Source organism: uncultured Mailhella sp. (assembly GCF_944324995.1).
Lineage (GTDB): Bacteria > Desulfobacterota > Desulfovibrionia > Desulfovibrionales > Desulfovibrionaceae > Mailhella.
In genome coordinates this window covers 1-57,671 of record NZ_CALUYL010000018.1, presented here as the reverse complement: position 1 = coordinate 57,671, position 57,671 = coordinate 1, and the positions used below count along the sequence as shown (strand labels likewise).

The following is a 57,671-nucleotide window of genomic DNA, read 5'->3' as shown; positions in this document are numbered from 1 at the left end:
CCGGTACATGACGGCAAAGGTGTCGGCCAGGGTCATGGCTTCGCGCAGATCGCTTGTCACGAGCAGCACGCCCGCGTGGTCGCGCGCGTCCAGAATGCGCCGCCACACTTCCTCCATGGCTCCGATGTCCAGCCCCTGCGTGGGATTCTCCGCCACAATCAGACTTGGCTCACGGAAAAATTCCCGTCCGAGCACCATTTTTTGCAGATTGCCGCCGGAAAGCGATCCGGCCGTGGCGTGCAGGCCGTCGGCCACCACCTGGTATTCCTCCATGATGTCCGCGGCCGCCGTGGCCGAATGACGCCTGTCCAGAAATCCGAAATTCTGAAAGCCGTTGCGGTTGGTGAGAAGGAAGTTGTCCAGGAGATCCAGCGACGGGCAGGTGGCAAGCCCCTTTCTGTCTTCGGGAATGTACACCATGCTCCGACGCCCCATGCGCGTGCGCATGAACTCGCTCCAGTTCTTGCCGAGAATGCGTACGGAACCGCCTTCGGGCTTTGCTCCGCCCGTGACCATTTCCACGAGCTCGCGCTGACCGTTGCCGGCCACGCCCACCACGGCGAGCACTTCGCCGCGCCGCAGCGTGCAGCTGAGAGACTGCGCCATGCCGCAGCACGCGTTGTCGAGTTCCAGCAGCACTTCGCCCTTTTCCACGGGGGTCTGTTCCACTTCGGTTTCCATCTGACGGCCCACCATGCGTTCGGCGAGCTCCCGTTCGCCCGGCACTTCGGAGCGCAGAAAATGCTCCACAATCTCGCCCCGGCGCAGAATGCTTATTTCGGTGGCGAGGTCCAGCACTTCCTTCATCTTGTGACTGATGAACACGATGGCTTTGCCGTCGGCCGCCATGCGCCGCAGCGCGGAGAAAAGCTGACTGATTTCCGGCGGCGTGAGCACGGCGGTGGGTTCGTCGAGAATGAGCACGCGGCAGTCGCGGTAGAGCAGCTTGAGAATTTCCACCCGCTGGCGCTCGCCCATGGAAAGATCGGAAATCATGGCGTCGGGATTGATTTCAAAACCGTAGCGTTCGGCAAGATCGAGCACTTTGGCGCGCATGGCCGCAGGATTCAGAATGCCGTGCGCCTGACCGAGCATGAGATTCTGCGTCACGGTCATGGCCTCGACGAGCATGAAGTGCTGATACACCATGCCGATGCCCGCGGCCAGGGCGTCGCGGGGGGAGCGGAACGGCGAAGGCAGGCCGTCCACGAAGATGGTGCCGGAATCCTGCCGCGACTTGCCCGAAAGTATGGACATGAGCGTGGACTTGCCCGCGCCGTTTTCGCCGAGCAGGGCGAGGATTTCGCCGGAACGGATTTCCAGGGAGATGTTGCGGTTGGCCCGGACGGGGCCGTAGCTCTTGCAGATGTTTTCCAGACGAATCAGGGGCGGGGTGCCGTCCGCGCTCTTTTTCGCTGCAAAAGAAGGCGTTTGTGCCATGGCTAGTTTCCTTTCGGCTGCGCGCGGCCGCCGGTATTGTTTTTTTCCAGAAGATTTTCGCCGTCGTCCTTGCGCAGAAGGACGAACACGAAGGCCGAGGCCGCGGTGATGAGGCCCACGGCCACGAAGGTGCAGTGCAGGGCGTGCAGTTCTCCGGAAGGGCCGGAGAAGAAGCGCAGCAGCGCGGTGCTGATGGCCACGCCGAAGCTGACGGTGAGATTCTGCGTGACGGAAAGCAGACTGTTGCCGTCGCTGGCCGTTTCTGCGGGCAGCTCGCCCAGGGTGATGGTGTTCATGGAGGTGAACTGTCCGGACATGAACATGCCCTGAATGAGAAGCTGAATCACGAGCAGCGTGAGGGGCCAGCCGGGGCGCTGGAGACTCATGAAGAGGTACATGCCTGCGATGGCGAGGGTGAGAAAGAGCAGCACGTGGCGGTAGCCGAAGCGGTGGAGCAGGCGCAGCACCACGGTTTTTGTCATGATGGAGCCGATGGCCGGGGCCAGCATGATGAGACCGGCCACGTCGGCGGAATAGCCGAGGCCCACCTGAAGCATGAGCGGCACGAGGAAGGGAATGCTTCCCGTGCCCAGACGGGCGACCATGTTGCCGGCGATGCCCACCCGGAAGGTGCGGGTGCGGAAGACCTTGAGCGAAATGAGCGGCGAGGGCGAGCGGCGGGCGTGGAAGACGTACAGCGCCACGGCCGCGAAGCCCAGAACGATGAGGGTTGCGGCAAGCGTGGGGGAAGAAGTTTTGCCGCCGGTGAGTTCCAGCCCGGCGGTCATGGAAATCACGCTTGCGCCGATGATGCAGAAGCCCAGGGCGTCGAAGCGTCCGCGGGGCTGGCGGAAGTCGGGAAAGCATTTCAGGGAGTAGAGAAAGCCGATGAGGCCGAGCGGCACGTTGATGAGGAATATCCAGTGCCACGAGGCGTAGGTGACGAGCCAGCCGCCGATGATGGGCCCCACCACGGGCCCCACCAGCCCGGGAATGGTGATGAAGTTGAACACCCGCACGAAGTCTGCGCGGGAGTAGGCGCGCATGAGGGTGAGGCGGGAGACGGGCACCATCATGGCCCCGCCCACGCCCTGCACCACGCGGGCGGCCACGAGCTGCGGCAGGGAATGGGACATGGCGCAGAACACCGATCCGGCCACGAAGAGGGCCACGGCCGAGAGAAACACGCGTCGCGTGCCGAAGGTGTCGGCCAGCCAGCCGCTGAGGGGAATGAGCATGGCCACGGTCAGCGCATAACTGATGACCGCAAGCTGCATGGTGAAGGGAGCCCGATGCATGGACGCGGCTATGGAGGGAAGCGCCGTGTTGAGAATGGTGGAGTCGAGCATCTGCATGAAGAAGGCCGCAGCCGTAATCATGGGAAGCCCGGTAAGCATGTCGCGGGAAGTCAGCATGGGAGTATCCTTGGCTTTCGGGCCTGTTGTGATAACAGGTCGATTCTCCGGGAATTTTCACCAAAAAAGAAAAGAGTTGCAACCCCCTTACAATATCATTCCCCCGGTTCTTTCCTGCCGGATGAAAGGCTCCGATGCGGGGCGCGTCCGCCGCGCGATCCTGCGCGGCGTCGAGACTTTCGGCAGGCGGGCGACGCTTTTTGCGGGCCGACTCGGCGCGCCGGTCGGAGGCGGCGTCTTTCCGTCTTTCCCGCCGGGCCCTGCGGAAGGCGCATTCGCTGCGGAGCCGGAACGAAGGCGATGGTCGGTTCGCGCGGCGCGTCCCTTGCCGGAGTCCTCGTCGTTTGGTGCGTCTCGTCCCCGCGGGAGGGCTGGTCGGTGCGCGTGGGGCCTGTGCCCGGGCGTTTGCCGTCTCGCTCCGCCCGGAACCGCGTCCGCTTTGCGCCGCGCCGTCCGTTGCCGTCCGGGCTGCGCCGGGGCGTCCTGTTCTTCCGGGGGCCTGAGTCCTTCCCGGCGTCGGCTTGTTCCCTGCGGGCGAGTCGTCCTTCCTCGCGTCGCCTCGGCGCGCTTTGCTGCCGCAGCGCGCCCTTCTGGCCCCGCGCTTTTCGCCCCGCGACCCGACGAAAAAGACGCCGGGAGCGCGGACGTTCGGCGCTTCAGGCGCTTGCTACGCGCCGGGAGCGATGTTCTCGCCGAGCGCGGCCGGAGCGTTTCTGCCCTTGCCTCTGGCCGAGGAGAACAGCAGCGCAAGAATGGTGAGCGCGTAGGGCAGCATCATCATGAGCGACGAGGGAATGGTGGTGCCGAGCGCCTGGAGCCTGAGCTGAAAGGCCATGATGCCGCCGAACAGATACGCGCCGAACATGGCGCGGCCCGGCCGCCAGAACGCGAAAATGACCAGCGCCACGGCAATCCAGCCCTTGCCCGCGGTGAGGTTGTGGGTCCACATGTGCGTGGCGCAGAGGGAAAGATAGGCTCCGCCTATGCCCACGAAGAAGGCTCCGGCAAAAATGCCGAGCCAGCGCATCTTGACGGGATCGAGACCTGCGGCCTGCACGGCGTCGGGCGATTCGCCGGAAGCGCAGAGCGCAAGGCCGAGCGAGGTTCGGCGGAAGAACCACATGACCGCCCACGGCAGAATATAGGAGAGGTACACGAGCGGATCGTGCTGAAAGAGCACCTGACCGATCACGGGAATGTCGGAAAGCAGCGGAATGTCGAAGGGCTGGAAGCCCACGGTCTTTTCGCCGATGAAGGGCGCGCCGAGGTAGTCGGAAAGGCCCACGCCGAAGATGGTGAGCGCAAGACCGGACACGGTCTGATTGCCCTGAAAGATCAGGCAGACCACGCCGTGAATCAGACCGAGGCAGCCTGCGCCGAGGCCTGCGGCCAGCGCTGCCAGCCACGGATTGCCCGTTTTGAACTGCACGATGAAGGCGAAGAACGCGCCCATGATCATCATGCCTTCCACGCCGAGGTTGAGCACGCCCGAGCGTTCGGTGATGAGTTCGCCCATGGTGGCGTACAGAAGCGGCGTGCCGGCGAGCACCGTGGCGGCCAGCAGCGCGACGAAGATATCCCAGGTCATGCCGCACCTCCCTGGCTGCGACCCGTTCTCACAAAGGTGTAGGTGTAGAAGAATTGTCCGGCGAGCACGCAGAGCAGAATGCAGCCTTCGAGAATGCCGCCGAAGGCCGCGGGCACCTGCATGTCCACCTGCAGGTTGTCCGTGCCCACGAGAAGCCCGGCCAGGAATATGGAAAAGAGCGCGATGGAAGGGGTGCGCAGGCGCGAGAGCCACGCCACCACGATGGCGGTGTAGCCGTAGCCCGTGCAGAGGCTGGGCTGGAGCCGGTTGAACGTGGCCGAAACCTCCACGCATCCGGCCATGCCCGCGAGCGCGCCGGAAAGCGTGAGCACGAAGACCAGCAGAAAGCCGTAGGGAATGCGCGCGTACCTTGCCGCCCGCGGATTTTCGCCCGCGGCGCACAGTTCAAAGCCGAGCCTCGTGCGCTGCAAAAATATGGAAACCGCCACGGCCGCCGCGAGGCACACCAGAATGCCCGCATGCACGTAGCCGATGACCTCGGGGAAGATGGCTTCGTCGGGGAACATGGCCGTCATGGGGAAGCCCATGCTTCCGGGATCCTTCCACGGGCCGTACACGAGATAGCGCATGAACTCGATGCCTATGTAGTTGAGCATGAGCGTGGAAATGATTTCATTGAGGCCGAACTTGAGCTTGAGCAGACCGGGCAGCATGCCCCACAGGCCGCCGGCGACGGCCGCGCACGCCAGCATGGTGAGGAGCATGGCCGGCATGGGCAGATCGGGAAAGGTGAGCACGGCCCAGGTGGCTCCCACGCCGCCGAGGGCGAACTGTCCTTCCGCGCCGATGTTCCACACCTTCATGCGGAAGGCGATGGACACGCCGAGCGAGCACAGAAAAATGGGAATGGCCTTGAGCATGGTGTCCTGAAGCGCGTGCAGGCTTCCGAACCCGCCCTGAAACAGCACCACGGCGGCTTCGACGGGCGACTTGTCCTGAATCATCAGCAGCAGGGAACAGAACGCCAGGGCGATGAGAAGCGCCGCCGGCAGCACGACAAGCCCGGCCCAGCGATGAGGGGTCTGCCGTCTGACGACTCTGAAACCGTCCATGATTCCTCCGAAAATACCTTGATGCCCCGGATGGCTATGCTTCCGGCGCGGTTGCATGTCATAATGCCGCAGAGCGGAACGTCGGCCTTTCGCTTCTGCGAGGGATGTTTGCGCGAGTCCGGCGTCCGCCGGGGCGCAGGCAGTCCGCGTTTTTTGCCGTGCGGCCCGCAAGGCGGTCGGCAGCGCTTTTTGATACGCCGCCGGACGCTCGGCGCGGCGTCGGATGCCGAACCGTTGCCTTGCGCGTCCGGCAAGAGCGGAAGTCCGCGGGAGCGCCCGCCCCGCAGGGCCGGACGCATCGCCACGGACCGGAAAATAAAAAGCCCCGTCCTCACCGGACGGAGCTTTCCTGCAATGTTACTTGGTCGTTCCCACCACGCCTTCCACGAACCAGTCCATGGAGAGCAGCATGTCGTCGGGCGCAACCTGACCTTCGGCCACGCGCACCTTGCCTTCCTGATCCTTCACCGGGCCGGTGAACACCTGATACTTGCCGGACACGATGTCGGCCTTCACGGCGTCCACCTTGGCGCGCACGTCGGCGGGCACCATGTCGCCGTAGCGGGAGATGTCCACAATGCCGTCGCCGATGCCGTACCAGTAGTTGCCGTTCTTCCAGGTTCCGGCGCGGTATTCGTCGATGAACTTCTTGTAGAACTTGTTCCAGTCCCACACGGCCGCCACAAGATGCGCCTTGGGCGCGGCGGCGGACATGTCGGTGTTGTAGCCCACGGAATACGCGCCGCGCGCTTCGGCGGCGGTCTGCGGGCCTGCGGAATCCTGATGCTGGGCAATGACGTCCACGCCCACGTCGAGCAGACCTTCGGCGGCCTTCTTTTCATCGTCGGGGCTGTACCAGGTGCGGGTCCAGACCACGCGCACCTTGGCGTCGGGGTTCACGGCGCGAACGCCGAGCGTGAAGGCGTTGATGCCGCGCACCACTTCGGGAATGGGGAACGACGCCACATAGCCGATTTCGTTTTTCTTGGTCATGGAGCCGGCCACCATGCCGGTAAGGTAGCGGGCCTGATACATTCTGCCGAAATAGCAGGTCATGTTCTTGCTGTGCTTGTAGCCCGAGCAGTGCAGGAACGTGATGTCGGGGTTGCGCTTGGCCATCTTGGCCATGGCGTCCATGTAGCCGAAGCTCGTGGCCACAATGACGTTGTAGCCCTTGGAGCACATGTTCTTGATGGCGCGCTCGGCGTCGGGGCCTTCAGGCACGCTTTCCATCATGGTGGTTTCCACGTCATGCATGGCGTCCATCATCTTGCGGCCCTGATCGTGCGTCCACGACCAGCCCTCGTCGCCCACAGGGGAAACATAGATGAAGCCCACCTTGATCTTCTTCGCGGCCTCTTCCGCATGCGCGGAGGAAACCAGCGGAGAAAGGGCCATACCGCAAACGGCAAGGCATGCCGCGGCATAGTTGAGAAAACGCATCCCGAACTCTCCCGTGTTAAAAAATGATGACCGACGCCCCCGCCCATGCAGGCGCGCCACAAGCTCGCGGGCCCGCAGCGCCGAAAAAAACGACAGCTCCCCGCCGGTAAAAAAAGAACTCTAACCCATTATCATGCGCTCTTCAAGCCTCGAAAACCCTTCCGCCCCGCGGAAAATCGGAGGAAGGGAGAGAGCCGGGGAGGCGACGGGGGAAGCGACGGGGGAAGGAGGGAAAACTTTTGAAAAAGTTTTCCCTCCTTCCCCCGGGCCCCCATCCTCTCTTTCAAAACTTTTTAATTTTTGGGGCGGTGCGGCGTTTTTTTGGGGGGGAGGGGGCTTTTCGGCGGGTTGCTTTTTATGGGAGATTTCAGGGTGCGGCATGCGGCAGGAGGTCGGGCCTTGGGGAAACTCCGGCCGCAGGGCGGAACGCGGCGGGCATTTCGTCCGGGTTTTGGCCAGGCTGCGTCGAGAGAGCGCAGAGCATCTTCGGGCGCGGTCGGCGCGATCATGCGCAAAGACGCGGCGTCCTCTTCGTCCTGGAACGCAGGCGATCAGAATTCCAGTGGCTTGCAGATTCCGCCGCGTTCGCGCTCGCGGAACAGCCTGTTGCGGATGACGAAGTACACGACAAGCATGATGACGCCCGTGATGATCCACGAGACGGGATAGACGTAGAGCAGGGTTTCGTAGGTGGGGAACATGCGGAACACGGTATAGACCCACACGATGCGCAGCAGACACGAGCCCACGAGCGTGACCATGGCGGGCAGCATGGAGATGCCCATGCCGCGCAGCGCAGCGCCGCTGATTTCGTAGGTGGCGCAGAGCCATTCCATGCTTTCGACGATGGTCACGCGGGTGACGGCGTGGCGAATGACTTCGGGATCGCTGGTGTACATGCCGGAGAAGAAGGCGGCGCCTATGGTGAAGGTGAGGCAGGTGAGACCGGCGAGCACGACGGCGCAGGCCATGTTTTCGCGGAAGATCTTCTTGCAGCGGTCGAGCTGGCACATGGCGTAGTTCTGGCTGGTGAAGGTCACGGTGGCCTGACAGAAGGCGTTGACGAAGAAATAGGAGATGAACTCGAAGTTGATGGCCGCGGCCGAACCGGCGGCGGTGCCGGAGCCGAAGCCGTTGATGCCCGAGAGAATGCACACGTTGGAGAGCGAAAAGATCATGCCCTGCAGTCCGGCGGGAGCGCCGATTCTGATGACGCGCAGCAGGTGAATGCGGGCGATGGCGAGCTTGCGGAGGTTCAGGCGGATCATGTCGTCTTCGGTGAGCAGAAAGTACAGGACGAGCGCGGCGCTGACGAGGTTGCCCATGAAGGTGGCGAGGCCCACGCCCGCGACGCCCATGTCGCAGAAGAGCACGAACACCACGCTCAGCGAAACGTTGACCACGCCTGCGGCCATGAGGCTGTACATGGGGCGCTTGGTGTCGCCCACGCTGCGCAGCACGGCCGCGCCGAAGTTGTAGATCATGATGCACGGCATGCCGACGAAGTAGATGCGCAGGTACAGCACGGCCAGATCCATGACGTCGTGCGGCACGTCCACGAAGCGCAGCAGCATGGGCGCAAGGAACTGTCCCGCCACGAGCAGGAAGAAGCCGCTCAGTATGGACACGGCCATGACCGTGTGAACGGCGGACTGGCAGGCCTGCTGATCCTCTCTGCCGACGTAGCGGGCGATGACGACGTTTGCGCCGACGGAAAGCCCGAGAAAGAGGTTGATGATGAGATTGACGATAGGTCCGTTTCCGCCGACGGCGGCCACGGCCTGAGCTCCGACGAAGTGTCCGACCACGGCGACGTTCGCGGAAATGAACAGCTGCTGCAGAATGCTGCTCATGGCAATGGGCAGGGCAAAGAGAATGATCTTGCCCAAGAGCGGACCGTGCAGCATGTCAACGTGCTGGGCATGTCCCATCGTTTTCTCCTTCATGCAGGGGGGTGAGTACAAAGGATGTTTCGCCGGAAAGCCAGCGGGGAACTAGGTTGAACCTATCACTTTCCGGCGTCTTGTCCAGCCGGTAACAAGAAGTCGGCGGAAGCGGCGTGGAAAGGCTTGGGGAAGCCTGCCTTTGATGGGCGCAAAAAAAAGGGCGGGAGCCGAAGCTTCCGCCCTTTGTGTGGAATGTCGGGAGGTTTACAGGCAGCGCAGCTGCGTTTCCGTGTCGAACACGTGGCCGTGACCCTTGCGGGCCGTGAGGCGGATGACGTCGCCGGAAGAGGGACGCTGCGAGCCCTGGAGCCGCACGATGACCGAGGAGCTTTCCTGCTTTTCGGGATTCGCGCTCAGGGGGCGGCAGTAGGCGAGGGTGTCGGAGCCGAGGGCTTCCACGATGTCCACGGTGACGCGGATGTCGCCTTCGGGGTCGAAGATGAGGTCTTCGCTGCGCAGGCCGAGCAGAATGTCGCCGCTGCGGCCGGAGATGTCGATGTCTTCGGCCTGCACGCCGGAAAGACGGGTGCCGTCGGGCAGGATGATGTCGTTCTTTTCCGCCCGGGCGCGCACGATGTTCATGGAGGGGGAGCCCATGAACTGCGCCACGAACACGGAGGCCGGGCGCAGATACACGTCGTCGGGGGTGCCGTACTGTTCGATGTGGCCCGCGCGCAGCACGAGGATCTTTTCGGCAAGCGTCATGGCCTCCACCTGATCGTGGGTCACGTAGATGCTGGTGGTGGCGAGGCGCTGATGCAGGCGGCGCAGCTCGATGCGCATCTGATTGCGCAGATTGGCGTCGAGGTTGGAGAGCGGCTCGTCGAAGAGGAAAACGCTGGGTTCGCGCACGATGGCGCGGCCCATGGCCACGCGCTGACGCTGGCCGCCGGAAAGCTGACGGGGCATGCGTTCGAGCAGGCCGTCGAGGCCGAGGAGCTTGGCGGCTTCCAGGGCGCGGCGCTTGCGCTCGTCGGCGGGAATGCCGCGCACCTTCAGGCCGTAGGTGATGTTGTCGTACACGTTCATGTGCGGATAGAGCGCGTAGTTCTGGAACACCATGGCGATGTTGCGGTCCTTGGGCTCCATGCGGGTGACGTCCTTGTCGCCGATCATGATGGTGCCGGAAGTCACTTCTTCGAGGCCTGCGATGCAGCGCAGGGCCGTGGACTTGCCGCAGCCCGAGGGGCCCACCATGACCATGAACGAGCCGTCCGGCACTTCGAGGTTGAGACCGGAGAGCACTTTGTTCTTGTTGAAAGTCTTGTCTATGTTGATGAGACGAACGTTTGCCATTGTCTGATCCTTGTACTACTTCTCGGTTTCCACAAGTCCGCGGACAAAGAGCTTCTGCATGCCGAGCACCACGAGCAGCGGCGGCAGCATGCCCAGAAGGGCCACGGCCATGATGAGGTTCCATTCCGGAACGGCGTCGGGAATGTTCACCATGCGCTGAATGCCCATGACCACGGTGTACATGCTTTCCTGATTGGTGACGAGCAGGGGCCAGAGGTACTGGTTCCAGCCGTAGATGAACAGCACCACGAAGAGCGCGGCGGTGTTCGTGCGGGAGAGCGGGAGCACCACGTCCACGAAGAAGCGCCAGGGGCCTGCGCCGTCGATGCGCGCGGCTTCGAGCAGTTCCTGGGGAATGGTCATGAACATCTGACGGTACAGGAACGTGGCCGTGGCCGAGGCGATGAGCGGCAGAATGAGGCCGGGGTAGCTGTCGATGAAGTTCAGGTTGGCGGCCACCTGGAAGGTGGGCACGATGCGCACTTCCACGGGCATCATGAGCGTGATGAAGATGAGCACGAAGCACAGCTCGCGTCCGCGGAAGCGGAAGAACACGATGGCGTAGGCCGCGGTGATGGAAATGGCGATTTTTCCGAGGGCGATGCCGAGCGCCATGATGAGGCTGTTGCCCATCATGACCCACACGGGAATGCCGCCGGCGGCCTTGAGGCCCTGGGTGAGCACGGTGGTGAAGTTCTTGACGAGCTCCTGACCGAACCACAGGGGCGTGGTGCCTATGAGCACGTCGTAGCTGTGTGAGGTGGCCACGAGAGCCACGTACAGGGGAAAGAGAACGACGGCCGCGCCGAACAGGAGCACGGCGTGACTGAGCGCTCTTCCGAGTCCTTTCTTTTCTACCATACGAATCTTCTCCTGTTGCGGCTAGTAGTTGACCTTGCGTTCGACGTAGCGGAACTGGAGGAAGGTCAGAATCATGACGATGAACATGAGCACCACCGACTGCGCGGAGGAACCGCCGAAGTCGAGGCCGATGAACCCGTCGTTGAAGACCTTGTAGATGAGTGTTTCCGTTGCGCGTGAAGGGCCGCCCTGCGTGACCGCGTGCACGATGCCGAAGGTTTCGAACAGGGTGTAGATGGTGTTGACCACGAGCAGGAAGAAGGTCGTGGGCGAGAGCAGGGGGAAGATGATGTTGCGGAAGCGCTGCCAGGGGCTGGCGCCGTCGATGGCGGCGGCCTCGATGAGCGAACGCGGAATGGCCTGGAGTCCCGCAAGGAAGAACAGGAAATTATAGGAAATCTGCTTCCAGGAGGCAGATATGATGAGCAGCAGCAGGGCCTGATTGCCGTTGAGCTTGTGGTTCCAGGTGTATCCCAGGCTGTCGAGCAGCGAGGAGAGCACGCCTACGGAAGGGTTGAACAGAAAGAGCCAGAGCACGCCGGCGAGGGGCGGAGCCACGGCGTAGGGAATGATGAGCATCGACTTGTAGAGCGTGCCGCCGAAACTTACCTGATCGGCGACGACGGCCATGAGCAGGGAAACCGTCATGGTGAGGGTGATGGTGGCGATGCTGAAGATGAAGGTGAGATACAGCGTTTCAAGATAGCTGGGATCGGAGAAAAGAACGACAAAGTTGTCCAGTCCGACGAACTCTCTGGAAAGGCCGAAAGAGTCTTCCATGTATACCGACCCGAGCAGAGCCTCTCCGGCGGGGTAGAAGAAGAACACCACCGTGATGACAAGCTGGGGCAGCAGGAAGAGAATGGGCAGCAGCAGATGCTTTTTGCCCCGGAACGCGTAGCGCTCATCCTGCATGAGAACTCCTTTGACGGCTGTGGTTGAAAAAAGGGGAGAGTCGGTCTCTCCCCTTTTGTGTTAGATGAGCGGATCAGCTGTTGGCGCGCTCAAAGCGGCGCAGTTCGACGTTGCCGCGCTTCACGGCGGAGTCGAGGGCTTCCTTGGCGGTCTTCTTGCCGGCCCAGACGGCTTCGAGTTCTTCGTCGATGATGTTGCGGATCTGGACGAAGTTGCCGAGGCGCAGACCGAGGGTGTTGATGGTGGGCTTCTTGTCGGAGAGGGCCTTCACGGCCACGTCGGTGCCGGGGTTCTTGTCGTAGAAGCCCTGCTGCTTGGTGAGCTCGTAGCCGGCGAGGGTGACGGGCACGTAGCCGGTGGCCTGATGGAAGGCGGCCTGCACTTCAGGCTTCAGAATGTAGTTGATGAAGGCGGCCACGCCGTTTTCGGAATCCTTGGAATGACCGGCCATGGCCCAGATGGCGGCGCCGCCGATCACGGTGTTCTGAGGAGCGCCCTTCACGTCGGGCCAGTAGGGCAGCACCATGACGCCCCAGTTGAACTTGGCGCCGGCCTTGACGGCGGCGTAGGAACCGGAGGAGTTCATGAGAATGCCCGCTTCACCGGCGGTGAAGGTGTTGATGGCTTCGGACTTGCGGCCTACGTACACGGAAACGCCTTCCTTGTTGAGCTTGGAGAGGAAGTCGATGTGGCGGACCTGCAGCGGACCGTTGAAGAGCAGTTCGGTGTTCAGGCCGTCGAAGCCGTTGTTGTTGGAGGCAAAGGGAACGTTGTGCCAGGCGGAGAAGCTTTCAAGCTGCACCCAGGACTGCCAGCCGCTGGTCATGCCGTACTTGCACGCGCCGGATTCCTTGATCTTGCGGGCGAGGTCGGCCACTTCGGGCCAGGTGCGGGGGAAGTTTTCGGGATCGCCGCCGGCCTTCTTCACGGCGTCCTTGTTGTAGTAGAGCACCGTGGTGGAGGCGTTGAAGGGCATGGCGATGAGCTTGCCGTCGCTGGTGGAGTAGTAGCTCGTGACGGAAGGCAGGAACTTGGACATGTCGAGCGGCGTGCCCGCGGCGTCCATGATTTCCCAGACGGGACGGATGGCGCCCTTGGCGGCCATCATGCTGGCGGTGCCCACTTCAAAGATCTGGATGATGTTCGGATGCTGCTTGGCGCGGAAGGCGGCAATGGCGGCGGTCATGGCTTCGTCGTAGTTGCCCTTGTACACGCCCTTGACTTCGTACTTGTCCTGGGAGGCGTTGAAGTCCTTGATGATGTTGTCGGTGATTTCACCGAGCTCGCCGCCCATGCCGTGCCAGAAGGTGATGGTGGTTTTCGCCTGCACGGGACTCGCCAGGAGCATCAGAGAAACGGCCAGAAGGGCCACAGATCGGAGTGAACGCATAAGTTCTCCTGCCTTTGCGGACGTGTCGTCCGGTTGGAGTCTCCGGGAAAATCCCGGAAGGAACTATATTCACGCGCCCGGAAGGAGGGGACGGCAAGTCCCCTCTCAGGGCGCGCTGCTGACGGTTCAGTCTCTGCCCAGCGCCGCCCGGCACGCGGCCGGGAAGTCGGTGATGATGCCGCTTGCGCCGTCTTCGACCAGCTTTTTGGCTTCGTCCATGTCGTTGACGGTCCAGACGTTGACGGCAAAGCCGGCGTCGCGGAGGGCGGCAAGATCGCCGGGGGCGAGAATCAGCCTGTCCGGATGGTAGGCGTTCACGCCGAGACTGCGGCACAGTTCGACGGGATCGTCGGGGCGGGTGTTTTCCACGAGGGCGCCCGTGGCGATTTCGGGGCACAGATCGTGACATTCCAGCAGATAGCGGTGCTGGAACGAGGAAATGATGACCTGCTCCACCATGTCGAAACGGCGGATCATCTCTAACACGTCTTTTGTTACAGTATCATGACCGATGAGGTGTGCGTGGTTTTTAATTTCCACGTTCACGGCCCAGTCGAAGCGCTTCGTGAGTTCGAGCGCCTGTTCCAGCGTGGGAATGCGCAGACCCTTGAAGGAGGCGAGGGTTTCGGCGCTCAGTTCTCCGGCGGCCACGCGGCCGAACTGATCGCGGCCTTCGTACCAGGAACCGGCGTCCAGTCTGCCGAGTTCCTCAAGCGTGAAGTCGCACACGCGGTAGGAGGGGCGGCCGGGATAGACTTCTTCCACGTTGGTGGTGCGCACGAGGGTGTCGTCGTGAACGACCACGAGCTTGTAGTCCTTGGTATAGTTGACGTCCAGCTCCCAGAGATCGGCCTTCACGGCGTGGCCGAGGGCGGCGGAGGTCAGCGTGTTTTCAGGGGCGTGTCCTCTGGCGCCGCGATGGGCGATGACAAGGGGCATGGAAGCGCGAGCATGCAGTTCAACAGTGTTTTTCATGGCGGATGTCCTGTATCCATGTGTGTTTTGATCCGCGGCAACGCGTCGCGGCTTCATGCGGAATCAACGGCGATCCGCATGAAGAAATGTTCGCGAAAAGAGGCTTGCCCTCGTTTTTCGTAACCGCGCCCGTTGCGGCGGGGTGCGGGCATCATTGCTGCTGAACATTACATTTTTATGACAATATATATTTAACTTTCGTGAGTATCCTAAATCATGCCTGTTATCAAGCCTATTCTTTCATTCACATTGTTTCTTTCGGGAAAGTGGGGGCGTGTTGTTCTTTATTCGTGAAAAAAGATGCATGACAAAAGCCCCGCGCGGCCGAAACAAGCGTGATTTCGGCATGACTTTTCGGAAAAGAGCGTGAAGAAGGCCGCCGGAAAGAGAAAGTTGCGGCGCGGGCCGTGTCTTGGCTGGAAGCGGGCGGGGATGTGCGCAGACAGGGGACGCGCCGCAAGCGGGAGAGGAGAGAAACGCGCAAGCCGGGAGCGCGACGCAGGAGCGCCCGGTGCGGGCCGTGCATGCACGAAGGCTGTTCCCCCAGTTTTCGGGGGAACTTCGCGTGCGATGCGGGCCGAAGGGCGTCGGTCGTTGCCGCGCAAGATGTCGCGCGCATGCTGTCTTGTGGCCGGGGAAACGTCGGCGCGAGACTCGCATGAAAGAGAAAAGGCCCGCCGACACGTGCCGGACGGGCCCTTTCCTAGGAGGGAAACGTTGCAGAAAATGTTTCTGCGGATCAGGCGGCTTCACCCAGGTTCCGCGCGGCGGCGTGTCTGCGCTTCTGCATGTGACGGACCACGCAGGAGAGGGTGAAGTTGATGACAAAGTAGATGAGCGCCGCAAAGCCGAAGATGACGGCCACCTGTGCAATGCCTACGGTCTGCCCGGTGTAGCGCGGCAGCAGGGCGAGGGCGTTGCGGGAGCGGAACATGAGTTCGGCCACGGCCACCATGGAAAGGAACGAGGTGTCCTTGACCACGGTGATGACCTGACTGAGCAGGGTGGGAACGATGTTCTGGAAGCACTGCGGCAGAATGATGTACACGAGCGTCTGCACGAAGTTGAAGCCCTGGGAGGCGGCGGCTTCAAACTGTCCTCTGGGAATGGAGTTCAGGCCGCCGCGGATGATTTCCGCAATGGTGGCGGAGGTGAACAGCACGAAGGCGAAGGAGCAGCGCAGAAAGGCCGTGGGCATGGGCGCGTACACGTAGCAGATGAGCACCCACATGAGGTTGGGGGTGTTGCGGAAAATTTCGATGTAGACGCCTGCGAGTTTGCCGAGGACGAATTTGTCGTAGCTGCGCAGAAGCGCCAGAATGAGCCCGAAAAAGATGCTGCATATCACGATGACGACGGAAAGCTCGATGACGAGCCACGCGCCGCCCAGAAGATAGGTGAGAATTTCGGGCGTAAATGTGCGGGTAATGACCTCGATCACGACAATTCTTCCTCTATTTTTTTCATTTCCTGCCCGGCGCGGCTGTCCTGGCGCTTCAGGCGTTCCTCATAGCGGCGACCCCAGGTGGAAAGGGGGAAGCACAGCAGAAAATACAGGATGCCGCACACCAGGAAGGGCGGCCCGTAGATGCTGGCGCCGCTGGTGGCCCAGTCGTTGGTGCGGTTCATGAGGTCCGTGCCGCCGATGAGCGCGATGACGGAGGTGTTCTTGATGAGGTTGACCATCTGGTTGACCAGCGGGGGCAGGATGATTTTCACCGTCTGGGGCAGGATGACCCAGCGCATGGTCTGCACGTAGGTGAAGCCCTGAGAGGCGGCCGCTTCGGCCTGGCCGCGCGGAATGGACTGGATGCCGGCGCGCACCACTTCGGCGATGTAGGCGCCGTGGTAGATGCCCACGGCAAAGATGCCCACGCTGACCTGTCCCATCATGACGCCCACATAGGGGAGGGCGAGATAGAACACGTAGGCCTGAAGAACGAGCGGCGTATTCTGTATGGCTTCCACATAGGCGCGGGCGATGCTTCTGGGAACGGCGAAGTGCGACGTGGACATGACGCCGAACACGACGCCGAGCGCCAGCGCGAGGGCCAGCGCCGCGATGGAGACCATGACGGTCACGCCGAAGGCCTGCAGAAACAGGGTCCAGTCGGCCAGAAACACCATCCAGCATGCGGGTGACAGTATTTGTTCAATCACGATTCAAACCTGTGGCTGGCGGCGCGGCAGTGCCGCGCCGCTCTTGGGAGTGTTATTTCTTGAAGGAAGGCGTGACGCCGTTCTTGGCAATGATCTTGTCTATGGTGCCGTCGGCGAGCCAGGCGGAAATCTGCTTTTCGACGAATTCGGCCAGGCCCTTGTTGGAGAGCTTGGTGGCCACGCCGTAATCCTGGGGAGCGAAGCGCACGGTGCTCAGGATTTCGGTGCTCGGATCAAGATAGCCGGAAAGAATGGAGCCGTCCACGCAGAAGGCCTGCACCTGACCGGCGTCGAGCGCGGCCTTGATGGAGGGATAGTCGGGGAAGGTCTGGATGTTGGCGGTGTCGGTGAGGGTGACGCCGTTTTCGGCGGCAGCCTTGATGAGGGCGTCCTTGGAGGTGGAGCCTTCAGCCACGCCCACGCGCTTCTTCACGAGATCGCCGTAGTTGGCGATGCCGGAATTCTTCTTCACGAGCAGGGAGACGGCGTCGGTGTAGTAGGGGGTGGAGAAGTTCCAGATCTTCTTGCGGTCCGGGGTGATGGTGAAGGTGGCGAGCACCATGTCGATGTCGCCGGTGTCGAGGAGCTGGCCGCGGGTCTTGGCGGTCACGGCGGTGAAGACCACCTTGTCGGCCTTGAGGCCCATGGCTTCGGCGAGCTTCTTGGAGAGATCCACTTCCATGCCGGCGTAGTTGCCGGACAGATCCTGCATGCTGAAGCCCGGAACGTCGGACTTGACGCCCACGTGCAGTTCGCCGCGCTTGACGATGGCCTGCACGTCGTCGGGCAGGGTGGCGGCCGAGGCGGTGGTGGCGAAGGTCAGGATGGCGAGGGCCGAGAGAAGAAGGGCTCCCATGCGGTGAAGTTTGTTCATTGTGTCTGCCTCCTTGTTGAGTGCCGGCTGGCGATTGTTTTTGCCTTGCGCGGGGGGAACGCGAGGTTTGCTGACGAAAAAGCCCGGCAAATGGCCGCGCCGTGCGGACGCGCCTGCACAGGCTTGCGGGAGTTCGCCCGCAGCCTGCGAACACGGCGTTGTCTGCGATCAGTGCAGAATCTTGCCGAGGAACTGCTTGGTGCGTTCGTGGGTGGGGTTGAGGAAGAAGTGTTCGGGCGTGCCTTCTTCCAGAATGGTGCCGTCTTCCATGAAGATCACGCGGTCGGCCACTTCACGGGCGAAGCCCATTTCGTGGGTGACGATGACCATGGTGATGTTCTTTTCTCCGGCGAGCTTGACCATGACGTTCAGCACTTCCTGCACGGTTTCGGGATCGAGGGCGGAAGTGGGTTCGTCGAAGAGAATGATCTTGGTCTGACTGCACAGGGCGCGGGCGATGGCCACGCGCTGCTGCTGACCGCCGGAAAGCGTGGCGGGGTAGGCGTTGGCCTTTTCTTCCAGTCCCACGACGGAGAGATAGTGCCGGGCGAGTTCCTGCGCTTCCTTTCTGGATTTGCCGAACAGCTTGATGGGCGCCAGGGTGAGATTGCCCATGACGGTGAGGTGCGGATACAGGTTGAACTGCTGGAACACCATGGACGAGGTGCTTCTCACGAGCGAAATGCGGTTCTGCTTGGTGAGCTCCGTGTTGTCGATGTAGACGTGTCCGGAAGTGGGAGTTTCGAGTCCGTTCATGCAGCGCACGGTGGTGGACTTGCCGGAGCCGGAAGGCCCGATGATGACGAGTTTTTCCCCTTCCTTCACGTCGAGATTGACGCCTTTGAGCACCTCGTGGGAACCGAAGGATTTATGGATGTCGGAAAGCCTTATCACGTTCATTCTCCTGAGCGGCGGGCCGCTGAGGACTCTTACCGCACTGTATTGTTTTGAGATTTTCGTTTTTTCTTCATCAACGAATTAACAATAATGTAAAAGCTAGCAGGGCCGATATTTTTTGTCAATCTTGTTCATGCCGCTGGCGGCGCAATTTGAAAATAAAGTGAAAGAGAATAAAAATATGCAGTTTTTATGCAATGTTATGCAACTTCTTTCAGTATGTACATTTTTTGAAAAGTCCACCATTTTGAGGATTGACGCGCGAAAAGGAAAAAAAGAAGGAGAGCAACACGGAAAAATAGGATTAATATGCCGGAATGGCAGGAAAAATAAAAAAGCGAACGGAGGGCGGAAACAACTTTTTACGGAGAGAAAAATTAACAAAAAAGATATTTTTACCTGTTTTGTCGAGAGGCGGGCGCGTCATGCCGCCTGTTTTCTTTCAACGGCGGACGCATGGAGGCGTCAGGTTCGCCGTTTGAGAAGAGCCACAGGGCCGGGGCGGCGGAACGCGCGGGTGTTGCAGTGAGGAATGCCGGGCAGGAGTGCGGGAAGGCGCGACCGCCGTGCGGCGGACATCGGCCTTGCGCGATGTGCAAAGCTGTCGAAGGTCCCGCAGGCTTTCCCGGATGCAGGAACCCGGGCCGCGGAACGCGCCAACAGCGTTTTCGTCCGGGGGAGGGCGCAGAAACGCGTCCGGGCAGGCGGCTCTGTGGGGCGGAGCGGCCTGCCCGGGATCGACAGGGGATGGGGGGCAATTGGGGGCAATGGCGTACTGCCAAAGGCGCAGGACTTCGGCCTTGCGCGATGCGCACGCGCCGGATGAGGCGGACGCCGGAGAAGAACGACTGTTCGGATTCGTGTCCGGCTTGCCGGAGAGCGGGGGCGACTCTGGTGCAATGCCCTGTGCTCCGGCGCATTCGTGCCTTGCCAGCTGCCGACGGGGGCGCGGCATCTTCGGCGCGCGTTTCGCTGGGGGCCTGAGTCGCGGCAGCGCTGCGGCCTGCTCCCTAGAGGCCCAGCAGCGCGGCGGCGTTGCGGTAGAGCAGCTTGTCCTGCACGTCCGGCCTGAAGCTCTCCCGGAATTCATGGACGCAGGAGAGCGGGGTGAAGGGATAGGCGGAGCCGAAGAGCATGCGATCCTGCATGTAGAAGTTGCCCGCCCGGATGTAGTCGTCCTGTCCGGGGAGGTGGAAGAAGTAGAGATCGGGGCAGACGTAGATGTTTTTCTGATAGAAGCAGATGCCGAGTATTTCCTGCACGAAGGGCCAGCAGCCGTGGGCGGCGACGAAGTTGACCTCCGGAAAGTCGAAGGCGATTCTGCTCAGGCGCTGCGGATCGGAGTAGGTTCTGTCGGGCCCGGCCCGGCCGCCGATCATGAGAATGACGGGAATGTGATGACGTTCGCATTCGGCATAGAAGGGATAAAGGCGCGCGTCGTCCACGTAGCGGGATCGTTCGAGGGCTCCCGGTTCGAGAACTACGCCCTTGAGCGGCCCGTCCACGCACACGCGGTGCATTTCCCTGACGCCTTCCTTGGGGTCGGAGGCGTCGATGCCAGCAAGGCCCACGAACTTTCCGGGATATTCCTTCATGAGGCGTATGATTTCATCGTTGGGCACGTTGCCCTTGCGGTGGCCGACGCGTCCGGTGGCCACGCCCATGTCGATGCCGTTTTCCTCCATTTCCTGGAGCAGCAGCTCCATGGATTCCTGCCGGGCGGACGGCGAACGCTGCAATCCTATGTTGTCGGCGTAGAAGTCTGCGGCGGCCTTGTCCGCGTACATGCCGACATGGAGAAATCCCCCGAACGGAGGGCGGAGACGAAAGTCGATGACCATGAGTTACTCTTTCCCCCTGATGTCGAGCTTGAGGATTTCGGCGGCGTTGTTGCACATGAGATCGGGAAGAATTTCCGGCTTGAACAGTTTGCGGAAGGCGTGAACGCAGTCCAGAGGCAGGAAGGGGTAGGCGGAAGCGTACAGAATGCGTTTGCGCATGTAGGTGTGCGCGGCCGTGACGTAGTCCTGCCAGCCCGGCTGATTGAAGAGGTAGAGATCCGGACTCAGATAGATGTTCGGCTGCACGAAGCACACGCCGAGCACGGCCTGCACCCACGGCCAGCCGCCGTGCGACACGATGAATTTTACGGTGGGAAAATCCGAGGCTATCTTGTGGATGATTCGGGGGAAGCTGTAGTCCACGTTGGGGCCCGCGTTTCCGCCGAGCATGACCATGACGGGAATGTCGTACTTTTCGCATTCCGCATACAGGGGATAGAGCAGGGCGTCGTCGCCGTACATGGGAGGCCGCACGGCTCCCGGTTCGAGCACTACGCCTTTGAGCGGTCCGTCCACGACGGTTCTGTGAATTTCCTTCAGTGACCAGCGCCAGTCCAGCGGATTGAGTCCGGCAAAGCCCACGAAGCGATCGGGCCAGGTCTGCACCAGTTCAAGGATGTTGTCGTTGCTCATGCCTCCGGCAAAGTGAGCCACGCGTCCGGTGGCCACGCCCATGTCGATGCCGTTTCTGTCCATGTCCTGAAGAAGCAGTTCCATGCTTTCTTCTGCGATGGACGGGGCCAGTCCCTTGCCGATGTTGGACGCGTAGCTCGCGCAGCGCGCCTTGTTGGTGTACATGCCGAGTTTGACATAGTCCCCGAAGGGAGGGCGAAGGCGGAAATCGATGACCATGAAAGGAGTCCTCCTGCATGGTGGAAAAAAGGAGGGGCGGCCCGGCATGCGCCGTGCGCCGTCGAGGAGGATCTGCTGAGCAGGGAAGCGCCCGTCCGCCGGGTCGGCGACGCGGCGGACGGCGGTCTAGCGGCAGAAATTGGCGCGCACGCGCTTTTCGTACACGGGCGCGGGAACGCTGGCCCGTCCGGCTTCAATGACCTTGAGCAGCCATGCCATATTGCGTCCCAGCACCTGCATGGTCTGAACGCCTTCCGCGTCCTGCGAGAGAAATTCTTCAGGCTTCCAGCCGAAGGCGATGTTCCAGTACTGGCTGTTCACCGTAATGAGGTTGGAGCAGTTGAGGTAGTTGCCGAGCTGCTGCGCGGCGCTTACGGCTCCGGCCCTGCGGCAGACGGCAATGGCCGTGGCGGGCTTGGGCCCCCAGCCTTCGAGATGCTCCGTGGCGTAGAGAAGCCTGTCGAGACAGGCCTTGAATGTGCCGGGAATGCCCATGTAGTGTACGGGGCATCCCAGAATCAGACCGTCATATTCGGGAAGTTTGTCGATGATCTCGTTGACGATGTCGTTGTGAATGCAGTGATGCCCGTTGGTGCGGCATTTGCGGCAGTCCACGCATCCGGCCACGGCCTTGGCTCCGATGTGGATGATGTCGAGGCCGATGTTTTCCTTGGCGAGCTCTTCTCCGACAAGATTGATGGCGTGCCAGGTGACTCCGCGGGGATTCTGACTTCCATTGAGAGCGAGAACTTTCATGATGAATCCTTTTGAATAGATGATGACGGACTTTTGAACAATGATGCCTGTCTTTATGTATAGTTCATACTTATTGTGTATAACAAAGACTTTTTTTATTCATAGAATATATAAAAAATAAATATGTATTACTCGATACACTGTTCTTTGAGAAGTTCCATGACGGCTGTTGTCTGAGGGCTGAGATAGGAGTCGTTGAGATAGGCGAGCACGGGTTGAAAGACGACGAAGTGCTCGATGTCCCTGACGGGAAAGATGTGCGCAGCGTGCGGCGGTATTTCGGTGTTGGGAATGAGCGCCACGGCCGGCGTGGTATAGAGAAGCTCAAAGAGCAGCGACGGGGTCTGTGTGTCGAGCACCATCTGCGGGCGCAGATGCTTGGCCTGAAAGGCCGCCACGATGGGACGGAAGCCGTCGGCGTTGGCCCAGCGCCGGGAGAGCAGCAGAGGATATTTTACCAGTTCCTCAAAAGTAACCTGCCCCTCGTGGGAGGGGGGCTCCACCAGATTGGAATATACGGCCACCATGTGCTGCGGGGGAAGATTGAACGTGGTGTAGCAATTGTGTGAAAGGTTGAGTCTGAGCACGGCGAGCTCGATGGATCGCTCCTGAAGATAGCGCTCGATGGTGGGAGAATCGGCCACGACCGTTCGGCAGGAAATGCGGGGATACTTTTCGATGAGCGTGGGCACGATGCTCCGAAAGTAGGATATGCAGTGCGTTCCTATGCCTATGCGCACCTCTCCGCTGAACTCCGAGCCGATATGCCGGATGCTTTCGGCCAGCCCTTCGATGTGGCTGAGAATCTGCTGACTCTTGTGGTAGAGAAGCTGTCCTTCCTTGGTGACCTTCCATTTTCCGCTGGAGCGGGAAATGAGGGAACAGCCCACCTCTTCTTCCAGTTCCTTGAGGCGCAGGCTCAGCGGCGGCTGACTGATGTTCAGCCGCTTTGCGGCCTTGCTTATCTGTCCTTCCTCCACAATGGTGCAGAAGTACAGCATGTCTTTCAGATCCATAATGTCTCCGCGTTTCGGAACATCCTTCAGGAGCTGTTCCGGTTCGGGAAAGGCCGGTCGTGCTTTTTCCACGCCAGGGCGGCGGGCCCTTCCATATTCAGAAGCTCCCAGGTATGGACATGCCTTTCGTCGATGTGGGCGTCTCGTACCGGAGCCCAGCGCTTGTTTTCGGGCGCAGCCCTGTGCTGAATCAGATGTTCTTTGGAGTCGTAGATTTCGTGAAAGAGAAATTCCCGGGGATCGTCGATGTTGCGCTGAAGGCAGTGTGAAATAAGTCCCGGATGTCCGGCGCACGACTTTTCGTAGGCTGCGAGCAGCTCGGCGAACTCCTCTTCCATGCCCTCTTTCGCCCGCATGCGGGAAGTGATGGCGTATGCACTCATGGTTGCCTCAGTTCATGTACTGTCCGCCGCAAACGTCGAAGGTGCAGCCTGTAGTGAAGGTGGCTTCGTCCAGCATGAAGGAAATGGCTTTGGCGCATTCTTCCGGGGTTCCGATGCGGCCCATGGGCACCCGTTTTTCCGTGGCTTCACGGTTCGGCAGCATGCGCGTGTCTATGGGGCCGGGAGCCACGCAGTTCACCCGGATGTTTTCTCCGGCCACTTCTCTGGCCAGACCGCGGGTGAAGGCGATGATGCCCGCCTTGCTGGTGGCGTAGGCCGTCTTGGCGTGGCCGGGCTGCCCGCCGGCCAGGGAAAATCCGTTGCGTCCGGCCGTGGAGCTGACGAGCACGATGGAGCCGCCGCCATTCTTGCGCAGTTCGGGCAGCACGGCCCGACACAGCAGGAACGTGCTGGTGAGATTGTTGGTGAGAATGCGGTTCCAGAATTCCAGCGACATTTCCGCCACGGAAGGCGCGGGCGTGGGATTGACGGCGGCCGAATGCACGAGTCCGCGCAGAGAGCCGAGTTTGCAGGCTTCCTGCACGAGGTGCGCGCAGTCTTCTTCCCTGGAGAGGTCGCACTGCACGCTCGCGCCGTTGATGAAGTCGAGATCCGTCTGTGCGGGAGGCGTGCGGTTCCAGGTGGTGACGACAAGGTAGCGGGAGCTGAGCAGGCGGGCGGCGGCAAGTCCTATGCCCGTGGCGGAGCCGGTAACGATGAGAACGGGTCTGGTCATGATGTCTTCCGTGAAAAGACGGCGGAGAAGAACTCCGCCGCCGGTTTCAGATCATAGGGGGATTTACTTGAGAACGCCGATTTCCCGGTAGTACTTTGCCGCGCCGGGATGCAGGGGAACTGTGGTCTGGCAGGCGACTTCGGGAGTCATGGTGCTCCACAGCGGAACGGCGGTGGCGATGTCTTCCCTGTGCTCGATGATGGACTTGGTGAGCCGATATGCCAGGTCTTCGGACATGCCGGCGTTCACTATGATTTCCGTGTGCGAGGTGAGGCCGCGGATGCCCTTGGCTTTGCCGTTGTAGGCTTCGGGAGAGAATTCGGTTATGGTCATGCCGTAGTCGTCGGCGACCTTCTGCACCACGGCGGGATCCACGTCGAGGAAGCGGATGTCCACGGTGGACATGATGTCCGTGTACTTGTAAGCGGGCTCTTCGCCGTGATACACGTCCACGTCGATGCGACCGTCCTTCATCATGTCGATGGAGTCGGGAATGGACAGGGGGAACAGCTTGGCGCCGTTTTCCCGCAGCTGCTTCCAGCCGATGCCGTAGGCTTCAAAGATCAGGCGGGGCACCATTTCGTTGTTGCCGCCGGTGGGGTTGATGTTGATGCGTATGGGCAGCTTTTTATCTCTGATTTCTTCCATGGATTTGATACCCGACGCTTCGGACACCACAATGTGGGTGTGCGCCCTGGTGTTCATGTTGACGAGGCCGGCGATGTTGGTCTGCGGCTTTTTGAACGGAGCGATGCCCTTGACGGCCATGTATCCGTTGTTGGACTGGATGACGCCTATCTGACTCTGGTTGTTTTGCACGCGGATGACGTTGGTGAGTCCTGCCGAGGGAAACATGGAGTAGTCGATGTCGGGGTTGTCCTTCATGATGGCATTGCCCACGGCGCCCATGCCGACATAGAATACGCCGCCCTGATTGCCGGCCGCAGCGTTGATTTCAATTTTGTCGGCCGCGAGCGCGGAGGCGGAGGTGACGAGCGAAAGCAGTAAGGTCAGGGCAACGGTTCCGAACTTGGTGTGCATGACAATCTCCTTGAAGGTAATGAGGGTGGATGGAAAGCGCATCAGGCAGGAATGCTGTTCCGGCGCTTCTTCATGATCTGGAAGAGAATGACGACGGCGGCAAGGGCGATGCCGAGCAGGTCGGTGATCGATCCGGGCATGACCATGCACAGACCGCCGCCGATGAGCATGAGTCTTTCGACGATGCTCGCGGGCACGAGCAGGTATCCCTGCACGCCGCCTGCCAGAATCACCACGCCGATGATGCTGGTGACGACGGCCATGGCAATGGCGGGTCCGCTGCCCTGCGCGGCCAGTTCCGGCGCGTAGATGAACATGAAGGGAACGATGAAGGCGATGGTGCCGAGCTTGGCCGCGGTGAAGCCGGTCTTCATGGCCGGAGCTTCGGCGATGGCCGCGCCTGCGAAGGCGGCCTGACACACCGGCGGCGTGATGACGGAGAGAATGGCGAAGTAGAAGCAGAACATGTGGGCGACGATGGGCAGGCATCCGGCTTTGATGAGGGCGGGAGCGCCGAGGGTGGCCACGATGATGTAGGCGGGAGCGGTGGGCACTCCCATGCCCAGCACGAGGCAGGTGATCATGAGGCAGACGCACAACAGGAAGAGATTGTTGCCGGCAAACGAGGTGATGACGGCCATGAGCTTGTAGCCGACGCCTGTGAGGGAGATGACGCCGATGATGATGCCGGCGCAGGCGCAGCAGCTGCCGATCATGAGCACGTTTTTCGCGGAGAGTTCCAGTGCTTCGCAGAAGCTGCGGAAGGTGAAGCGGGTTTCGGAGCTGAGCAGTGCGATGAAGGGCACGGAAAGCGTGGCCGCGTTGGCGCAGAGACTGACGCTCTTGCCCATGCACATGATGGCGACGAGTATGACGATGGGAAGCAGGTAGTACAGTCTCCTGACGACGCGGGAAACGGGAGGAACGAGCGAGGCGTCGATGTAGCCGAGATTGGTTCTGACGGCCTCGAAGTGGATCATGCTCCAGAGGGAGAGGTAGTAGAGGATGGCGGGCAGCAGGGCGGCCTTGGCGACTTCGAGATAGGGCACGCCTGCGAGATCGGCCATGAGGAAGGCCGCCGCGCCCATGATGGGGGGCATGATCTGCCCGCCGGTGGAGGCCACGGCTTCCACGGCGCCCGCGAAGTGAGGCTGATAGCCGACCTTCTTCATGAGCGGAATGGTGAAGATGCCCGTGCCGTACACGTTGGCCACGGCCGAACCGGAGAAGGTACCGAACATGCCGGAAGCGAAGATGGCCACCTTGGCGGGCCCGCCCTGCGAGTTTTTGGTGAGAAGGCAGGCGATGTCCATGAAGATGTTCGTCATGTTGGAGCGTTCAAGAAACGCGCCGAACATGATGAAGCCGAAAATGGTGCCCGTGGCCACGGAGGTGGGAATACCGTACAGTCCTTCGTTGGAAAGATACATGCATTCGAGGATCATGTCCGGGGTGATGGGCATACGCTTGAGTGCGGAAGGGAGCACGTCGCCCCAGAAGGCGTAGGCGAGGAAGACGAGCGCTATGATGACCAGCGGAAAGCCCGTGGTTCGGCGCGTGGCTTCAAGAGTAAGGGCAATGGCGCAGGAGCCGAGGAAAAACGCCAGGGGCGGCACTTCTTCGGCGTAGCGCATGCGCATCATGATTTCGTCGCTGTGCAGGGTAATGTAGGCCGAAATGGCAATGGCCAGAATACACAGACAGATGTCGAGAAGCACGAGAATCACCGGCTCTTTTTTTCCTTCAACCGGCTTGAACGGAGGGTAGAGAAGGAAAATAAGCACCATGACGAAACCGAGGAAGTCGGCCCGCATGGTCGTGCCTTCCAGCACGCCGAAGGCGGTAAAGTAGATCTGGAACAGGGTGAACAGTATCGCTATGGCGGTTGCCACAGGCTTGAGAGATGCTCGTGTCAACATGGGTCCTCCCCCAGTAAAAAATGTCGATGAAAAGGATGGCATGTTTTCCTTTTCGGGAGATACTCAATATATACATGACAAGAGAAAAATTATGCTAATACCTTTATCATCTTCTCCGTATATATTTTTAATATGAATACATTATATTATTTGATATTTCAAATGGTTACCGGTGAACAACCCGGTTTTTACGGCAAAGCGGAACATGGAGGAAGCGTCAAAGGAAAAAAATAATTATTTATTTTTCAATGGGTTGAACAAGGCTGCGGGGGAGGGAAGTCAAAGAAAACGGGTTTTCGATATGGCAGACATATTAAAAATATCTGCCGCCTGAACGGGGGCTGTTCGAGCGGCGCATAACGGGCTTTCGTCATCGTTATGTCGAAAAGACGATCAACGCTCCGAGAGGGGGAGAAGCTGAAATAACGAACAGACAGGGGGGAAAGTATAAATTTAAAAAATCACTGTTAATGGTAAAATGTTCTTGTTTTTATATGGATTCGTATTCTGATTATTCAAAATATGTATGCATTTTTTATAAATATGTATTGCTGAATGCGGATGTTATGAAGTTTTATTATGAAATATTATAAATATGCCCATAATGATACAAAAATGAATCAGACGCGATGTGTTGACAAAAATCATCTTCCGGGAGTCTAGTAAGATGAAGGCTGTCATATGCGGAACTGCGGTTCTGTATTTCTGTTCATGTTGAACTAAGGAGTTCTTGTATGTTTCTCCGTCTGCTGGCCTGTGCTGCACTGGCGTTGCAGCTGGCATTCTTCCCTGTTTCCGGTTTTTCTCCCGCGCTTGCCGCCGATCAGAGCGAGCGCGCCTACGACTACGCCGTGCTTCCTCTGGAGCGCAACGGCTACAAGCTGCATTTTGACTGCATGAAGCGCGCGGGCTCTTCGCCGAAAAAGAATATTCTGCTCGTCCACGGACTGACCTATTCTTCGCATGAATTCGACGTGAATTACGGCGATTACAGCCTGGCCCGTTTCCTTGCCGATCAGGGCTATGCCGTGTGGCGTCTGGACGTGGCCGGATACGGCCAGTCGCAGGCGGTGGAAGACGGATTCCTGCCCAATTCGGACTATGCCGCGGAAGACGTGGCGGCCGCAGCCGAGGCGGTGGTGAAGCAGAGCGGACAGAAGAAGATAGACGTGCTCGGCTGGAGCTGGGGCACGGTGACCAGCAGTCGTTTTGTGGCAAAGCATCCCGACATGGTTCGTCGTCTTGTGCTGTACGCGCCCATTCTGAGCGGACTCGGCGCGGGCAACGTGACTTCGCCGTTCAACAACAACACCTGGATACACGCCGCGGGCGACTTTCAGATGACCGACAAGGGCGACATCGATTACAGCCTCGTGGAACCTGCGGTGGTGGCGGAATTTCAGTCCAACTGCTGGCGCTACGACGGCAGCAGCAGCCCCAACGGCGGCCGCCGCGATCTCGTTTCGGATCCGTCCAATCTGCTCATTTTCCCGGAACAGCTGAAGGTTCCGACGTTCGTCATTGCGGGCGACAAGGATCCGTACATCAACAAGACTCTGTTCCACGCCCTTCAGCCGAAGCTCCCCGCGGGCTCTGAAGTGGTGGAAATCAAGGGCGCTGCCCATGCCATGATGATGGAAAAGCCGTTCTACAAGGATTTCCGCAACAAGGTCATGGCCTTCCTCAATAAGAACTGATGCGGAAGCGGCAATAAAAAACGATGCGGGAGCGGCCCGGATCTTCCCGAGTCGTTCCTGCCGGAGCCGATATTCCGGCAAACAAAAGGCGGATGGACGCAGGTCGTTCATCCGCCTTTTGCTTGTGATATTCAAGAAGACATACGGCATGTCATGCCGTGGGATTCCAGGAATTGCCGCCGCAAGCACAAACGAAATGCCCCTTGGAGACACTCAGGCAAGCATCATCTCCTCACGTTTCCCTTGGAGTCCGGTCGGCATTGACATTAATCTTTACCGTGTGCTGTCGCCGCCTTTTCAGGCAGTCGGCGTTTTTTTCTGTTTCATAGGCACATTCTCCTCTGCTTCAGTACCTCTGCGATATCATGGATGGCGTGGCGACCATGAGTCATATCATATTGATTCTATCCAGCGCTTTCACAAGAGCTGTTTTGTATCGGACTTTTGTCTCGCGAGTATCAACAGCAAGATCTGCCCGTCGGCTTCGTGGCTCAGGTAAACCATCATGATTTCGGATGTTCAGGGGAAGTTTTGCCTTATAGATGAGTTCAACGCGATAATCCTATTTATATATTATATTGTTTTAGCTTTTTTCCTATAGTGACATGACTTACTTTGAGAACTTTTGCCATTTCCCGTGTTGTTTTGTATTTTTTCTTTGCAAGAATAAGCAAATTACGCTCTGTCAATTCTACGGCATCTTTTAAAGGAATGAGTTCATCATCTTCTTTGCGATGAACAACATTAAACTGATGCGGAAGAAACTGCTCCGTTATCGTATTAGATGGACAGAGAATAACAAGTCTCTCAATAAGATAGGAAAGCTCTCTCGTGTTTCCTGGATAACTGTATTCTTCAAGGTATTTCATGAGACCGGCACTTAGTATTTTGCTGGTGGAATATTTTGCATTGAAAATCTGAAGAAAGTATGTGAGCAGCAGACGAATGTCATCCGGCCTGTCGCGCAGCGGAGGAATGGTTATGGTGATTCCGTTCAGCCTGTGAAACAGATCTTCCCGAAACTCCTTCGTTTCCAGCATGCTTTCCAGATTTTTGTTGGAGGCGGCGATGATGCGAACGTTCACCTTTATTTCCCGCGTACCTCCTATCCGCTTTATGGTGTTGGTTTGCAGCGTGCGCAAAAGTTTGGCCTGCATGAACAGCGGGAGCTCGCCTATCTCATCCAGAAAGAGCGTGCCGTTGTCGGCCAGTTCAAAAATTCCCGGCTTCTTATTATACGCTCCGGTAAACGCTCCCTTTTCGTAGCCGAAGAATTCCGCTTCACAGAGTGTGGGCGGAATGGCTCCGCAATTGATGACCGTGAGACCATTGGCCGAGCGGAGACTCATCTGATGAATATATTCCGCAAGATCGCTTTTTCCTACTCCGGTCTCTCCGTAAATGATGATCGGCAAATTCGTTTTTGCAACCTTTCTGCTGATACTTATGACATCCTGCATCGCCTTGCTTACATAAATAAAATTTTTCTGATTATTCTGCATTTTGACATCAACAGTATTTTCCTCATCAGTATCTAAACTTTCCTCCAGATGTTTTTTTCTTGCCTCCATAAGTTCAGAAAGATCTATGGTCGTGGAGACTACACGGGCGATATGGCCCTTTTCGTCAATGACAGGAGAAGCTATCGATATGAGGTGCTTTCCATATTTTGTAATATATTCTGACACTTCACGTTTTTTATATAAAAAAGCGTCATAGGCCGCCTTTCCGTAAAAGAAGCCGTTATTTTTTAAATCCATCCATGTCTGCCCCAGCTGATCTTCCGACAAATTGAGCATGGAATAAACCGTGCTGTTGCCGTACTCAAAACGCTGTTCCCTATTATAGACACTCACGCCTACATTGAGACGGTTCAAAATATCGATCAAGAGATCGGCATCATATTCCGACATCATCCCCTCCGGTAAGAAAAGTTACCAGTTTTGACCACTATGCACCTGCATGCGTTGCTTTGGTAAGAATTATTACCATATTTTGGTAATAAAAACTACCAAAAAATAGCAAAATATATTCTTAAAATTATATTAATTAATTGAAATAATTAATAATTAAAAAAATGGCATGATTCTTGCTCAATAAAAGGCATGAAATCACTGAGCTCCCTGCTTCTCAGGCAGGTTGTTCAGAAATCCATCATGCAACGCACAGCAAAACAGGAGCATATTCTATGTTGAAGCAAGCTGGAATCGCTGCCTTATCGTTACTTTTGGGTATTGCCATTTCCATACCTCAGGCTTATTCCGCCCCAATCGAGATAAAAATTGCTTCTGGAAGCAACGAAGGTATGCCATATCATCTTGCCTTCAACGATATGGTTGAATTTATCAATACCTCATCCAACGGAAAATATCATGCCACTGTTTACCCTCAGTATAAGCTTGGAAATACCAGCACCGTCGTACAGGGTCTGCAGACTTCCATGATTCACTTCGTACATGACAGTACGAGCAATCTGTCCACGTTCACCAAGGTTCTTGGTCTGTTCGACTATCCGTACGTTTTTTACAACGAAAAGCAGGTAGCGCGTATCTTCAACAGCGCCTATACCGACAGCCTGTTGAAAAGATTCAACAGTAAAACGCTGACCTATCTCGGTGTTGCCGACAACTCGTTCCGAAATATTCTGACGACGAAGCCTGTACGCCATCTCTCCGATGTGCAGTCCATGAAAATTCGGTGTACGCAGAGCAAAATCCACATTGAGGCGCTGAAAAGTCTGGGCATCGCCGCAACGCCCATGCCTTTTTCCGAAGTCTATACGGGACTCCAGCAGGGAGTCGTGGATGGTCTCGATCTTGACTATTCCTATGCGGCATCCATGCGGCTTTATGAAGTCACTCCGTACATCTTTGAATCCCGTCACCTGTACTCTCCGCAGCTTATTGTGACAGGTACAAGATGGTGGAACAAACTTTCTGCTGAAGACAGAGCCCTGTTCACCAAAGCCGTGCAGCTCTGGCAGAAACGCTGTTCCGAACTCGTTGCCGAAGAAACTCTCCGCTGCAAAAAAATATGTGAAGACGCAGGCAACACCATTGTTGCTCCCGACGAAAAAGAGCTCAAACTTTGGCACGATGCGGCCAAGACAAGTTTGACGACAATGTCTGACGCACAGAAGGCCCTTTACGGCGACATTCAGAAAGAACTGAGCGCTGCCGGCCTGCTCTGATACCTCTGGGGGAGGGGCTGGTCATCTGAGAGCTTCTCCCTCCATGGAGAGACTATGAAAGAAAAAAATATCTTTTTTCTGCTCAATGAAGTGTGCTCAACCGTCGGTTCCATCTTTTTTCTGCTGATGACAGTCATCTGCGTCGCACAGGTCATTGCCCGATACTGTTTTCACAGTGCCATGGCCTGGCCGGAAGAAGCTTCCAGATTCCTCTTTATCTGGCTCTCCTATCTTGGTGTGGCGTACAGCACTTACAGCAGAGATCATCTTAAAGTCGATATCATTTTTTCTGTAGTCAATCGCAAAGTTAAAAATATTCTTCTTATATCTGGCGAAATTGTCACCTTGGTGTTCATGCTTTTCCTTGCCTACTATGGAATAGTCATGCTCGAGATTGTTGTAGAATCAGAAGAAACGGCTTTGTCTTTGCCTGTACCGTTATGGATAATATGGTTTTCCATTCCTTTTACATTCATATTGTCTGGAATATATTGCATGAATAACATTTATAACTATATTTACAAAAAGGAAAATTAGCCATGGATATAGTACTCATTTCTGTATTTTCCACGCTGATTATTCTTCTTGCTCTGGCTGTTCCCATTGGTGTTTCTCTCGGCATTGCCGCTCTGGTAGGCATGTACATGGGAAATATGGACTTCACCATGTTCATACAGCGTCTGTACAGCACCTTTGATTCCTTTCCTCTGCTCGCTGTTCCATTCTTTGTCCTGGCCGGGGATATCATGCAGCAGGGCACCATTGCCGGAAGTCTTCTGAACTTCTGCCGCACCCTTACCGGACATCTCACCGGAGCGCTCAGCCATGTATCCGTGCTCACCTGCCTCTTCTACGGAGCGCTTTCCGGTTCCGCTCCGGCGACCACGGCAGCCGTCGGCGGCATCATGATTCCCGCCATGGAAAAGGATAACTATCCGAAATCCTATGCAACAGCTCTTAATGCGGCGGGCGGTTGCCTCGGTGTGCTCATTCCGCCCAGCGTTCCGCTTATTCTGTACGGATCATCCGTCGGCTGTTCCATTTCCGATCTGTTTCTTGCGGGCATCATTCCCGGTCTGGTGGTCGGCAGCATCTTCATGGTGCTCTGCTATGTAACCGCAAAAAAAAGAAAGTACGGCGTCGTGCATCCCAAAACCAGCGCCAGGGAACGCTTTCAGGCTCTTTGGGAGGCTCGCTGGGCCCTGATGGTGCCCGTCATCGTGCTGGGCGGCATTTACGGAGGCATCGTCACTCCCACGGAAGCCGGAGCCCTCGCCGTAGTTTACGCCCTGTTTGTCGAATGCTTCATCACGAAGTCCATGACGCCGACCCTGCTTCGGAGCATCCTGTTCACCTCGCTGAAAACTACGGGAACCATCTTCTTCGTTGTTGCCACCGCCAATGCCCTGAGCATCGTGCTTGTGTACTTCAATGCCCACGAAATGCTGTGCAACCTCATTACCGCCATAAGCTCCACGAAGGTCGGCATCATTCTCACCCTGGCCGTCGTGTTCATGGTTCTCGGCACATTCGTTGAGGTTTCCATAGTCATTCTGGTGCTCAGCCCCATGCTTATGCCCCTTCTGGACATCATTCAGATGAATCAGGTTCAGTTCGGTCTGTTCATGCTGGTCATTCTGGCTACCGGATTCCTGACCCCTCCTGTGGGACTGAATCTGTTCGTCGCCGCTGGGCTGTCGGATCTTCCCGTCTCCATCATCGCTGCCAGATGTATTCCCTACTGCATCATCATGCTTGTCGTCGGCCTTGCCATCGGATTTATTCCCCAGTTGACGCTCTTTCTTCTGTAGTTGCGACATCATTTCAACATCAACGGCACCACATTGAAATAATTGTTATTTCAATTGTTTTCAAAAACACCTTAAACTGTAGAGGTTCATTATGAGTTACGTTATCGACTGCCGCATTCGTCCTCCGTACAAGAGCTTTCTTACGGCCGGTATTTTCAAGGGCTGGGATCCCATTTCCGCCGAAAGCATTACGGCTCCGCAGTGGTTCCGCAAGGCCGTTCCTTCGCAGCGACATGGCTCCATGGACGAATTCCTGCACGAAATGGATGACGCCGGCATCGTGAAGGCCGTGGTCATGGGGCGCCGCACGAATGATACCGGCATCTGCTCCGGTCAGATCGACAACGCCGAAGTACATGACATCGTTGAACAGTATCCCGATCGCTTCATTGGCTTTGCCGGCATCAACCCTCTGGAGGAAGGCTGTCTCGACGATATTCGCCGCTGCCACGCCTGGGGCTTCAAGGGCATCAGCGTCGAGCCCGGCATGTTGAATCCCAGCGTGTTCAGCGACGACAAGCGTCTTTATCCCGTGTATGAGCTCGTCAATGAACTCGGCATGGTGCTGACCCTCAACATCAGCTGCTTTGTCGGTCCCGACATCTCCTACGCCAATCCTGTACATGTTCAGCATGTGGCGCAGGCCTTCCCCAATCTGAAAATCCTCGTCAGCCACGCCGCCTGGCCGGACTTTGACCGCATGCTTGCCGTCTGCCTGCTGCATCCCAATGTCTATCTGGCCCCTGACTATTATTTCTACAGCCGCAACATGCCCTTTGCCGATCAGCTTGTCCGCGCGGGCAACAGCTGGATGCGTCACCGCATCGTCTTCAACAGCAGCTACCCGGTCTGCGGTCTGAAGCAGGCCGTCGAACAGTGGGCGGGAAGCGGCCTTGATGACGACGCCATCACCCGCCAGCTTTACTGGAACGCCAAGACTCTCCTCGGACTCTAACCTATTCCTGAAGGCTGCCCCGCGGAGCCTTTCCCGGGGCAGCGCACTTCTTTTCATCCGCCTGACTACAGGAAGGAACATCATGCTGAATCATCTTTTTTCTCCTTTCACGCTCCGCGGAAAAACCATCAAGAATCGCTGCACGGTCACCGCCATGGTGACAAATTTCTGCACTACCGACGGCAAGGCCACGGAACGTTTCATAAAGTACCATGAAACAAAAGCGGAAGGCGGCTGGGGCCTCATCATCACGGAAGACTACGTCGTCGAGCCTACGGGACGCGGATTCAGCAATGTGGCCGGCCTCTGGTGCGATGAACAGATCCCGGGACACTCGGAGCTCACCAGAAGAGTTCATGCCCACGGATCAACCATTCTTGCTCAGATATATCACTGCGGCAGACAGACGAATCACAATGTCATCGGCCGGGCGCCGTACGCCCCTTCGGCCATTCCCTGTCCGTTCAGTCCCGACATGCCCGAAGAGCTTTCCGTGGAAAAAATCCATGCTCTCATAGAAGATTTCGGAGACTGCGCGCTTCGCGCCAAGAAATGCGGCTTCGACGGCGTGGAAATTCATGGCGGTCACGGCTATCTCATCGCAGAATTCATGTCGCCCTATGCGAACAAAAGAAGTGATGAATTCGGGGGAGATCTTGCCTCCCGTCTTCGTTTTCCCGTGGAAGTCATCAAAAACATCCGCAAGAAGTGCGGCGACGACTTCATCATAGGATTCCGTATTTCCGCCGATGAATACATAGACGGCGGCCGGACGCTCGCCGACACGCTGGTCATCGTGCCCGTACTGGAAGAGGCGGGCATCGACATCATTCATGTTTCCGCCGGATGCTACGCTTCCTGCGACGCCATTGTGCCGCCTGCCCATACGGCTCACGCCTGGACCTGTCATATGGCGGAGGCGGTAAAGCGCATCTGTTCCATTCCCGTCATCACGGTCGGACGAGTCAACGATCCGCGCATTGCCGACATGCTCATCAAGACAGGCAAAGCGGACTTCGTCGGCATGGGACGCGCCTCGCTTGTCGATCCCGCAATGCCGAAGAAGGCGCAGGAAGGCCGATTTGAAGACATTCGTCATTGCATAGCCTGCAATTTCGGCTGCCTGGGCCTGCTGTTCGAGGACAAGCCCATCAGCTGTGTGCTGAACCCGACTCTGGGCCGGGAAGCAGAATGCGAAATAAAGAAAGCCGTCAAGGCAAAGAAGGTCGTTGTGGTCGGAGCCGGGCCCGCCGGTCTGGAGGCAGCCATAGCCGCGGCCAAAGCCGGTCATCACGTCGAGGTGCTGGAAAAGAGCTCCCGCCCGGGAGGACAGTTCCGTCTGGCGGCGGTGCCTCCCTGCAAGGGGGAAATTGCCGACTTCATTGCCTGGCAGACCACGCAGTTGAAGAAGCTCGGGGTTTCCATATGGTACAATACGGAAGCGAACCTCGATATGATGAAAAAAATGGCGCCGGACGTGGTGATCATCGCCACCGGAGCAACACCGGCCATGCCTCCGGTTCCGGGCATCGATCTTCCTCATGTGGTCACGGCGCATGATGTCCTCTCTGGAGCGGTCAACGTTGGTCTGCGCAACGTCGTCATCGGCGGCGGACTGGTCGGAGCGGAAACGGCTCACCATCTGGCCGTGCAGCTCAAGCAGGTCACGCTGGTGGAAATGCTTTCCGAAATTGCCGCCGGAGAAGCGCTTGCCCCCAAGTGGCATCTGATGCGGGCCCTGGAAAAGTATCACGTCCGTATATTGACGGAGACCAAGGTAAAGCAGATCACCGAGCAACACGTCACTGTGGAACATCAAAATCAGACGCTGACGATTCCCGCCGACACGGTCGTTGTTGCCACGGGCTCCAGACCCGAGCACGCTCTCGCCGACGAACTTGTCTCTGCCGGATTTGACGTGCATGTCATCGGAGACGCCCGAAAGGTCGGCCTCGTTATGGACGCAACTTCTCAGGGCTTTGCCGTGGGCAGCAGTCTGTAGCTGTTTTTCGTTTGGAGCATAGGTCGGCATTGCAGTCATAAACAGCAGGCACGCTGTTCAGCAATATACGGACATGCTGATTACTTCTTAAATGCCTTAAAGGCGTCGACTTGGATTGCTGGTCGACGCCTTATTAGTTGAAATAATAAATTGCAACAGTATTTGTGTGGGAGTATAAATTAATGATAATAATATATTATAACGTTAATTTTATATGCATAACATAGTATTGGTGCTGCGGATAAGATATCCGAGGAAGAGGTTCAATCAGGATTCTTCCTGCTTCATGATGTATTCATCAACAGTGATGACAAAAGACGTGGATCGGAAATGACGGCAGTCCTCGAGCATGAGTTTTCTCGAATCCTTCATGCTGAAATGGCCGAAGCGGAAAGCGTCTTCGTTCCAGTAGGTGAGGATGGGAAATCCGTCCAGAGGGATGGAGTTTTCCGTCAGAAGCTCGTCGATGTGGTTTTGGGAATAGGACGCCATGCCGCTGTGATGGCGGAAACAGAAGGCGGGGTGGCGCTCCAGCCAGTAGGTCATGGCCTCTTCATGCGTCACGCCTTCAGGTTTGGTCAGCATGGCGATGCGTTTGATTTCAGGCGTCCGCATGCCGACGGGTCTGTCGGTATGCAGTTCCCGTATCATGTATTCCGTCACCCGATAGGCTCCGAGAATGCGCGCCTCCTCGTACAGATGCCGGATGGCGTTCCAGTCCGGCCCCTTGATCTCGTCCACGGCTGCAACGCCGTAGGGATCATCGCCGTTGGTCTCCTGAGTGAGGCAGTTCAACGTCTGTTCGGAAAGCATGTTGGCCCGGTATTCCCGCATGTCGGGAAGAGACGCAAGATCCTTCACGTGGCGTTCCAGGTACCAGCGTTTCAGGGGCGTGCCGGAGGTCTTTCCGATAAGGACGATGATTTTGTTTTTGCAGCAGGGATACTGGTAGAGGGGCATGCCGATTCCTCAAGGATCTGGCGGTCACGACGGCGTGAGCATCTCCCGATTCTGTCGCGGCCGCGTTGTGGAGGGAGTCCGGCGGAAGAGAGCGCTGCCCTCTGTCCGCCGGAACAGGGGAGAGTACGTGTTAGAGATCGTGAACGGCGTGCATGGCGGAACTTACGGCCGCAAGCACTCTGCCTGCCTTCACGCAGTCGCCCGCGGCGGAGTAGGGGATGCCAGCGGCGTCGAGTTCGTCGCAGAGCTTTTTGTCGGCTCTGGAGCCGAGGGCGATGACCACGGTGTCGAACGGACCGAGATCGACCGTTGACCCGTCCGCGCGGGAGGCGGAAATGCTGTTGCCTTCAAAGGCCTGCACCTTGTGCCCGGTAAACACGGAAACGTTGAGCGCTGCCAGACGTTTTTTCATGAAGTCCTGCATGACGGGGTGAATGCCCTGCGCAATGTCGTCCGCCATTTCCACGATGCTGACGCTGCGTCCCGTGCGGGCGATGTATTCGGCCGTTTCCGCGCCCACGAGCCCGCCGCCGATGACGGCCACCCGGGCTCCGGTGTCGTCGAGATGACCGTCGAGCACTTCATCGGCGGAAAGATGCGGCACGTTTTCCAGTCCCCTGAAGGGAATGGAGAGGGGAAGGCTGCCGGTGGCGACGATGACTCTGTCGGCGTTGAAGCTGCGGATGAAGTCTGCGTCCACGGGGCAGTTCAGGCGAATCTCGACGCCGACGTTTTCCAGTCGATGGAACATGTTGAACAGGTAGATGGCCAGATCGGTCTTGAACGGCGGCAGTGAGGCGAGGAAGAACTGTCCGCCCAGGCGGAAGCGCTTTTCGCACAGGGTGACGCGGTGTCCGCGGCGGGCGGCGTACCATGCGGCCTCCATGCCGGCGGGGCCGCCGCCGACAATGAGCACGCGAAGAGACGTTTTTGCTTTTTCGTCCGAACGGAATTCGCCCTCGAAGCCCATGAAGGGGTTCACGGCGCAGAGCGTGTCGAGGCCCACGCCGGTGCGCATGGCGCAGCCGTCGTTGCAGCCGAGGCAGTTGCGCACGGCGTTGAACTTGCCTTCGGCGCACAGCCTGGGCAGTTCGGGATCGGCAATGAGGGCGCGTCCCATGGCCACGAAGTCGGCAATGCCGCTCTGAATGATTTCTTCGGCCTGAAACACGGTCTTGATGCGCCCGGCAAGAATGAGGGGAAAGTCCGGCCCCACGGCCTGACGCACGGCAATGGCGCGCGCTCTGTTGATGATGTAGCCCTCGCTCGCCGGAGGAATGACGGTATGATGCGTGGCGTAGTTGCCGGACACGATGTGGATGGCGTCGATGTCGCCCGTGGCGGCAAAGAGCGCCGCTGCCGCTGCGCCGTCCTGCAGCGGCAGACCGCCGGGCAGGCTTTCTTCCACGCTCATGCGGAAGGTCACGGTGAAATCTCTGCCCACGGCCGCGCGCACGGCCCGTATGACTTCAAGACTGAGTCTTGCGCGGTTTTCCAGCGAACCGCCGTATTCGTCCTGTCGCTTGTTGGTGTAGGGCGAGAGAAACTGCGTGAGCAGATAGCCGTGAGCGCCGTGAATTTCCACGGCGTCGAACCCGGCCTCTCTGGCGCGCCGGGCGGCTGCGCCGAACTGTCCGACGATGACGGCGATTTCTTCCTTCGTCAGCACGTGAACGGGTTCTTCCGAATAGGCGACGGGGCAGTCGGAAGGGGCCACCACGGGCAGTCCGCTGATGGAGCTCCAGGTTTCCCGGCCCGCGTGATGAATCTGAACGGAAATTTTGCCGCCCTGAGCGTGGACGGCGTCGGTGAGACGCCTGAGGCCGGGAATCTTGTTGTCGTCGTCAATGCCCACGCCGTGTTCAAAGCCCTTGCCCTGAGGGGTGACGTAGGTGGCTTCCAGCGTGTAGAGGCCCACGCCGCCGCGGGCTCTTTCGGAGGCGTATGCGATGAGACGGTCGGTGACGAGGCCTTCTTCCGAGGCAAAGCGGGTCACCATGGGGGGGCAGATGATGCGGTTGCGCAGTTCCACGTTGCCGAGGCGCGCAGGTTCAAGACATTTCATGATGCTCTCTCCGTTGGACGGATAAAGGATGAGCGGCGTCGGCAGGGATGCCCTGTTCCGCTCCGAGGGGAAAACGTGATTACTTGCCTTCGCCGGCGGCGCGGATTTCTTCGGCCAGGGCGGCGATGTCTTCAGGGAAGCTCTTGACGGCGGATTTGGAAGCTTCGATCCAGCGGGCCTTTTCTTCGGGACTCAGGCGGGTGATCGTGACGCCGAAATCCTTTTCCATGGTTTCAAGCACCTGGGCGTTGCGTTCCTTATAGATGTTGATGACGTGCTGACGGTAGGCTTCCAGCGCCTTCGTGAACATTTCCCGGTCGGCTCTGGAAAGGCCGTCCCACCACTCGGAGCTCGTGTAGGCCATGTACAGCACGGGCAGATGGTCGGAGAGAAGCAGGTTCTTGGCCACATCGACGATTCTCTGATTGACGAAGGCGTGCCATTCAAAGTCCACGGAGTCGATGACGCCCTGCTGCATGGCGGTAAGCACTTCCGAGGCAGCCATGGGCGTGGGAATGAAGCCGAGCGATTCCATGGCCGCAATGTGATATTTGGAGGAAGAGGTTCTGTCCTTGAGGCCGCGCGCGTCTTCCAGCTTGAGAATGGGCTTGTTGGAGAGAATGCCGCGGTAGGTGGCCAGAACGACGTTGAGAGGCTTGATGCCCTTCTTTTCGGCGAAGGTCCAGAGGCGTTCCACGGCCTTGGAATGGAAGGCCCTGTTCAGCTTTTCCTCGTCCGGCAGCAGATAGGGCACGTCAAAGGCGGAGAACTGAGGGATAAACTGACTGATATTGTTTACGGCATCGACAACGATCTGAATGCTGCCGAACTGGACTCCCTGAAAGGCCGTATCGGAAGCTCCGAGTGATGCTGCCGGGTAGATTTCCACCACATATTTTCCCTTGGATTCCTTTTCCACGAACGGTTTGAAGGCGTCCTTCATGCCTGCGAGAATGGGATCGCCTTCCGGGTTGCCGGTCCAGACCTTGATTTTTTTGGGAGCGGCCATGCCGTCGGTCACGAAGGCGGTGCCGGCAAGACTCAGAGCAAGGGCCAGGGCAAGGGAAGCAAGACGAATTTTCATGGTTGTACTCCGTAGCATGAAACAGGATTACAAGAGGCACAGACTGAGGAACGGAACATAGGCCAGGATGAAGTTTGCCGCTATGATGGCTCCGATGAAGGGCAGAATGGCCTTGGTGAGTATGGCGATGTTCAGTCCGCTGATGCTGCATCCGATGAACAGATTGACGCCGACGGGAGGCGTGAGGCCGCCGAGGCACATGGAGACGATGAAGGCGATGCCGAAATGCACGGGATCGATGCCGTAGCTCGTTACTATGGGAACCAGAAGCGGGGCAAAGATGAGAATGATGGCGGACACTTCCACGAACATGCCGAGAATGAAAAGCATGATCAGCAGCACGGCCGTCAGCACGTAGGGACTCGTGGTGAGGGACTGTACCCAGTGCAGAAGGGAATCCTGAATATTGGCCAGCATCATGATGTTGCCGAGCGCGTTGGCGGTGACAAGAACCAGCATGATGAGGCCGAGCGTGGTGGCGGAATCCACCATGATTTTGCGGAAGACGGCCATGGTCATGGACTTGCGGATGAATTTTTCCACAATGAAGGAATAGACCACGGCCACGACGCCGGCTTCGGTAGGCGTGGTGATGCCGCCGTAGATGCCGCCGAGAATGATGACCGGCACGCCGAGAGCCCATTTTGCTTCGCGGAAGCTCGCCCAGCGTTCCCTGGCGCTGGCCTTGGGGAGCACGTTGCCGTAGTGGTTTTTGGCGCAGATGAAGCCTGCCGTGACCATGAGCATGAGAGCGACGAAGCAGCCGGGAATGATGCCGGCAAGAAACATGTTGGAAACGGATACCCCGCCGAAGGCGCCGTACAGAATCATGGGAATGCTGGGCGGAATGATGATGCCGAGGGCTCCGGAAGAGGCGTTGACGGCCGTGGCGAAGGATTTCGGATATCCTTCCTTTTCCATGGCGGGAATCATGGTGGCGCCGACGGCGGCGGTGGTGGCCACGGCGGAGCCGCAGAGCGCGCCGTAGAACAGGCAGGTGACGATGGTGATGTAGGCCATGCCGGCCTTTCTGTGACCGAGCATGCTTCGGCAGAAGTTCAGCAGCGTGTCGGCAAGGGTTCCGCGCGCCATGATGTCGCCGGAGAGCAGAAAGAAGGGAATGGCCAGAAGGGGGAAGGAGTCGAAGTTGTTGAAAAGCTTCTGAGTGAAGAACATCATGGATTCGTCGGCCCACCACAGCGCCCCGACGACGCCGATGCCGAGGGATACGCCGATGGGAACGCCGATGACCAGCAGTCCCACGATGATCGTGAACATGAGCGTCAGTTCATTCATGCCTGTTCCCCCGCGCCGTCCGGAACAGTTCCGGAAAGAAGTTCATAAATGTTTTTGAAGCACTGCAGCGTTGTAAGAAAGGCGCTGAAGGGAATGCATGCCCATACCACCCATATGGGAAGAGGAAGGGAGACGGCCATCTGTTCGATTCGCCATACCTTCATGGTCATGGAGATTCCTTCATAAACAATAAAGATGAAAAATCCCGCGCATATTGCCTGAGAAAGGACTTCAAATACTTTTTTCATGAAAGGCGGCATGTATAAAAGAACGATGTCCACGCGAAGGTGCGCCTGGCGCTTCATGCCCATGGATACTCCGAGGTAGGAGAGCGCCAGAAAAAGAAAACGTCCGACTTCTTCGGCCCAGGGCAGGGAAAAACTGAATATATATCGTGTGATGACCTGCGCGAAGATGACAATGCACATCATGGAGAACGTCAGGATGATCAGTGCGCTCGTCATGCGGTCAATGCCTTTGAACAGGGGTTTCAGCATGCCTCCTCCGATCGTCAGAATATTTTGAAAATCTTACCGTGCGCATGTGGCCGATCCCGAAAGACCGGCCACATGGGAAGTTAGTTCAGTCCGAACAGGCGTTCGGCGTTTTCATGCAGAATCTTGGGAAGAACGATGGGATTGTATCCCTGCGCCAGGAACTTGGGCAGCGCCTGCGTGTAGTCGGCATAGGGATAGGCCGAGGCGTAGCACATCTTGTCGCCGATGCAGGTGTTCACGGCCTCGACCAGCAGATCGGCGCCGGGGAGATGGCGGTAGATGGAGCTTTCAAAGTACAGGTTTTCGTGACGCCAGACGATGGCGATGAGTTCCTGCGTGAAGGGGAATCCGGCGTGGGAGAGCAGCACCTTGAGGTCGGGCAGGTCTGCGCAGATATGATCCACGGGAAGCGGGCTGCCCCATTCCAGATAGGAGCCGCAGCGGATGGGCAGGGGGCCGATGGTGATGATGACCGGAACGTTCAGTTCGGCGCACTTTTCATAGATGGGGTAGAAGCGCTTGTCGTCGGCGGTGGTTTTCAGGGAGAAGGGATCCACGGAAACGCCCTTGAGGCCGAGATCCTTGACGGCGTGTTCAATGTCGTCCTTCACGTGTGCGTTCAGCGGATCGGCACCGGCAACGCCGATGAAGACGGGATACTTGGCGACGAGGTCGGCGATGTATTCATTGGAAACATAGGCTCCGCCGGTGGAGCGCATGTCGCGTCCGGAACAGACCGCGCCGGTGATGCCCATTTTTTTGAAATACTTCATGGTCACGTCAAGCGGTTCAGGCTTGAGCGGACGGGTCTGGGTAATCCAGAAGTTGGCGGGTTCGGGGTTGATGTAGCATTCAAATTCAGGGGTCAGGGGACGGAAGCGGCAGTCGATGATGGCCATGAGAAAGCTCCTTTTGAAGGATGAAAAATGGTTTTGAGGACGTGTTTGAGGATTCGCCGGCGGGCGGGCCCGCGGCGTTGCCGATGCAAGGGATGGAAAGGGAAGGGGATTACTGCATGATGATGCCCATGGCGTACCAGAACGGAATCTGAATGAGACCGAACAGCAGGGTGAACCAGGCGATTTTCATGAGATGCAGTTTGATGAAGTCCTTCATGGTCATGAGTCCGAAGCCGAACATGATGAGATAGGCGGGCACTTCATGAGGAAGAAAGACGAAGTCGGTGGAGTAGATGATGGTCAGAAGGGAGGGCAGCGGATTCATGCCGAGCTGCAGCGAGAGGCTGGCGAAGGGTGCGGGGAGCACGGCCATCATGGCGCCGGGGGAGAGAATGAGGTTGACGAGGGTGCTGAGGAAAAGCATGAGGAACAGGAAGCAGTTCACGCCGATGCCGGAAATGTTTTCGGCGATTTTTCCGGCAAGCAGCTGCGTGAAGCCCAGTTTGGTTCCCACTATGCCTATGCCGAGGCAGGCGGCCACGAAGAATATGACGCCGAGGTTGATCTGGTTGATGCTTTTTCGCGTGCCTATGTTGATGCCGGGAACAAAGCAGAGCCAGGGCAGGGTCATGAAGGAGTAGTTTGCCGAAATGCCGTGCAGAGGTTCGGTGCTGATCCATATCATCAGAATTGCAAGAAGAACGGCGGCCTTCTTTTCCGCGGGAGACATGGGGCCGAGATTTCTGTATTCCTCCTCAAAGTACTGCTTTCCTCCGGGCAGAACGAAGGTGTGGCTTTTATAAATCTTCGTCAGCAGCCAGATGAAGGATATTGCCATGAGCACGGAAGGGCTGTTGTAGAGCATCTGATCGAGGAAGGAGACGGAAAAGCCGGGGTCGATGGTTTTGACCTGCGTGACCATCATGGACATGGTGGACGGACGATAGGCAAAGAGCTTGACGTTGAGTCCGGCTATGCCGCCGACCATCATGATGAGAAGGGACTCCTTGGATTTGCCGAAGCCCATGGCCCGGCATATGCCGTAGGCCAGCGAGATGAGAAGAAGGTAATGGCCGCAGAAGGTGATGATGCCGAGAATGAGGCCGACGAGATACAGGGCATAAAGCGTTCTGTTGTAGGTGCCGCCGCAGGTTTTGATGATCCAGTACGCGATGCGCTTGAGAATGCCGCATTCGTCAAGGGCGTTGGTGAGCACGAAGGCGCCGAGAATCATCCAGAAGGTGTCGGTGGTAAACGGCGCATAGGCCGTCTGGATGGGAACGACATGGAAAATATAGTAGGCGACGGGAAGCAGCACGGATGGGATGATGACATCCATGAGGTCAAAAGCAACGATGCTGATGACGCATATGCTTAGCATGAGATAGGCGCGTATTTCCGGCGTGAACGTCTCGGAAACCGGAATAAGCATGATGGCAATACTTGTGAGTATGGTAACCAGCCATCCGATAATTTTTCCTTTTTCCATGGTTACGGACATACTATTCCCTTTTTTCGGAGTGGTTTTTTTCGGTGCGTTCCGCGTGAACGGCAGGGGGAAGGGCGTTCCCCCTGCGGCACGGAGGATCGGCGTATTCAGGAAAGGGTTATATTGAACAGTTCTGCGGCATTTTTATAGAGCAGTTTGGGAAGTACGCTTTCCTTGAACATGGATTTGAAGATGGCAAGGCTTTCTCCGATGGGCATGAGCGGGTAGGCGGAACCGAACAGAAAGCGATCCTGAAGCCAGGTGTTGGCTGCGGCAACGTAATCCTGCGCGCCGGAGTTGTTCATGAGGTACATGTCGGGGCACAGCCAGATGTTTTCCTGCCAGAAGCAGACGCCGATCACGGCCTGCACCCAGGGCCATCCGCCGTGGGAGACCATGAAGCGGGCGTTGGGGAAGTCTGCGGCTATGCGGCTGATGATTTCGGGATTGCTGTAGGAAACGTCGGGGCCGGCGCGGCCGCCGAGCATGAGAATGACGGGAATCTTGTGCGCCTGGCACATTTCGTAGATGGGATAGAGTCTGCGATCGTTGGCGTAGCGGGGAACGGGGCATGCGCCGGGTTCCATGGAAACGGCCTTGAGCGGTCCGTTGATCACGTATTTTTCCACATCGGCCATGGCCTGCGGCACGTCGGCGCAGTTCAGGCCTGCGGCGCCGAGAATGCGTCCCTTGTAATGGGCGGTCATGTCCACGAGATCGTCGTTGGGAATATTATAGCGGAAATGGCCGTTACGACCGGTCGCGAGTCCGCAGGTGATGCCGGCTTCGTCCATTTCCTTGAGCATGAGCTCTTCGGAAACCTGCTGAACGGATTCCGGGGAGGTCAGGCCGAATTTGGCGCTGAGAGCCTTGTTGCCGGCGGGGGAGAACTGCTGTTTGAAGCCTTTGAACGGAGGACGGAGTCTGACGTCGATAATCATGGTTTCCTCGATGGTTGGGGTAGGACGGAACAATCGGATGCAGTTTCAGGCTACAGCGGCCATGCGGCCTGGAATCCCTGACGCACTGCGGTGATGACCTTGCTCGGACGAACGCAGTCGCCTGCCGCCGTGAAGGGAATGCCGGCTTCGGCAAGCTGCTGCTGAAGAAGGTTGCGGGAACGGTAGCCGAAGGCCATGACCAGCGAGTCGAACTCGTCCAGCGAGCGTTCGGTGCGCAGAGGGCCGCGCACGCGCACATGGAGGCCGGAGACTTCCAGCACTTCGGTGTTGAGCAGCGCATGCACGTCGAGTTCCTTCAGGCGGGCCATCATGAATATGCGGGTGCGCTTTTCCATGTCGGGAGCAAGGGTGTCCCGCAGTTCCAGAATCGTGACCTTCTTGCCCTGTTCCGCCAGCATTTCCGCGGTTTCGCAGCCGACAAGGCCGCCGCCGAGGATAAGCACGTTCTGCCCCGTCTCCCGTCCCAGAAGCACTTCCTGGGCGGTGACGGCTCCGGTGTTTCTGCAGAATCCGGGCACGACGGGCTCGCTGCCCGTGGCGACGACGGTCATGTCGGGATTGAGAGCGCGGATCATGTCCACGTCGGCTTCCGTGCCGAGCCGCACCTCCATGCCGGACTGCCGCACGGCGTGTTCCATGTAGCGGCGCAGCTTTTCAAAGGCTTCCTTGTGGGGCGGCCGGCAAGCCACATGGAGGAGACCGCCGAGGGTCTTTTCGCGTTCAATCAGCGTGACGTGATGTCCTTTTTCCCTGGCGGTGAGAGCGGCCTGAATGCCGGCGGGGCCTGCGCCGATCACGACTATGCGCTTCGGGGTGTTCGTTTTAATGTGGGGGAATCTCGCCTCCTGACCGGCTCTGGGATTCACGGCGCAGGTCACGTTTCCGAAGGGAATGCCTACGCATCCCTCGTTGCAGGAGAGGCATGGAGCCACATCGTCCAGTCTGCCGGCCTGACTTTTGACGGGCAGGTACGGATCGGCGATGAGCGGACGCCCCATGACGATGATGTCGGCCTTGCCTGCGGTCAGGATGGATTCGGCCAGCGCCGCATTGTGAATGCGACCGGCCACGGCCACGGGCACGCGCGCTTCCACGGCCTTGCGCACGGCGGCGGCGCGATCGGCGTTGAATCCTTCGGGAAGCACGGCCGGAGGAATGGTGTAGCGGTTGGTTTCGCAGGCGCCCACGCTGATGTTCAGCGCGTCGATGCCGTTGTCCACAAAGGCCTGGGCGATGGGCAGGGAGGTTTGCAGGGTCAGACCGGTGCCGTTGAATTCATCCACGCTGAGGCGCACGGTGAGGGGGAAGTCTTTGCCTACGGCCTCGCGGCAGGCGCTGAGCACTTCCAGGGGGAAACGAAGACGGTTTTCCGTGCTGCCGCCGTACTCATCCTCGCGGAGATTGGTAAAGGGCGAGAGAAACTGATTGAGAAGATAGCCGTGGGCGCCGTGAAGTTCGACAAGGTCGAATCCGGCCTTTTTGGCGCGGAGCGCCGCTTCGGCATAGCGTTTCACAAGATCGGCAATGTCTTCTCGCGTAAGGACGCGCGCGCCTTCATAAGGAGTGACTCCGGGAATGTAGGAAACAAGCTTGATGGGGCCGCCGTTGGTCAGCGGATTGGAGGTTCTTCCTCCGTGCTGGAGCTGGAGTCCCACTTTGCCGCCGCAGGCATGGATGGCGTTGGCGAGCCTGGTGAGCCCCGGAAGCATTTCGTCCGTGTCCGCGCCGAGTCCGAACTTGTAGCTGTCGCCCTGACGTTCCACATAGGTGGCTTCGATCATGATGAGACCAACGCCGCCACGGGCTCGTTCCGCATAATAGCGGATCATCTGATCGGTGACTTCCCCGTTGCTGGCCGCGTACTGCGTGACCATGGAAGACATGACGATGCGGTTTTTCAGGGTAAGCGCATTAATGGTGACGGGAGAAAAAAGCATATTGTATTCCATATCGCCCTCTGAGGTGAAGCTTGATGTCGGAAACGGCCTTTATCGAGCAAAGAACAGCCGTCGGATACAATAATGCAATATTTGTGCCAAAATGGAACGAAAGATAAAAATAAATATATTCAATAAGTTGAGAAAAATATGCTCAAAATGCGAGACGATGGAATTTTTGGACAAAATAGGATATTTTTATTCAAAATTCGCGACGCCGTTCAGCTGATTTTTTTGTGAAGCAGTACAAAACATCAGCAACATGAAGCAAAAAGGAAAGCTGCTTTATGATAATTATTTGAAATAAAACAAGAATAAATGCCGTTGTTCAATTGTTTAAAAACGTCCAATCTATTCAGGCGTCAATGAGGGGGAATTATGTCGGACAGCACTGCCATGCTTGCCAATCGGGAAAAAATTTTCGAGGAATGGAGGAAGTTCCAGAACGGCGAAGAGGTGGATCACACCATTGTTCGTGATTTCGTCTATCGCTCGTGGCTGCGCTGCCGTGCTCTTCATGTGGATCCGTACCATGTGATGTATCGGAAGCTTCCGCCGGAACAGATCGCCGCGGAGCTGGAGCGCAACTCCATGCTTCTGGAAAGTTCAAAGGCCGTCATGGAGCAGATGTTTTCGCTCATTGCCGACTCGCACAGTCTTATATCTCTGGCCTCGCGCGACGGCGTGATTCTGCACACGCTTCCGGGGAGCGGCATAGTCAGCACGCGAGGCACGTTGTCCAGGGAAGAGTACATAGGCACCGTGGGACTGGCCACCTGCCTTGAGGAACAAAAGCAGCTGGAAATTTTTGCTGCGGAGCATTATTGCACGGAAAATCATAACTTTGTCTGCTCCGCGGCTCCCATTCGGGACAAGAAGCAGAATGTCATAGGCGTGCTCGGCGTCACCTCGCCCTGCGAGACGTTTCATCTTCATACAAGCGGCATGCTCGGGGCTGCCGTCTATGCCATCATGGAGCAGCTTGCGCTGCGGGAAGTGCTGGGGGAATACAAAGCGCTCCTGGAACTTATGGATGAAGGCGTCATTACGCTGGACGCCGGCGGCTCCATCCTGTTCATCAATGCCAAGGCCATGACGATGCTGCACCTGCAAAAGAATGCCGTCGGGCGGAACATTGCCGAAGTCATACGTTTCGGTCAGGCGGTCAGACCCCTGCTGGAGGAGAGAAAGGCCTTTCATGACGTCGATACCACGCTGATGCTGGAACATGCCGCACAATCGATTCCCTGCGTGCTTTCCGCGGCGGTGAACGATTCGACGGGCGGCATGATTCTGACATTGCGTGAAACTGCCCGCATGAGGGAATTCGCCACGCGCCTGGTCGGCGCCAAGGCCATGTTTACCTTTGACGACATTCTCGGCAGGTCTGCGGCGATTTCTGAAGTGCTGAACAACGCCAGAAGAATAGCCGGATCGGATACGACGGTATTGCTTCTCGGAGAAAGCGGAACGGGCAAGGAACTTTTTGCACAGTCATTGCACAATGCCAGTCCGCGCAGGGGGATGCCCTTTGTGGTGGTCAACTGTGGAGCGCTGCCGAGGGAGCTCATTCAGAGCGAGCTTTTCGGCTATACGGAAGGATCGTTCACCGGGGCCAGTCGTCAGGGGAAACCGGGCAAGTTTGAGCTGGCGGACGGAGGAACCATTTTTCTGGACGAAATAGGAGAAATGCCGCTGGATGTTCAGGTCAATCTGCTGCGACTGCTTCAGAATCGTGAAGTCGTCCGCATCGGCGGTCAGCGAACCCGGCGCGTCAATATCCGCATCATAGCGGCTACCAACAAGAATCTTTATAACGCCGTTCAGAGCAAGACGTTTCGGGAAGACCTGTATTACCGGCTCAACGTTTTTCCTCTGCACATTCCGCCGCTGAGGGAGCGGCAGGGCGACGTCGCGCTGCTGGCCCGGCATTTCATGGAGAAGTTTTCCCGTCAGTCGGGAAAGACGCTGCGGGGGATTTCCAGAAGCGCTCTTGATGCCCTTCAGCGCTATTCCTGGCCCGGAAACATCCGCGAGCTGGAAAACGTTATGGAACGGGCCGTATATATGGCATCCGGCACGGAAGTGACGCTGAAGGAACTGCCGGAGGTCATTGCCGGACGCGAAGCGACGCATATGCAGAAAAGCGCTGAAGAGCGTCCGTGCGACAGAGGGGAAAAAGACGCCCTGGAAGCCGCGCTGCGGGCCAGCCGCGGCCGCATTGCCGACGCTCTGAAACTATTGAACATGAATCGCAGCACGTTTTATTACCGATTGAAGCGATACGGCATACGGCCTGCGGACTTTCGTCACGATCTGCGGATGTCCAAGTGGGAAAACGCCGCCGAAACCAATCCGTTGCTCGGTCTGCGCGCGGAAGAGATGGAGGCACTGGCAGGACTGGCCCGTGAGCTTTGCCGCAACCGGGAAGGCTCTTAGCGGGGCCCGACCGGGAGAGACGAGGTTTGCTTCCGTTTCGGCATGTTTTTCTGGAATGAGCTGAGCCTGGATCATGGCCTCTGGGACGCGATGTGCAGGGAAGGGGCGTCGGAAGGGACAGGTCTCGATGTGATGTTTTTCGACGGCCTCTTCCGAAGATGCTGGCAAGCCGGAGTAGAGACGCAGGCATGCTCATGCAAAAAGACGCCTCGCCGTACTGCCGGGGCGTCTTGTGCGCGTATTTCTGCCGCTGTTTTGCCGGGGATCGGAAGATTCTTCATCCGAAGATTGGAAATACGGTTGAAAAAAGAAAAGGGGTTATAAGCTCATTACTTATAACCCCTTGAAATATCTGGAGCGGGCAACGGGATTTGAACCCGCAACGTTCAGCTTGGGAAGCTGACACTCTACCGTTGAGTTATGCCCGCATACGAAAAAAGGCTTACTTAAGGTAAGCCTTGATTCATTCGTGGAGCGGGAGACGGGATTTGAACCCGCGACTTCAACCTTGGCAAGGTTGCACTCTACCACTGAGTTACTCCCGCGTGGAGGCGACATCCAGATTCGAACTGGAGATCAAGGTTTTGCAGACCTATGCCTTACCACTTGGCTATGTCGCCACGAAAATTTGTGCTGGAGCGGGAGACGGGATTTGAACCCGCGACTTCAACCTTGGCAAGGTTGCACTCTACCACTGAGTTACTCCCGCGTGGCGTGAAGAAACTTATAGGGGATTCAGGCTGAGGTGTCAACAGGAAAAACGGCCGACAGGGAATTTTTTTGTTTCAGAGCAGGGAAATCCGTCGGAACAATGCCGGACCGTTGCGCTTTTTGTCGGCATTCCAAGAAAGGATGGGCGTTTTTCATGATTTTTCAAGAGGCGATGCCCTGCTCGGGCCGCAGCAAGAGAAGCTCTGCCAGCATTGCATGTGGGCTTCGGAAAGAGCTCTCGGCCCAGGCTCGGTGCGTTTTGCAGGCAGCAGGCCGCGGAAGAGGGCAGGAGCAGCGGGCACACGGGCGGGACGCTCCGATAGGCTCATGGGCGGAGGTGTTCGCGCAGAACCTGCGGGGCGCGGAAGCGACGGAGGCTTTCCGGTTGTTACGCCGTGCCGGAAAAGCGTTTTCTTCCTGCCGCCGGTCGGCTCGTCACGGCAGGCCCCGCGCCCTGAACAGCGGCCCTCTTTCTGCCCCGTCGAAAGCGATCCGCTGCCGCTCAGGTCGTGTTATTCGACTTCTGGCGCGTCATAGCCGAGCAGAGTACCGGCAGGCGCGCACGAATCCTTGCCCGAACGCCTGCAAGACCAGGCGAACGTGGACAGCGCCGTACGGGGCACACACAAATTCTTTCCCTCAATCAAGGTACAACGCGACAGCGCAACGCCGCACGCAGGGCAGGGGCTCGCGGCGTGCTTTCGGCGTGTGGGAGCTTCTCTTCCTCCGGTACGGAGACGACCGAAAGCAGGCGGATCAGGGCTGTGTGAATTGTTTTTCCTCTGTCGGCACGGAGGCGGCGAGTCCATAATGCAGCGCCTTGAACGGATTGCCGTCTTTTCTCTGTCCGCGCGGAAGCGACACACCGCATGGCAAGAACGCACAGCCTTCCAGCCGCCTCTTCTCTACCCGTACGGAGGCGACCGCCTGTCTCCCGTCATCTCCCCACACATTCCCCCACACATCGCCCCGCGCCGTCCCGTTCGAGACAGTGCGCGAAGACACGCGGGCCGTCCCCTCTTTTCGGACGCGTTTTTCGCAATCCGGAGAGCCGTAACCGCGCGCGGGTCTGCCATCGCCGTCTGCGGGCCGTGAAGCGTCTTTGCCGGGCGGCAACGGGCGTTCCGCGGGCGCGCGGTTCCCCTCCTCATCCATTAGCTGATGTTTGCGCAGTTCGATTGTTCCGTGGGCGGCGAAAAAATCCCCCCCAGCGCCGCTGCAGAAGCACGGAGGGCGGCTCTCATCAGCAAGCGCAGCGAATTTTACTCCCGGCGCGTAGAAGCGCAGGGCGGAGAAAAGGAAAGAGCGCCCGCAGGCGCTCTTTTCATGCTTTTCTGATCCTGAGACGGGATCAGTCTTTTTTCTGTTCTTCTTCGTGCTGCTTCTTTTCTTCTTCCTCGCGCAGGGCGCGGCGCAGCACCTTGCCCACCATGGATTTGGGCAGTTCGTCGCGGAATTCAAAGATGCGCGGCACTTTGTAGGACGCCAGCTTGGTGCGGCAGAAGGCGGCCAGCTCGGAAACGGTGATCTTTTCGCCGTCCTTGGGCACGATGTAGGCCTTGAGGGTTTCGCCGCGGGCCTTGTGCGGCACGCAGAGCGACACGGCTTCCTTGATTTTGGGATACTCGTGCAGCACTTCGTCGATTTCGCGGGGGAACACGTTGTAGCCGCCGACAATGGCCATGTCCTTCTTGCGATCGACGATGAAGTAGTAGCCGTCGCTGTCGCGGTAGGCGATGTCGCCGGTGTGCAGCCAGCCGTCGGCGAGGGTGGAGGCGGTTTCTTCGGGCTGATTCCAGTAGCCCTTCATGACCTGCGGACCGCGGATGATGAGTTCGCCGCATTCGTTGTCGCCGAGATCGGTCTTGCCGGTTTCGATATCGACGATGCGGACTTCGGTTTCCGGAATGGGCACGCCGATGGAGCCTATTTTCTGCAGGCCGTACACGGGGTTGGCGATGACCACGGGAGAGGCTTCGGTGAGGCCGAGGCCTTCGGTGATGTTGGCGTGGGTGATGTCCTGGAACTGCTTGAGGCTGGCCTGCGGGAAGGGCGAGGAGCCGGAGATGCACAGCTGAATGCAGGTGAGGTCGTAGTGGGAGATGTCCTTCTGCTGCATGAGGGAGATGTACACGGAAGGCGCGCCCACGAAGAAGGTGGGACGATGCTTCTTGATGAGTTCCAGCACGTCGTGGGGAGAATAGCGCGGTACGGGCATGGTGGAGGCGGCGAGCACGGCGGGGAGCACGATGTTGCCCATGAGTCCGAACACGTGGAAGAAGGGCATGATGCTCAGAAAGCTGTGCGAGGAATTGGAGGCGTCGCAGTGAATGACGGCCAGAAGCTGCTGAATCTGCGCGGAAAGGTTGCCGTGGGTGAGCATGGCGCCCTTGGAAAAGCCCGTGGTGCCGCCGGTGTATTGCAGAAGGGCGAGGGTGTCTTCGGGATGTTCGGGTTCTTCGCTGTAGCGGCGACGGGTTTTGAACATGCTCTTCCACGGAATGACGGACTGGCCGTTGAAGCGCACTTCGGGCAGATGTCCCTGACGTTTGGCCTGAATGGGCTGGAGGAAGTTGAGCGGGAAGGCCAGCGCGTCGGCGATGCGGGAAACGACGCAGGTCTGAACGCCGAGACGTTCGCGCAGGGGTTCTATTTTATTCCAGAAGAGATCGAGGGTGATGAGAAATTTGGGCGTGGCGTCGCTGAAGTGATGGGTCAGTTCCTTTTCCATGTAGAGCGGATTGGTCATGACCACGGTGGCGCCGGCCTTGAGCGCGCCCCAGAAGGCAATGATGGTCTGGGGCAGGTTGGGCAGCATGATGGCCACTCTGTCGCCCGTGTTCAGTCCGTGTTCGCGCAGGGCGGCGGCGAAGGTTTCCGCCTTGTCCCTGAGCTGCCGGTAGTTGAGGGTCAGGTTCTGGAAGATGACGGCCTTGTGGTCGCCGAAACGGTCGGCAGCTTCGTCCAGATAGGACTGGAGGGAACGGGGGACGAGGTTGAGATGCACGGGAGCGCCATCGGCAATGTGGGGCAGCCATGCGGGAGTAGAGGCGTTCATGAAGCGTATCCGGGGTTAGAATGACATTAAACAGGATTATTCTAACGTTGCTTGTCTGTTCTGTCACGCACAAAGTGGGGGCGCTCCCCCCTTGCGGACAAAAAAAGGAGGCCTTTTTGAGGCCTCCTTTGACGGTGTTCAGGGAAGAAACGGATCAGAGTCCGCGGGAAACGGCGGGCACGCACCAGTCGATGCCGAGGGTGCAGGAGCTGAGCTTCAGCGCGGGCGCGCTCTGATGACGCTTGAATTCCGATGCGGCCAGACGGCGCACCACGCCGCGCACCACATCGTCGGAAACGCCGGGAACCACAAGAGTTTCGGGATTCGCGCCGTTTTCCAGAAGTTCGTGGAGAATGGCGTCGAGCACGTCGTAGGGAGGCAGGTTGTCCTCGTCCACCTGACCGGGATGCAGTTCGGCGGAAGGAGCCTTTGTGAAAATATGCTCGGGAATGATGTTTCCGCCGCGCATGTTGTTGTACCAGCGGGCGACTTCGTACACTTCGGTCTTGTACAGATCGCCGATGGGTTCGATGGCGCCCACGGTGTCGCCGTAGAGGGTGCAGTAGCCCGCGGCGTTTTCCGACTTGTTGCCGGTGCCCAGCACGGCGCGTCCGAGGCGGTTGGCAAAGGCCATGAGCAGGGTGCCGCGGATGCGGGGCTGAATGTTGTCGGCCGTGAGATCGTTGTCCACGGCGGGCAGTTCGGCGAAGAGCGGATTGAGCACGGTGTCGAAGGCGTCCATGATGGGCGTGATGCGCGCGGTGCTTGCCTGAATGCCGAGATTTCGGGCCAGCACGTCGGCGTCGCTTTCGCTGTGATCGGTGCTCCAGCGCGAGGGCATGAGCACGGCGAGCACGTTTTCTGCGCCGAGGGCTTCGGTGGCGATGCAGGCCACGAGAGCGGAATCCATGCCGCCGGAGAGGCCGAGCACCACGCCGGTCATGCCGCACTTGCGGACGTAGTCGCGCACGCCGAGCACGGCCGCGCGGAACAGCGCTTCGGCGCGTTCGGGCACGGGCTGAATGGTTTCGGGAGCGGGGCCGTCGTCGAGAGCCACGGCGGAGGCGGTCACGCCTTCCTTGGAGAGATCCACGACCAGCGCGGCTTCCTCAAAGGAAGAGGTGCGGGCCACGACTTCGCCGGAGGCGTCGAGCACGAAGCTTCTGCCGGAATAAATGAGGCTGTCCACCGCGCCGCACTGATGCACGGTGAGCACGGGAAGTTTCCACAGGCTGGCGAGGGCGGAGCAGTGCATTTCGCTTTTTTCCTGCGTTTCCGGCAGGAAGAGCTCGGGAGAAGTGAAGAGCACGGCATCGACCGACGCGGCGGCCTTGGCGCTCTTGAGCAGGCCGAGGGCTTCCTGATGGGCCCAGGCGGGTTCGGTTTCGGGCAGGTAGAGGGCGGGGCCGCCGGGAATGCGTATGACGCCGTTGCTCTGTCTGGCGAGGGCGATGAGGCTGCCCTGCGAGAGCAGCACATAGAGGGGCACTTCCGCGCCGGTGAGGGAAATCAGCATGTCGGGGCCGTCGGCGAGCATGTCGGCGAGTTCGTGGGCGGCATCGCGGCAGCGGCGGTAGAAGCCGCCGATGTGCTTCAGCGGTTCCCACGGCACGCCGGCGAGGGCGTAGGCGGGGGTGACGCACAGCGTGCGTTCGCCCGGAGCGGCGGGATGGGCGGCTGCGGCCTTTCGGGCCATGTCGGCCAGTTTGTGCGCATTGCCGCGGAAGTCGCCGGGAACGGGATTGTGCTGAAGAAGAATAATATGCATGGAGAACCTCGATGGCCGCTCGGCCGGATGTATCTTGAAGCGTTTTTGCAAAGGGTCGCCCGGTGAGGAAGCGTAAGGCGGGGAAAAGACGCCGGAGAAGGCCGTCATGCCGGAGAGAAGCGGCTCCGCAGGGGGTGGAACATGGTTCCTGCCGGGTACAGAACGGCCCGTTTCCGGCACGGAGCGCGGAAACGGGACCATGAATTATTTAGCTAATCGTGCAGCACGTCCTGCATGTTGTACACGCGGCCGGGCTTTTGGGAGACAATCCAGCGCGCGGCGCGAAGCGCGCCGTTGGCGAAGTTTTCGCGGGAATGGGCCTGATGCGTGATTTCTATGCGTTCGCCGGGGCCCATGTAATAGATGGTGTGAACGCCGACCACGTCGCCGCCGCGCAGGGACTGAATGCCGATTTCCGCATGCTTGCGGGGTTCGCGCACGTCGAAGCGGTTGGTGTTGATGTCGGCGCGGCTCAGGCCCTTGGCGGCCAGGAGGGGTTCGGCCAGGAGCAGGGCGGTGCCGCTGGGGGCGTCCTTTTTCTTGTTGTGGTGGATTTCCATCATTTCCACGTCATAGGCGTCGCCGAGCAGGGCGGTGAGGCGGGGAAGGATGTCCATGATGACGTTGATGCCCACGCTCATGTTGGCGGAACGGAAGACGAGACTGCGGGCGGCGAGGGCGTCGAGCTGTGCGAGCTGATCTTCGGAGAAGCCCGTGGTGCCGATGATGATGGGATTGCCGTGCTCCGCGGCGGCGCGAGCCGTGGCCAGGGTGGCCTCGGGAGCCGTGAAGTCTATGACCACCGCGCCGGGACACTGAGGCAGCACCGTGGAAATATCGCTGGAAACCAGCGCGCCGGAAGCCTTGAAGCCTGCGAGCCTGTCCGCGGCTTCCGAACGTTCGAGCACGGCGGCAAGGACAAGATCGTCCGCTTCTTCCACGAGGCGGGCGATGGTGGAACCCATGCGGCCGGCGGCACCCATGACAATGACGGAAAGAGCCATATGATTTCTCCGGTTCTTGGTGGGATGATACGCAGGACTTGAGCATAAAAAAAACTGATGGGGAGCGCAAGTTATGGGGTTTAATTCACATTAAACCCGGAGCATGCGTCGGGGAGGAGCGGACGCGCTGCCGGACGGGGCGAAGTGCGGCGTGTTTTTTGTTGCGGAATCGTGTGTTGCGGAACTTTTGGGGGAGGACGATGCAAAGTTGCGGTCTGCGTCGGGCGATTATGAAACGGAAGAGCGGGGAACGCGCTCGGCGTCTTCTGCGTCGGGGGAGTTTCGGCGTTGTCTTTTCCGGCGGCGGGCGGAACATCCCGGCGGGCGCATCGCGCAGTTTTTGGGGAGGGAAAGAGCAATGGAGCCGGGCTTCGGCCCGGCGCTCGGCAGACGCGGGAGAACGGGGAAGGGGCAGAACTTTACGGCTGAGTGGGGACACTCGTCAGGCGCGGGGATGGGGGAGGGCGTGCCGGACGCGGCGTCGTTCGGGGCGTCGGCGTGGGGCGGACTCTCAGCCGCAAAGGAGAGCGCAAAGGAGAGCGCGAAGGAAAGCGAACGTCGGTCACAGGCTCCGCAGGCAAGGCACGTCAAAGGCTTTCGGATCGGGCAAACGCGCTCCGGTCACACGTTTGCGCCTGCCTTGCGGCGGACAGAAAAAAGGCCCTGCCGGAGAGCCGACAGGGCCTTTTTGATGCGTCAGAGACGGAAATTACGCCTTGCCTTCGGCAATGCTCACGGAGATGCGGGCGATTTCCAGTTCTTCATCGGTGGGAATGACGGCCACCTTCACGCGGGAGCCTTCCTTGCTGATGAAGTGAGGATCGCCGCGGCGCACGTTGTTGAGTTCGGGATCGAGTTCGATGCCGAATTCTTCGAGGTTCTCAAGGATCTTGGCGCGGACGGGCGCGGCGTTTTCACCGATGCCGCCGGCGAAGGCGATGAGATCCACATGACCGAGGGCGGCCATGTACGCGCCGATGTACTTCTTCACGGAGTAGCACTGCGTGTTGAAGGTGAGGATGCAGTCGGG

The 57,671-nt window shown here is 58.5% G+C and carries 44 protein-coding genes, 4 tRNA genes and 1 pseudogene (1 of these 49 running past the window's edge); 8 read left to right on the top strand and 41 right to left on the bottom strand.

Annotation, left to right across the window (positions count from 1 at the left end; all coding sequences use genetic code 11):
- The 15 genes from Q0K02_RS08445 to Q0K02_RS08375 form a co-directional block, all read right to left on the bottom strand.
- Positions 1–1,440 carry the 5' portion of an ABC transporter ATP-binding protein gene (locus tag Q0K02_RS08445; protein WP_294487367.1) on the bottom strand. Its footprint begins 126 nt before the window's first position, so the window shows 1,440 of its 1,566 coding nt (coding positions 1–1,440); the start codon lies at positions 1,438–1,440; its stop codon lies beyond the left edge, outside the window.
- A gap of 2 nt (positions 1,441–1,442) precedes the next feature.
- Positions 1,443–2,855, bottom strand: coding sequence for a multidrug transporter subunit MdtD (mdtD, locus tag Q0K02_RS08440; protein ID WP_294487364.1), 1,413 nt, complete (start codon positions 2,853–2,855; stop codon positions 1,443–1,445).
- 667 nt (positions 2,856–3,522) lie between these two features.
- On the bottom strand, positions 3,523–4,443 hold the full coding sequence (locus tag Q0K02_RS08435; protein ID WP_294487362.1) for an ABC transporter permease: 921 nt from the start codon (positions 4,441–4,443) through the stop codon (positions 3,523–3,525).
- A complete protein-coding gene (locus Q0K02_RS08430) occupies positions 4,440–5,516 on the bottom strand; it encodes an ABC transporter permease (RefSeq protein WP_294487359.1) in 1,077 nt (358 codons plus the stop codon). Before Q0K02_RS08430 ends, Q0K02_RS08435 begins: the two co-directional genes overlap by 4 nt.
- A 357-nt stretch (positions 5,517–5,873) precedes the next feature.
- Positions 5,874–6,914, bottom strand: a complete 1,041-nt coding sequence (locus Q0K02_RS08425) for a BMP family ABC transporter substrate-binding protein (protein ID WP_294487387.1) — start codon at positions 6,912–6,914, stop codon at positions 5,874–5,876.
- Positions 6,915–7,510: 596 nt separating this feature from the next.
- Positions 7,511–8,890, bottom strand: coding sequence for an MATE family efflux transporter (locus Q0K02_RS08420; protein WP_294487356.1), 1,380 nt, complete (start codon positions 8,888–8,890; stop codon positions 7,511–7,513).
- Between the two features lie 219 nt (positions 8,891–9,109).
- Positions 9,110–10,201, bottom strand: a complete 1,092-nt coding sequence (gene ugpC, locus Q0K02_RS08415) for a sn-glycerol-3-phosphate ABC transporter ATP-binding protein UgpC (RefSeq protein ID WP_294487354.1) — start codon at positions 10,199–10,201, stop codon at positions 9,110–9,112.
- Positions 10,202–10,216: 15 nt separating this feature from the next.
- Positions 10,217–11,062, bottom strand: a complete 846-nt coding sequence (ugpE, locus tag Q0K02_RS08410; protein ID WP_294487351.1) for a sn-glycerol-3-phosphate ABC transporter permease UgpE — start codon at positions 11,060–11,062, stop codon at positions 10,217–10,219.
- Between the two features lie 21 nt (positions 11,063–11,083).
- Positions 11,084–11,977 (bottom strand): sn-glycerol-3-phosphate ABC transporter permease UgpA, encoded by an 894-nt coding sequence (ugpA, locus tag Q0K02_RS08405; RefSeq protein WP_294487348.1) that lies wholly within the window; start codon positions 11,975–11,977, stop codon positions 11,084–11,086.
- A 73-nt stretch (positions 11,978–12,050) separates the two neighbouring features.
- The gene (ugpB, locus tag Q0K02_RS08400) at positions 12,051–13,367 is read right to left on the bottom strand and encodes a sn-glycerol-3-phosphate ABC transporter substrate-binding protein UgpB (RefSeq protein ID WP_294487345.1); all 1,317 of its coding nucleotides are present in this window, start codon (positions 13,365–13,367) and stop codon (positions 12,051–12,053) included.
- Between the two features lie 126 nt (positions 13,368–13,493).
- Positions 13,494–14,342, bottom strand: coding sequence for a glycerophosphodiester phosphodiesterase family protein (locus Q0K02_RS08395; RefSeq protein ID WP_294487341.1), 849 nt, complete (start codon positions 14,340–14,342; stop codon positions 13,494–13,496).
- Positions 14,343–15,081: 739 nt separating this feature from the next.
- A complete protein-coding gene (locus Q0K02_RS08390) occupies positions 15,082–15,783 on the bottom strand; it encodes an amino acid ABC transporter permease (protein ID WP_294487339.1) in 702 nt (233 codons plus the stop codon).
- Positions 15,780–16,502, bottom strand: coding sequence for an amino acid ABC transporter permease (locus Q0K02_RS08385; protein WP_294487336.1), 723 nt, complete (start codon positions 16,500–16,502; stop codon positions 15,780–15,782). Before Q0K02_RS08385 ends, Q0K02_RS08390 begins: the two co-directional genes overlap by 4 nt.
- A gap of 52 nt (positions 16,503–16,554) precedes the next feature.
- Positions 16,555–17,376, bottom strand: a complete 822-nt coding sequence (locus Q0K02_RS08380; RefSeq protein ID WP_294487332.1) for a transporter substrate-binding domain-containing protein — start codon at positions 17,374–17,376, stop codon at positions 16,555–16,557.
- A gap of 168 nt (positions 17,377–17,544) precedes the next feature.
- Positions 17,545–18,270 (bottom strand): amino acid ABC transporter ATP-binding protein, encoded by a 726-nt coding sequence (locus Q0K02_RS08375; RefSeq protein ID WP_363315675.1) that lies wholly within the window; start codon positions 18,268–18,270, stop codon positions 17,545–17,547.
- A 121-nt stretch (positions 18,271–18,391) separates the two neighbouring features.
- Between Q0K02_RS08375 and Q0K02_RS08370 the strand changes: the two genes are divergently transcribed.
- Positions 18,392–18,802 (top strand): hypothetical protein, encoded by a 411-nt coding sequence (locus Q0K02_RS08370; RefSeq protein WP_294487329.1) that lies wholly within the window; start codon positions 18,392–18,394, stop codon positions 18,800–18,802.
- Positions 18,803–19,283: 481 nt separating this feature from the next.
- Here the strand turns inward: Q0K02_RS08370 and Q0K02_RS08365 are convergent, their stop codons facing one another.
- The 8 genes from Q0K02_RS08365 to Q0K02_RS08330 all read right to left on the bottom strand — a co-directional run bounded on the left by Q0K02_RS08365 (position 19,284) and on the right by Q0K02_RS08330 (position 26,817).
- Complete coding sequence (locus Q0K02_RS08365; protein ID WP_294487324.1) at positions 19,284–20,114, bottom strand: amidohydrolase family protein; 831 nt, start codon at positions 20,112–20,114, stop codon at positions 19,284–19,286.
- Positions 20,115–20,117: 3 nt separating this feature from the next.
- A complete protein-coding gene (locus Q0K02_RS08360) occupies positions 20,118–20,966 on the bottom strand; it encodes an amidohydrolase family protein (RefSeq protein ID WP_294487320.1) in 849 nt (282 codons plus the stop codon).
- A 126-nt stretch (positions 20,967–21,092) separates the two neighbouring features.
- Complete coding sequence (locus Q0K02_RS08355; RefSeq protein ID WP_294487317.1) at positions 21,093–21,722, bottom strand: flavodoxin family protein; 630 nt, start codon at positions 21,720–21,722, stop codon at positions 21,093–21,095.
- A gap of 128 nt (positions 21,723–21,850) precedes the next feature.
- Positions 21,851–22,738, bottom strand: coding sequence for a LysR family transcriptional regulator (locus Q0K02_RS08350; RefSeq protein WP_294487314.1), 888 nt, complete (start codon positions 22,736–22,738; stop codon positions 21,851–21,853).
- A gap of 26 nt (positions 22,739–22,764) precedes the next feature.
- Positions 22,765–23,121 (bottom strand): antibiotic biosynthesis monooxygenase family protein, encoded by a 357-nt coding sequence (locus Q0K02_RS08345; RefSeq protein WP_294487312.1) that lies wholly within the window; start codon positions 23,119–23,121, stop codon positions 22,765–22,767.
- A gap of 7 nt (positions 23,122–23,128) precedes the next feature.
- Positions 23,129–23,857, bottom strand: coding sequence for an SDR family NAD(P)-dependent oxidoreductase (locus Q0K02_RS08340; RefSeq protein ID WP_294487310.1), 729 nt, complete (start codon positions 23,855–23,857; stop codon positions 23,129–23,131).
- Positions 23,858–23,920: 63 nt separating this feature from the next.
- Positions 23,921–24,898 carry a TAXI family TRAP transporter solute-binding subunit gene (locus tag Q0K02_RS08335; protein WP_294487308.1) on the bottom strand — a complete coding sequence of 326 codons (978 nt, stop codon included), beginning with the start codon at positions 24,896–24,898 and terminating at the stop codon, positions 23,921–23,923.
- Positions 24,899–24,939: 41 nt separating this feature from the next.
- A complete protein-coding gene (locus tag Q0K02_RS08330; protein WP_294487306.1) occupies positions 24,940–26,817 on the bottom strand; it encodes a TRAP transporter permease in 1,878 nt (625 codons plus the stop codon).
- A 734-nt stretch (positions 26,818–27,551) separates the two neighbouring features.
- On the opposite strand from Q0K02_RS08330, the gene Q0K02_RS08325 reads away from it, so the two are divergent.
- On the top strand, positions 27,552–28,514 hold the full coding sequence (locus tag Q0K02_RS08325; protein ID WP_294487303.1) for an alpha/beta hydrolase: 963 nt from the start codon (positions 27,552–27,554) through the stop codon (positions 28,512–28,514).
- 566 nt (positions 28,515–29,080) lie between these two features.
- On the opposite strand, the gene Q0K02_RS08320 is transcribed toward Q0K02_RS08325, so the two are convergent.
- Entirely contained in the window at positions 29,081–30,427 is a 1,347-nt protein-coding gene (locus Q0K02_RS08320; protein WP_294487301.1) for a sigma 54-interacting transcriptional regulator, read from the bottom strand.
- Between the two features lie 275 nt (positions 30,428–30,702).
- Between Q0K02_RS08320 and Q0K02_RS08315 the strand changes: the two genes are divergently transcribed.
- The 5 genes from Q0K02_RS08315 to Q0K02_RS08295 all read left to right on the top strand — a co-directional run bounded on the left by Q0K02_RS08315 (position 30,703) and on the right by Q0K02_RS08295 (position 36,472).
- Positions 30,703–31,704, top strand: a complete 1,002-nt coding sequence (locus Q0K02_RS08315) for a TRAP transporter substrate-binding protein (protein WP_294487298.1) — start codon at positions 30,703–30,705, stop codon at positions 31,702–31,704.
- A gap of 54 nt (positions 31,705–31,758) precedes the next feature.
- Positions 31,759–32,241: a TRAP transporter small permease gene (locus Q0K02_RS08310; RefSeq protein ID WP_294487295.1), complete on the top strand. Its 483-nt coding sequence runs from the start codon at positions 31,759–31,761 to the stop codon at positions 32,239–32,241.
- 2 nt (positions 32,242–32,243) lie between these two features.
- Positions 32,244–33,515, top strand: a complete 1,272-nt coding sequence (locus Q0K02_RS08305) for a TRAP transporter large permease (protein WP_294487294.1) — start codon at positions 32,244–32,246, stop codon at positions 33,513–33,515.
- A 91-nt stretch (positions 33,516–33,606) separates the two neighbouring features.
- Positions 33,607–34,470, top strand: a complete 864-nt coding sequence (locus tag Q0K02_RS08300; RefSeq protein WP_294487291.1) for an amidohydrolase family protein — start codon at positions 33,607–33,609, stop codon at positions 34,468–34,470.
- An 82-nt stretch (positions 34,471–34,552) separates the two neighbouring features.
- Positions 34,553–36,472, top strand: coding sequence for an FAD-dependent oxidoreductase (locus Q0K02_RS08295; RefSeq protein ID WP_294487288.1), 1,920 nt, complete (start codon positions 34,553–34,555; stop codon positions 36,470–36,472).
- 267 nt (positions 36,473–36,739) lie between these two features.
- Here the strand turns inward: Q0K02_RS08295 and Q0K02_RS08290 are convergent, their stop codons facing one another.
- The 9 genes from Q0K02_RS08290 to Q0K02_RS08250 all read right to left on the bottom strand — a co-directional run bounded on the left by Q0K02_RS08290 (position 36,740) and on the right by Q0K02_RS08250 (position 47,673).
- On the bottom strand, positions 36,740–37,432 hold the full coding sequence (locus Q0K02_RS08290; protein WP_294487286.1) for a hypothetical protein: 693 nt from the start codon (positions 37,430–37,432) through the stop codon (positions 36,740–36,742).
- Between the two features lie 130 nt (positions 37,433–37,562).
- On the bottom strand, positions 37,563–39,497 hold the full coding sequence (locus Q0K02_RS08285) for an FAD-dependent oxidoreductase (RefSeq protein WP_294487284.1): 1,935 nt from the start codon (positions 39,495–39,497) through the stop codon (positions 37,563–37,565).
- Positions 39,498–39,576: 79 nt separating this feature from the next.
- On the bottom strand, positions 39,577–40,581 hold the full coding sequence (locus tag Q0K02_RS08280) for a TRAP transporter substrate-binding protein (protein WP_294487281.1): 1,005 nt from the start codon (positions 40,579–40,581) through the stop codon (positions 39,577–39,579).
- 27 nt (positions 40,582–40,608) lie between these two features.
- A complete protein-coding gene (locus Q0K02_RS08275; protein WP_294487279.1) occupies positions 40,609–41,877 on the bottom strand; it encodes a TRAP transporter large permease in 1,269 nt (422 codons plus the stop codon).
- Positions 41,874–42,374, bottom strand: a complete 501-nt coding sequence (locus Q0K02_RS08270) for a TRAP transporter small permease (protein WP_294487277.1) — start codon at positions 42,372–42,374, stop codon at positions 41,874–41,876. Before Q0K02_RS08270 ends, Q0K02_RS08275 begins: the two co-directional genes overlap by 4 nt.
- An 80-nt stretch (positions 42,375–42,454) precedes the next feature.
- Positions 42,455–43,273, bottom strand: coding sequence for an amidohydrolase family protein (locus Q0K02_RS08265; RefSeq protein ID WP_294487275.1), 819 nt, complete (start codon positions 43,271–43,273; stop codon positions 42,455–42,457).
- Between the two features lie 109 nt (positions 43,274–43,382).
- Positions 43,383–44,774: an SLC13 family permease gene (locus tag Q0K02_RS08260; RefSeq protein ID WP_294487273.1), complete on the bottom strand. Its 1,392-nt coding sequence runs from the start codon at positions 44,772–44,774 to the stop codon at positions 43,383–43,385.
- 95 nt (positions 44,775–44,869) lie between these two features.
- Positions 44,870–45,703, bottom strand: a complete 834-nt coding sequence (locus Q0K02_RS08255) for an amidohydrolase family protein (protein WP_294487272.1) — start codon at positions 45,701–45,703, stop codon at positions 44,870–44,872.
- 50 nt (positions 45,704–45,753) lie between these two features.
- Entirely contained in the window at positions 45,754–47,673 is a 1,920-nt protein-coding gene (locus Q0K02_RS08250; RefSeq protein ID WP_294487267.1) for an FAD-dependent oxidoreductase, read from the bottom strand.
- Positions 47,674–48,039: 366 nt separating this feature from the next.
- On the opposite strand from Q0K02_RS08250, the gene Q0K02_RS08245 reads away from it, so the two are divergent.
- Positions 48,040–50,100: a sigma 54-interacting transcriptional regulator gene (locus Q0K02_RS08245; RefSeq protein ID WP_294487264.1), complete on the top strand. Its 2,061-nt coding sequence runs from the start codon at positions 48,040–48,042 to the stop codon at positions 50,098–50,100.
- A 353-nt stretch (positions 50,101–50,453) separates the two neighbouring features.
- On the opposite strand, the gene Q0K02_RS08240 is transcribed toward Q0K02_RS08245, so the two are convergent.
- The 8 genes and pseudogenes from Q0K02_RS08240 to Q0K02_RS08205 all read right to left on the bottom strand — a co-directional run.
- Positions 50,454–50,528, bottom strand: a tRNA-Gly gene (locus Q0K02_RS08240).
- A 42-nt stretch (positions 50,529–50,570) separates the two neighbouring features.
- Positions 50,571–50,645 (bottom strand) — tRNA-Gly (locus Q0K02_RS08235).
- A 1-nt stretch (position 50,646) separates the two neighbouring features.
- Positions 50,647–50,720 (bottom strand) — tRNA-Cys (locus Q0K02_RS08230).
- A 14-nt stretch (positions 50,721–50,734) separates the two neighbouring features.
- Positions 50,735–50,809, bottom strand: a tRNA-Gly gene (locus tag Q0K02_RS08225).
- Between the two features lie 1,353 nt (positions 50,810–52,162).
- Positions 52,163–53,869, bottom strand: coding sequence for a long-chain fatty acid--CoA ligase (locus tag Q0K02_RS08220; protein ID WP_294487259.1), 1,707 nt, complete (start codon positions 53,867–53,869; stop codon positions 52,163–52,165).
- Between the two features lie 154 nt (positions 53,870–54,023).
- Positions 54,024–55,637, bottom strand: a complete 1,614-nt coding sequence (nadE, locus tag Q0K02_RS08215; protein ID WP_294487256.1) for an NAD(+) synthase — start codon at positions 55,635–55,637, stop codon at positions 54,024–54,026.
- A gap of 212 nt (positions 55,638–55,849) precedes the next feature.
- Complete coding sequence (gene dapB / locus Q0K02_RS08210) at positions 55,850–56,641, bottom strand: 4-hydroxy-tetrahydrodipicolinate reductase (protein ID WP_294487253.1); 792 nt, start codon at positions 56,639–56,641, stop codon at positions 55,850–55,852.
- A gap of 709 nt (positions 56,642–57,350) precedes the next feature.
- Positions 57,351–57,671: pseudogene (locus tag Q0K02_RS08205) on the bottom strand (acetate kinase); the annotation flags it as partial.

Excerpts from the sequence above, each read along its gene's own strand:
- mdtD (WP_294487364.1), bottom strand. The coding sequence starts at position 2,855 with ATGCTGACTTCCCGCGACATGCTTACCGGGCTTCCCATGATTACGGCT.
- Q0K02_RS08435 (WP_294487362.1), bottom strand. The coding sequence starts at position 4,443 with ATGACCTGGGATATCTTCGTCGCGCTGCTGGCCGCCACGGTGCTCGCC.
- Q0K02_RS08430 (WP_294487359.1), bottom strand. The coding sequence starts at position 5,516 with ATGGACGGTTTCAGAGTCGTCAGACGGCAGACCCCTCATCGCTGGGCC.
- Q0K02_RS08425 (WP_294487387.1), bottom strand. The coding sequence starts at position 6,914 with ATGGCCCTTTCTCCGCTGGTTTCCTCCGCGCATGCGGAAGAGGCCGCG.
- Q0K02_RS08420 (WP_294487356.1), bottom strand. The coding sequence starts at position 8,890 with ATGGGACATGCCCAGCACGTTGACATGCTGCACGGTCCGCTCTTGGGC.
- ugpC (WP_294487354.1), bottom strand. The coding sequence starts at position 10,201 with ATGGCAAACGTTCGTCTCATCAACATAGACAAGACTTTCAACAAGAAC.
- ugpE (WP_294487351.1), bottom strand. The coding sequence starts at position 11,062 with ATGGTAGAAAAGAAAGGACTCGGAAGAGCGCTCAGTCACGCCGTGCTC.
- ugpA (WP_294487348.1), bottom strand. The coding sequence starts at position 11,977 with ATGCAGGATGAGCGCTACGCGTTCCGGGGCAAAAAGCATCTGCTGCTG.
- ugpB (WP_294487345.1), bottom strand. The coding sequence starts at position 13,367 with ATGCGTTCACTCCGATCTGTGGCCCTTCTGGCCGTTTCTCTGATGCTC.
- Q0K02_RS08395 (WP_294487341.1), bottom strand. The coding sequence starts at position 14,342 with ATGAAAAACACTGTTGAACTGCATGCTCGCGCTTCCATGCCCCTTGTC.
- Q0K02_RS08380 (WP_294487332.1), bottom strand. The coding sequence starts at position 17,376 with ATGAACAAACTTCACCGCATGGGAGCCCTTCTTCTCTCGGCCCTCGCC.
- Q0K02_RS08365 (WP_294487324.1), bottom strand. The coding sequence starts at position 20,114 with ATGGTCATCGACTTTCGTCTCCGCCCTCCGTTCGGGGGATTTCTCCAT.
- Q0K02_RS08360 (WP_294487320.1), bottom strand. The coding sequence starts at position 20,966 with ATGGTCATCGATTTCCGCCTTCGCCCTCCCTTCGGGGACTATGTCAAA.
- Q0K02_RS08355 (WP_294487317.1), bottom strand. The coding sequence starts at position 21,722 with ATGAAAGTTCTCGCTCTCAATGGAAGTCAGAATCCCCGCGGAGTCACC.
- Q0K02_RS08350 (WP_294487314.1), bottom strand. The coding sequence starts at position 22,738 with ATGGATCTGAAAGACATGCTGTACTTCTGCACCATTGTGGAGGAAGGA.
- Q0K02_RS08345 (WP_294487312.1), bottom strand. The coding sequence starts at position 23,121 with ATGAGTGCATACGCCATCACTTCCCGCATGCGGGCGAAAGAGGGCATG.
- Q0K02_RS08340 (WP_294487310.1), bottom strand. The coding sequence starts at position 23,857 with ATGACCAGACCCGTTCTCATCGTTACCGGCTCCGCCACGGGCATAGGA.
- Q0K02_RS08335 (WP_294487308.1), bottom strand. The coding sequence starts at position 24,898 with ATGCACACCAAGTTCGGAACCGTTGCCCTGACCTTACTGCTTTCGCTC.
- Q0K02_RS08330 (WP_294487306.1), bottom strand. The coding sequence starts at position 26,817 with ATGTTGACACGAGCATCTCTCAAGCCTGTGGCAACCGCCATAGCGATA.
- Q0K02_RS08325 (WP_294487303.1), top strand. The coding sequence starts at position 27,552 with ATGTTTCTCCGTCTGCTGGCCTGTGCTGCACTGGCGTTGCAGCTGGCA.
- Q0K02_RS08320 (WP_294487301.1), bottom strand. The coding sequence starts at position 30,427 with ATGTCGGAATATGATGCCGATCTCTTGATCGATATTTTGAACCGTCTC.
- Q0K02_RS08315 (WP_294487298.1), top strand. The coding sequence starts at position 30,703 with ATGTTGAAGCAAGCTGGAATCGCTGCCTTATCGTTACTTTTGGGTATT.
- Q0K02_RS08310 (WP_294487295.1), top strand. The coding sequence starts at position 31,759 with ATGAAAGAAAAAAATATCTTTTTTCTGCTCAATGAAGTGTGCTCAACC.
- Q0K02_RS08305 (WP_294487294.1), top strand. The coding sequence starts at position 32,244 with ATGGATATAGTACTCATTTCTGTATTTTCCACGCTGATTATTCTTCTT.
- Q0K02_RS08300 (WP_294487291.1), top strand. The coding sequence starts at position 33,607 with ATGAGTTACGTTATCGACTGCCGCATTCGTCCTCCGTACAAGAGCTTT.
- Q0K02_RS08295 (WP_294487288.1), top strand. The coding sequence starts at position 34,553 with ATGCTGAATCATCTTTTTTCTCCTTTCACGCTCCGCGGAAAAACCATC.
- Q0K02_RS08290 (WP_294487286.1), bottom strand. The coding sequence starts at position 37,432 with ATGCCCCTCTACCAGTATCCCTGCTGCAAAAACAAAATCATCGTCCTT.
- Q0K02_RS08285 (WP_294487284.1), bottom strand. The coding sequence starts at position 39,497 with ATGAAATGTCTTGAACCTGCGCGCCTCGGCAACGTGGAACTGCGCAAC.
- Q0K02_RS08280 (WP_294487281.1), bottom strand. The coding sequence starts at position 40,581 with ATGAAAATTCGTCTTGCTTCCCTTGCCCTGGCCCTTGCTCTGAGTCTT.
- Q0K02_RS08275 (WP_294487279.1), bottom strand. The coding sequence starts at position 41,877 with ATGAATGAACTGACGCTCATGTTCACGATCATCGTGGGACTGCTGGTC.
- Q0K02_RS08270 (WP_294487277.1), bottom strand. The coding sequence starts at position 42,374 with ATGCTGAAACCCCTGTTCAAAGGCATTGACCGCATGACGAGCGCACTG.
- Q0K02_RS08265 (WP_294487275.1), bottom strand. The coding sequence starts at position 43,273 with ATGGCCATCATCGACTGCCGCTTCCGTCCCCTGACCCCTGAATTTGAA.
- Q0K02_RS08260 (WP_294487273.1), bottom strand. The coding sequence starts at position 44,774 with ATGTCCGTAACCATGGAAAAAGGAAAAATTATCGGATGGCTGGTTACC.
- Q0K02_RS08255 (WP_294487272.1), bottom strand. The coding sequence starts at position 45,703 with ATGATTATCGACGTCAGACTCCGTCCTCCGTTCAAAGGCTTCAAACAG.
- Q0K02_RS08250 (WP_294487267.1), bottom strand. The coding sequence starts at position 47,673 with ATGGAATACAATATGCTTTTTTCTCCCGTCACCATTAATGCGCTTACC.
- Q0K02_RS08245 (WP_294487264.1), top strand. The coding sequence starts at position 48,040 with ATGTCGGACAGCACTGCCATGCTTGCCAATCGGGAAAAAATTTTCGAG.
- Q0K02_RS08220 (WP_294487259.1), bottom strand. The coding sequence starts at position 53,869 with ATGAACGCCTCTACTCCCGCATGGCTGCCCCACATTGCCGATGGCGCT.
- nadE (WP_294487256.1), bottom strand. The coding sequence starts at position 55,637 with ATGCATATTATTCTTCTTCAGCACAATCCCGTTCCCGGCGACTTCCGC.
- dapB (WP_294487253.1), bottom strand. The coding sequence starts at position 56,641 with ATGGCTCTTTCCGTCATTGTCATGGGTGCCGCCGGCCGCATGGGTTCC.